This is a genomic window from Mycobacterium sp. EPa45, from assembly GCF_001021385.1.
Taxonomy (GTDB): domain Bacteria; phylum Actinomycetota; class Actinomycetes; order Mycobacteriales; family Mycobacteriaceae; genus Mycobacterium.
In genome coordinates, this window is record NZ_CP011773.1 from 4,874,116 (window position 1) to 4,930,322 (window position 56,207).

Below are 56,207 nucleotides of genomic sequence, written 5' to 3' on the forward strand. Positions count from 1 at the left end.
GCAGATCGACTGCCCCATCTCGACGGCCGCAGCCGGGTCCATTCCGGTGATGCCGGCATTGCCCAGGGCGGCCAGGAAGTCGTCGTTCGTGGTGGTGTCGGCCTGGGCGGGCGTCGCCAGCGCAACAGCGCCGGCGATCAATCCGGCAACCGCCCCGGCGCTGGCCATACGGCGAAATGTCATGCTCTAAGCATCGCGGTCGCCCATCCCGCTGTTACCCGCGGGGGGCCTACCCGATAACCTGAGCCCATTCGACACACGTCAAACAACGTGAGGAGTCCTTCATGCAGGGGTTTGCCGGGAAAGTAGCCGTTGTGACCGGGGCCGGGTCGGGCATCGGTCAGGCACTGGCAATCGAGTTGGGCCGATCGGGCGCGAAGCTGGCGATCAGCGATATCGACACCGAGGGACTGGCCGTCACCGAGGAGCGCCTCAAGGCGATCGGCGTGGAGGTCAAGGCCGACCGGCTCAACGTCACCGAGCGCGAGGCCTTCCAGGCCTACGCCGACGGGGTGAAGGCGCACTTCGGCAAGGTCAACCAGATCTACAACAACGCCGGCATCGCGTACTCCGGCGACGTCGAGATCAGCCAGTACAAGGACATCGAGCGGGTGATGGACGTCGACTTCTGGGGCGTCGTCAACGGGACCAAGGTCTTCCTGCCGTACCTGATCGAATCCGGCGACGGCCACGTGATCAACGTCTCGAGCCTGTTCGGGATCTTCTCGGTGCCGGGCCAGGCCGCTTACAACGCGGCCAAGTTCGCGGTGCGCGGGTTCACCGAGGCACTTCGTCAGGAGATGATGCTGGCCAAGCATCCGGTCAAGGTGACGACCGTGCACCCGGGCGGAATCAAGACCGCGATCGCGCGCAACTCCACCGTGGCCGAGGGACTCGACCAGGCCGAGATGGCCAAGGCGTTCGACAAGAAGATGGCCAGGACGACGCCCGAGCGCGCCGCCGAGATCATCCTCGACGCCGTCCGCAAGAACAAAGCCCGGGTGCTGGTCGGCGCCGACGCCAAGATCCTCGACGTGATCGTGCGCATCACCGGGTCGGGCTACCAGCAGCTGTTCTCCACCGTGCTCCCCAAGCTCGCCCCACCGATGCGCTGAATTCGCTAGCGCCCCAACGGGTGCGCGGATAGCCACTCTTCGGCGACCGAACGCGGGTCGCGTCCGTCGCCGACGTGATGACGCATGTCGACGAGCGAGCCGGTGTCGAGGACACCGGCGAGTTCGTTGATCGCCCGGACCTGGCGATCGTCGAGTTCGTTGCGCCGGTAGAGCGGCACGATGTTCTCCGCCATCACCAGCTCGGGCTTGCGATCGGCCAACACGACGACATCGCCGGGTACACCGGTATCGGCTGTTCCCGTCCACGCCGCCGTGATGTCGCCTGCCCGCAGTGCGGCGAACAGCGCTGCGGCATCCGGGAATTCGCGGGCCGGGGGCAGCGTGCAGGTGCCGACCACGCTCGGCAAACCGCGGACTTTGGCGACGGCCCCGATGCGCAGTCCCGCACAGTGTTTCACCAGCGCGGTCAGGTCGCGGCTGCCCCACGCCGTGGCGGTCGCGTCGGTCACGGCCAGTGCGGGCTTGTCGTCGGCGGCGGTGGTGTAGTCACCAGCGGCCACACCTTCGGGCAGCACCCCGAGCATCGCGCGATACACCTGGGGATCCGAGCGGGCGGTCGTGCCGGGGGCGAACGTCTGCAGCAGCCTTCCGGTGAACCCCGGCACCACACTGACCGTGCCGGAATCCAGTGCCGTCAGCGGATCATCGACGATCTGCACGTGTGCCGCGCTGCCGTAGGAGCGCAGCGCGGCGGCGTACAGATTGGCGAGCAGGGTGTACTCCGGGTCTGCTGTCGCAGCGACAGCCAGCGACGGTCCCGGCGCCGGCGACCCGCAGGCCACCGCCACCAGAACCAGCAGTCCCAGCATCAGCCGGCGAAACATCGTCGGCCTCAAGGGTTTCGCCTCAGTGTTCGGCTGCCGCGGCCACCGCCGCGGCCACCGCGGGCCCGACCCGGGGATCCAGCGGGCTCGGCACGATGTGATCAGCCGCCAAGTCGTCGCCGACGACGGAGTAGATCGCCTCTGCCGCTGCAACTTTCATCTTCTCGGTGATGCGCCGCGCCCCGGCGTCCAGCGCGCCACGGAACACACCCGGGAATGCCAGAACATTGTTGATCTGGTTGGGGAAGTCGCTGCGCCCGGTCGCCACGACCGCCGCATGCTTGCGCGCCGCGTCCGGATGGATTTCGGGGTCCGGGTTGGACATCGCGAACACAATGCCGCCCGGCGTCATCGTCGCGATCAACTCTTCGGGAACCAGCCCTGCCGAGACTCCCATGAACACGTCCGCTCCGTTGAGCGCCTCCGCGATGCCACCGGTGAGCCCGCGCGGGTTGGTCCGTGCAGCCAGTTCCGCCTTGACCGAGTTCATGTCGGTGCGGCCAGTGTGCAGGATGCCCTGGCTGTCCAGCACCGTGATGTCGGTGATGCCCGCGGCCAGCAGGATGTTGGTGCATGCGACGCCGGCGGCACCCGCGCCTGACATGACCACCTTCAGCGAGTGCATGTCGCGATCGAGGAACTTCGTGGCACCCATCAGGGCAGCGAGCACGACAATTGCGGTGCCATGCTGGTCGTCATGCATGACGGGGCAATCCAGTGCCTCGATCAGGCGCCGCTCGATCTCGAAACAGCGTGGCGCGGAGATGTCCTCCAGATTGACCGCACCGAAGGTGGGCCGCAACCGGATGATCGTCTCGACGATCTCGTCGGGGTCCTTGGTGTCCAGGACGATCGGGATGGAGTCCAGACCGCCGAACGTCTTGAACAGCGCGGACTTCCCCTCCATCACCGGTAGCGACGCCGCAGGACCGATGTCACCGAGGCCCAGGACCGCGGTACCGTCGCTGATCACCGCGACCAGCCGGTTGGACCAGGTGTACTTCTTGGCCAGCGTGTGGTCGGAGGCGATCGCGCGGCTGACCTGGGCTACGCCCGGGGTGTAGGCGATCGACAGGGCGCGCTGGGTGTCCAGCGGCGCCTTCAGCTCGACGGACAGCTTCCCGCCGACGTGAGCGGCGAAGATCTCTTCGTCGTCGATAACGACGCGGGGGGTACTCACTGTTTCGGACACGGCGTCAGGGTACTCGCCCTCAAAACCTCACCGACCAGGGTCTCCCTGCCGTGAACTACGCCGGTAAGCCTACCGGCGCGTAACATTTCTGCGGGGCCCGTCAGGGCCCTGCCTGCCACTTGAGGGGAGGTCGGATCATGCCGTCGTTTCGCGCTCGACCACAGGCATTGCTGGGAGGGAACCGCCCCCGACCCACCGTCACCGTCGATGCCAAACGCATCCACGTGCCCGTAGCGCGGGCCATGGTCGACTGCGCCGTCTATGTCGACGGCAACCGGCTGGCCGGCAAGTACACCCACGCCGCCGCGTTGCAGAAGGTCCGCGAATTGGAAGCCGGCGGGCAGAAGGCGTTCGTCTGGATCGGCCTGCACGAACCAGACGAACATCAGATGCAGGCGGTGGCCGAGGTGTTCGGCCTGCACCCGCTGGCCGTCGAAGATGCCGTGCACGCCCACCAGCGCCCCAAGGTCGAGCGTTACGACGACACCCTGTTCCTGGTGCTGAAGACCGTGACCTACGTGCCGCACGAGTCGGTGGCACTGGCCCGGGAGATCGTCGAGACCGGCGAGATCATGGTGTTCGTCGGCGCCGACTTCGTCGTGACGGTCCGCCACGGCGACCACACCGGGCTGGCCGGGCTGCGTAAGCACCTGGAAGAGGAGCACCAGCACCTGGCGCTGGGCCCGTACGCGGTCATGCACTCGATCGCCGATCACGTCGTCGACACCTACCGCGACGTCAGCGAGCTGATGGAATTCGACGTCGATGCCATTGAGTCCGAAACGTTCTCGCCGCTGAAGAACACCGACATCGAACCGATCTATCTGCTCAAGCGCGAAGTGGTCGAACTGCGGAGGGCCGTCTCACCGTTGACGGTCGCGTTGGGACGGTTCAGCAGCGGAGAATTCAAAGACCTGATGTCCAAAGAGATCCTGCGGTACATGCGCGACGTGCTGGACCATCAGACCCAAGCCGCCGACCGCATCGCCTCTCACGACGAAATGTTGTCATCGCTGGTGCAGGCGGCCCTGGCGAAGGTCGGCATGCAGCAGAACGTCGACATGCGCAAGATCTCGGCATGGGTGGCGATAGCGGCGGTGCCGACGATGATTGCCGGGATCTATGGCATGAACTTCGAACACATGCCGGAGTTGTCATGGACGTGGGGCTATCCGGCTGTGCTGTTGCTGATGGTGACGGCCTGCGGGTTCCTGTATCACAACTTCCGCCGCAACCACTGGCTGTAGCGGCCTAACTCGGCCGCGCCGCACGGCGATTCGGGTCCAGCACGTCGACGCCGTCGTCGATCCAGGCCTGGCGCATCGCCTCGGCACCCTTGAGCCGCACCCACGCGGCCTCGGTCTGGGTGACCGGAATCGCCGCCAGAAAACGCACCGGCTCGCGCGGCGCCTCCAGGGGCAGCTCGTCGATCGCCGAATCACCAAGCAGCACAGCGGTGAACGCCGCAGCCTCCCACAGCGGTGCGGACAGGTCGATCAGCGCGTCGGCGACCAGAACGACACCCTCGACGGCGGGCGTCGCCGCAACGACGGCCAGGCTTCGCGCCAGACCGGGGGTCGGCGTGGTGGCACGCAGGCTGAGCACCACCTCGGCCCGCGGGCCATGCAACGGGTCGGCGACACCGGACGTCGGCTCGGTCATCGGGTGCCGCGAACATCCCAGTGTCACATAGTGAGCCACGCCGTCGCGGTCCGGACCGAACCGCAGGACCTCCATGCGTTCGAGTCCCAGAAACGTCACGCTGGCCGAATCCGGCTCGGCCGCTATTCCCGCGTCGGCGAAATGCCCGCGCACATGAGCGCGGACCGCATCCAGGGGCTGACTCACTTAGCCCGCTTGCGGAATGGTGAGGTTTGCTCCGCTGTCGGCGTCGAAGATGTGCAGTTTGGCGGTGTCGAAGGCCAACTCGATCGTCTGTCCGATGGCCGCTTTGGAATCGGCGGAAAGCCTTGCCACGAACTCATTCTCACCGGCGCCGGACTCGGCGGCCAGTTCGGCCAGCTGGGCCGCCTTCGCCCCGTCACCGGAGGTCTTGAAGTAGACGTACTTGTCGGCACCCAGCGATTCGACCAGGTCGACGGTCACCTCGAACGTCAGCGCCTGGATACGCTCGTAGGCGTCGAGCAGCGCGGCGTCCTCGAAGTGCTCGGGGCGGATGCCGGCAATCACGTTGGCGGCCTTCGGATGTTGTCCCATGACGCTTTGGACCTCCTGGCTCAGCGTCACCTCGCCGAACGGCAACCGCAAGCTCATGCCGTCGTGGGTCGCCGGGAAGAAGTTCATCGCCGGCGAACCGATGAAGCCGGCCACGAACAGGTTTGCCGGCCGCTCGTAGAGCTCCTCCGGCGTGCCGACCTGCTGTGCCTCACCGCCACGCAACACCACGACCCGGTCGCCGAGGGTCATCGCCTCGGTCTGGTCGTGCGTGACGTACACCGTGGTGGTGCCCAACCTGTTCTGCAGCCGGGCGATTTCGCCGCGCATCTGCACGCGCAGCTTGGCGTCGAGGTTGCTCAACGGCTCGTCCATCAGGAACGCTTTGGGTTGACGCACGATCGCGCGACCCATCGCCACCCGCTGGCGCTGACCACCGGACAACTGCGAAGGTTTGCGGTCTAAAAGTTCGGTCAGATCAAGGATTTTGGCCGTTTCCTCAACCTTCTGGGCGATCTCGGCCTTCTTCAGTTTGGCCAGCGTCAGGGGGAAGGCGATGTTCTGCCGGACGGTCATGTGCGGATAGAGCGCATACGACTGGAACACCATCGCGATGTCGCGGTCGCGTGGCGCCTTCTCGTTGACCCGGTCACCGCCGATGCGCAGCTCTCCGGAGCTGATCTCCTCCAGGCCGGCGATCATGTTGAGGGTGGTGGACTTTCCGCAGCCGGACGGACCGACCAGGATGACGAACTCACCGTCGGCGATCGTCAGGCTGAGGTCCTTCACGGCGACTGCGCCGTCCGGATAATTCTTGCTGACATGGTCCAGGACTATCTCGGCCATCGAAAACCTCGCTACCCCTTCACCGCACCGGAGGTGAGCCCGGCGACGATCCGTCGTTGGAAGATCAGAACGAACACGATGATCGGAACGGTGATCACCATCGCACCGGCCGCGATCGAGCCGGTTGGTTCCTCGAATTGCGAACTGCCGGTGAAGTTCGCGATGGCCACCGGCGCGGTGATCGCGGCGTTGGTGGCCGTCAATGACAGCGCCAGCAGCAGGTCGTTCCACGCGAAGATGAACACCAGGATGGCCGCGGTCACGATGCCCGGCGCGGCGAGCGGTGCGATCACCCGCCGAAACGCCTGCGCCGGCGTCGCGCCGTCCATCTTCGCGGCCTTCTCCAGATCCCAGGGAATCTCCCGAAAGAACGCCGAGAGCGTGTAGATCGCCAGCGGCAGCGCGAACGTGATGTACGGAATGATCAGGCCAGGCCAGGTGTCGAACAGGCCAAGCCGACGCTCGATGTTGAACAGCGGTGTCACCAAAGAGATCTGGGGGAACATCGCGATCAGCAGAGCGGCACCGATGAGCGCCTTCTTGCCGGCGAACTCCAGCCGCGCGACGGCGTAGGCGGCCATCCCGCCGATCACCACCGCGATCACGGTGGTGATCAGGCCGATGCCGATCGAGTTGACCAGTGCTGAGCTGAACGCGTCGCCGCTGAAGATGCCCTTGTAGTTGTCGAAGGTGATCTGCGACGGGATGAGCTTGCCGTCCTTGACCGTTGACGTCGGTTTGAGCGACAGGCTCAGGATCCACAGCACCGGGAAGAGCGCATAGATCACCACGAGTGCGTCGATGACGACCCAGCTCACCGCCCGCCGGGTACCAACCCGCTCAGACATCGTCAGCGCACCTCGTTGTCCGTGCCCGGCGCGGAGGCGCCGAACAGCTTGATGTAGATGAACGCGATGACGGCCACCGAGATGAACACCAGCACGCTGATCGCCGAGCCGAGTCCGATGTTGAACGCCTTGAAGAGGTTGTCGTATCCCAGGATCGACACCGAGGCGGTGTCATTGGCGCCGCCGGTCAGCACGTAGATGTTGTCGAAGATGCGAAAGGCGTCGAGCGTGCGAAACACCAGTGCCACCAGGATCGCCGGTTTGATCAACGGCAACGTCACCTTGATCAGCCGCGTCCACGGGCCCGCGCCGTCCACCTGGGCGGCCTTGAGCAGATCCTCGGGCACCAGCGCCAGACCGGCCAGCAGCAGCAGCGCCATGAACGGGGTGGTCTTCCACACCTCTGCCAGGATGATGATGGCCAGCGACGGAATCTGTTGGGTCAGAGGCGCACTGCCGTCGGGAAGCAGGTTTGCCAGGTAACCGGTGCCCGGCGTCCACGCGTAGTACCAGCTGTAGGACGCCGCGACCGTCACGATGCCGTACGGGATGAGAATCGCGGTCCGCACCAGGCCCTTACCGAAGATGGTGCGGTGCATGACAAGTGCGAGCGCCATCCCGAGAACGAACTCGATGGCCACCGAGATCACCGTGATGACCGCGGTGATCACGAACGCCGTCCACCAGTACCGGTCGGTCAGGATGGTCTGGTAGTTCTCGAACCAGATGAACTTCGTGTCGGCGGGGCTGGCCAGGTTGTAGCGCTGCAGGCTGAGCCACAACGCGTACAGGATCGGGTAGGCGGTGACCGCGAGCATCAGGACGACGGCCGGCGTGATCAGCAGGTAGGCCAGTTTGCGCTGGGACCGGCGATCGTCGCTGCGGGCCGCAGCATCGGCCGGAGTCCGGGTCGGGGCGGTCATGGGATCAACCCCTTTCCGTCGATCGCCTTCTGCACCTGTTCGGCGAGCTGGTCGGCGGTCTTGTCCGGATCGATCTGGCTGATCGGGGCCAGTGTGGCCGAGATACGGGTCGACACTGCTTGATAGTTCGGCGTCGTCGGGCGCACCGCGGCGGTGGTCAGCTGATCTCGGATGATCGCGTACTGCGGGTACTTCTGCTGGAACGCGGGATCGGAATACAGCGAGGCGCGCACCGCGGGCAGACCGCCCTCGATCGAGGTGTACTTCTGGTTCTCCAGGTTCCGGATGCATCGGACGGCTTCGAACGCCTCGGCCGGGTGCCGGGTGGTCTTGGCCACCGCGAGGTTCAGCCCACCGAGCGTGACGCGCGTGGGCTGACCGGGGATCACCCCGGGATACGGGGCGAACCCGAACACCTCCTTGGACGCGTCGAAGGCGACGGTGAACTGGTCGTCGGTCGGCGAGAACGTGCCGGCGTCGTTGATGCTGGCCGCCAGTTCCGGCTTCTCGTTGAGCGGCAGGAACGGCACACCGCCCTTGACGGCGTTCTCCAGCATCGAGGCGAACACGAAGGGCCAGTTGACCTCCAGTGCCGCCTTGCCCTGTTCGAGGGCAAGGCGCGCGGTGCCCTCATCGGTCTGGGTGACCGACGGGTCGGCGCCCGGTGCGGTGGCGACGGCTTTGATGATCTGCAGCGCCTTGACCGTCGCCGCTCGGTGTTCTGGGGTGTCGGTCAGCGTGACCCGCTTACCGTCGTCGGAAAGCACCTGTCCCCCAGCGCTTTCCAATAACGTGTTGAACCACACCACCAGGCCTTCGTACTGCTTGGCCTGCACCGCGATCCAGCTGGGCTTGCCCTCGGCGTGCAACCGGGCGGCCTCGGCCACCATGCCGTCCCAGGTATCCGGCGGGGGCGCAACCAAATCAGCTCGGTACCACAGCAATTGGGTGTTCGTGGTCACCGGTGCGGCGTAGAGCTTGTCCTGCCACTTGGCCGTCTCCAGCGGCCCGGGCAAAGTGTTGTCGGTCGCATCGGACTCGGCCTGTCCGGCCGGGTCGTCGGACAGCGGCAAAGCCCAGCCGGCCTCGGCGAACTCCGCCGTCCACACCACGTCGAGCGCCATCACATCGAGCGTGCGGTCATTTCCGGTCAGCCTGCGCGCCAGCTGCAGGCGTTGGTCGTCGGCGGCCTTGGGCAGGCTGCGCTGTTCGATGCGGAAGCGACCGCCGAGTTCGGTGTTGCAACGCTTGGCGACCGCGGTGAACGTGGCCGTTTCACTGGCCGGTGTGTAGAGACTGACGACCAGACCCTGGTCCCCCGAGCTGCACGACGACACCAACGATGCGCATGTCAGAGCCGCGATCGCGGCCGCGCCCACCCGCCGAAAGCGTGCGCCTGGGCAAGCCATCTCCGCAACCGCCTCCCGTCTTCGCCCGCCTTTTCGGTACGTGTGGCAACTGTCCGCGCTCGGCGCAGGCTGCATCACGGCAGGGCAATGCCCCGCGGCCAAACCGTAGAACTACGGCGCGGTGATGTGCAACACTCCCGCGCCGGATGCGGCCAGATCGTGACCGCCGCTAAATTTTCAAGCGCGCCAGCATGTCCCGCGCCTTCTCGGCGCTCTGCGGATCACACAGCACGTCGTAGCGACCTGCCACCAGTTGCATGGTGGAGCTGAAATCCCTTGTCCCCCGCGCCATCGCGTAGGGAACCGCCGAGGTGATCAGACCGAATATGACGCCGGCGACAACGCCAGTGATCAGCGAGGCCCACGGGTTGGGGCTGAAGAACCCCAACACCAGGCCGATGAAGATGCCGAGCCAGGCGCCGGTGATCACGCCGCCGCCCAGCACTTTGGGCCATGTCAGCCGGCCGGTGACCCGCTCGACCTGCATCAGGTCCACACCGACGATGGTCACCTGCTCCACCGGGAACTGCTCGTCGGACAGGTAGTCGACGGCCTTCTGGGCTTCGGCATAGGTGGGATAGGAGCCGATCGGCCACCCCTTGGGCGGGGTGGGTAGGCCGACCGGCCCGCGGCGGGACGCGGCGGTCGCGCCACCGGAATTCTGGCCGGGTGGGAAAGGGCTGGTCATATCTGCTCATTCTCCTGTCGTGCGCGGCGTTTGTCGCGTCGTGTCGCCCGCGGGAAACGGGCTCATGCCTGATCAACGAGGTAGCGCGGGAGTTGGTGCCCCGACGGCAAGCCAGCCCCGCGCCACCTGCACATACGCTAGGTTGATCAGCATGACAGCTTCCGGCGGCGACTCCGGCGAAAAGCCCCAGAACTCGGGCGATCAGGGCCCATCCGAAGGGACCTACGAGGCCCCACCCATCGAACAGAACCCGGCCTCGCCCGGCTACGAGAGCGCCCCGTCGGGTTACGAGCCCACCCCGCCGGCATATCCCGGCTACCCAGCGCCGGGTGCCTACCCGCCGCCGCCCGGCTACAGCGCACCCGGCTATCCCCCGCCGGGTTACGGCCCGCAATCGGGCTACCCGCCACCGTCCCCGGGCGCATACGGGGCACCGAACTACGCCGAGCAGCCGTCGGCCTTCCCGCCTCCGCAAGCCGGCGGGTACCCGCCGCCTCCGCCGCCGCAGTACGGCGCCGCGCCCTACCAAGGCGGCTACGGCTATCCGACCCCCGAGTCCGGCACCAACACCCTGGCGATCTCGTCGCTGGTGGCGTCGGTCATCGGATTGTTGTGCGGCATCGGCTCGATCGTCGGGATCGTCTGCGGCATCATCGCGCTCAACCAGATCAAGCGAACCCGTCAGGGCGGCTATGGCCTGGCCATCGCCGGGATCGTGGTGGGTGTGGCGACGTTGATCATCAGCATGATCTGGGCGATCTACGCCTGGCGCTGACCCGATGACCTACCCCCCTCACCCGGAGGGCACACCGCCGCCGGCCGATCCGTATGCACCGGTGGACTATCCGGCGAATTTCCCGCCGATGCCGCCGCCGGTGTATCCGACCCCGTATCCACAGCCTGCGGGATATGCGGGCTACCCGTACCCGCCGCCGGGCTACTCCGGCTACCCCGGTTACCCCGGCTACGGCGATCCCTACGACCCGTACCGGCCGACCAAGCCGCCGGGCACCAACGGCAAAGCAATCGCGGCGTTGGTGACCTCGCTGGCCGGTCTGCTGTTCTGCGGGCTGCCGTCGATCGCGGGGATCATCCTCGGGATCGTCGCGATGCGTGAAACCAAGCGCACCGGACAGGATGGTTTCGGGCTCGCGGTCGCCGGCGTCGCCATCGGATCGGTGATCGTCGCGCTGATCGTGCTCTACATCGCGTTCGTGATCATCCTCGCCGCCGGTGCCGCGAACTCGCCCGGCACGTACTAGCTCGGTGGGGTGAACCGCTCGCCCTGACGCTCCATTCCGGCGGCTCGGCCCTTGCCTGCGATCACCAGCGCCATCTTGCGGCTGGCTTCGTCGAGCATTTCGTCGCCGAGCATCACCGCCCCACGGGAACCACCGGCTTTCGAGGTGTGCCAGTCGTAGGCCTCGAGAATCAGTTCGGCACGGTCGTAATCGGCTTGGCGCGGACTGAAAATCTCGTTGCCCGCGGCAATCTGATCGGGATGCAGCACCCACTTGCCGTCGTACCCGAGTGCCGCCGCGCGGCCGGCCACCCGCCGGAACGCGTCCACGTCGCGCACCTTCAGATACGGCCCGTCGATCGCGGCGATGCCGTGCGCGCGGGCCGCGACGAGGATCGTCATCAGCACGTGGTGGTATGCGTCGCCGACGTCGTAGCCCTCCGGCTGCTCGCCCACCACCAGGGTGCGCATGTTGAGACTGGCCATGAGATCGGCCGGACCCAACACCAATGCGTGGACTCGCGGCGCGGCAGCGATCGCGTGGATGTTGGCCAGTCCCTTGGAATCTTCGATCTGGGCGTCGACCCCAATACGGCCGACCGGCAGACCGTGAGTCCGTTCGAGCTGGGTCAGCAACAAATCGAGGGCATGGACGTGGCTGGCGTCGGTGACCTTGGGCAGCACGATGACGTCCAGGTGCCCGTCGCGGGCCGAGGCGACCTCGGACACCACGTCGATGACATCGGCATGCGTCCACGGCGTGGTCCAGTCGTTGACCCGGACACCACGCAGCTGGCCCGCCCAGCCCGGGCTCGCCAACGCGGCGCCGACCTGTTTGCGGGCCTGCGCCTTGGCATCTGGCGCCACCGCATCCTCGAGGTCGAGGAACACCTGGTCGGCAGGCAATCCCTTGGCCTTCTCGATCATCTTGAGGCTGCTGCCCGGAACGGACAGGCACGTTCTACGGGGTCGATAGGCGTTCTCCACGGTTACACTCCTACCCTTTCAGTCATGGCGTCGGTGAACAGGGTGTACGCGGCGCGGCTGGCGGGGCTGGTCGTGCTGGGACCGGACGGAGAATCACTCGGCCGGGTTCGTGATGTCGTGATCAGTATGAGCATCGTCCGCCAGCAGCCGCGCGTCCTCGGCCTGGTCGTCGAAATGCTTACTCGCCGAAGAATTTTCGTTCCCATTCTGCGGGTCACCGCGATCGAACCGAACGCCGTCACGCTCAACACCGGCAACGTGTCACTGCGCCGTTTCGCGCAGCGCCCCGGCGAGGTGCTGGTGCTCGGGCAGGTTCTCGACAGCCGTGTGCGCGTCAACGATCCCGAGCTGCCGCAGATGTCCGGTGTGGACGTGATCGTGGTGGATCTGGGTATCGAGCAGAGTCGCTCGCGGGACTGGGTGGTCACCCGGGTGGCGGTGCGCAGCCACCGTCGGTTGGGCCGGCGCTCGACGATTCAGGTCGTGGACTGGCACAACGTGCATGGGCTGACGCCGTCGGCGCTGTCCATGCCGGGCCAGGGCGTGGCTCAGCTGCTTCATCAGTTCGAGGGCCAGCGCCCAATCGAGGTGGCCGACGCCATCCGTGATCTGCCGGCCAAGCGCCGCACCGAGTTGATCAACGCACTCGACGACGAGCGGCTGGCCGATGTCCTGCAGGAGCTGCCCGAGGACGACCAGACCGTTCTGCTGTTGCAGCTGGACACCGAGCGCGCCGCCGACGTCCTGGAGGCCATGGATCCCGACGACGCCGCCGACTTGCTGGGTGTGTTGAATCCGACCGAGGCCGAGGTGCTGCTGCGCCGGATGGACCCCGAGGATTCCGAGCCGGTGCGACGACTGCTGAGCCACTCGCCCGACACCGCCGGCGGTCTGATGACGTCCAATCCGGTGGTGCTCGCACCCGACACCACGGTGGCCGAGGCCCTGGCCCGGGTGCGTGACCCCGACCTGACGCCGGCGCTGGCGTCGCTGGTGTTCGTGGTGCGGCCGCCGACGGCCACCCCCACCGGCCGCTACCTGGGCTGCGTGCACCTGCAGGCGTTGCTGCGCGAACCGCCCGCCAACCTGGTCAGCGGCATCGTCGACACCGACCTGCCCAGCTGCACCCCGAACACGTCGCTGGCCGGGGTCACGCGCTACTTCGCCGCCTATAACCTGGTCTGCGGTCCAGTGGTCGACGAGGAGAACCATCTGCTCGGCGCGGTCACCGTCGACGACGTGCTCGACCATCTGCTGCCCGACGACTGGCGGGAGAGCATGGAGGATCCGCAACTGTCCGACGGGGTGATCGGCGCAGAGGGGACGACATGAGCGACCTGTCCGCGCGCCAACGCCTCGATACACCGCGCAACTCGCGGCGGCTGTCGTTCAACTTCGACCCCGAGGCGGTCGGCCGGTTCAGTGAATCGATCGCGCGCTTCCTCGGCACCGGGCGCTACCTTGCCTGGCAGACGATCATCGTCATCGTCTGGATCTGCCTGAATCTGTTCGCGGTGCGCTGGCGATGGGACCCCTACCCGTTCATCCTGCTCAACCTGGCGTTCTCTACTCAGGCCGCCTACGCCGCGCCCCTGATCCTGTTGGCCCAGAACCGGCAGGAGAACCGCGACAAGGTCTCGCTCGAGGAAGACCGCCGGCGCGCTCAGCAGACGAAGGCCGACACCGAGTTCCTGGCCCGTGAGCTGGCCTCGCTGCGGTTGGCGGTCGGTGAGGTGGCCACCCGCGACTACCTTCGCCGCGAACTCGAGGAGGTGCGCGAGTTGCTGGAAGCGTTGCGCGCCGACAGTGCCGGCAAGGCCAAGGACGGTTCCGAGCGCAAGTCGAAAAAGCCCCGACCGCCTGTCGAGGAAGCGAGTTCGTGACAAAGGTGACCATTGGATACCACTGAGGTCACAAAGGTATGTATGGTGACTTGGTTCACACAGGCAGGCATTATCTGAGGACGGGCGAGTGGGCATAGGGAACCGCGTCAGCCGGATGGTGCGGAAGCCTGCGTTCGGAATTGCTGTGCTCACCCCGGTCGTACTTGCCGGAGCGGTCAGCGCATCCCCCGACCTGCCGCACGCGCCGGTCGTCGGCAAAGAGGTCATGCCGCTCGCGGCCGTCTCGCCGCAAGTCGACACCTCCGGTGTCACCGTGGTCGCTTTGACCAAGCAGCCCACCAATTTTCACTTCGCCGCGGCCACCCCGTCGGCACCGCCGCCGGCGATGGTGGTGAGCTCGATGGGCTCCATGCGCATCCCCGCGGTGCCGCTGGCCGCCTATCGCAATGCCGAGCAGGCGATGTCGGTGGCCGCGCCGGGCTGCGGGTTGAGCTGGAATCTGCTGGCCGGGATCGGCCGCATCGAATCCATGCACGCCAACGGCGGCGCCACCGACGCGCGGGGAACCGCGATCAGCCCGATCTACGGCCCCACGCTGGACGGCACCCTGTCGGGTAACGAGGTGATCGTGCAGACCGTCCAGGCCGGCCGGCCGGTGTTTGCACGGGCGATGGGACCCATGCAGTTCCTGCCGGGCACCTGGTCGCGCTACGCCGCCGACGGTGACGGAGACGGTAAGGCCGACCCGCAGAACGTCTATGACGCGGCCCTGGCCGCGGCCCGCTACCTGTGCAGCGGTGGGTTGAATCTGCGCAACCAGTCGCAGGTACTGACCGCGATCCTGCGGTACAACAACTCGATGGCGTACGCCCAGAACGTGCTGGGCTGGGCCGCGGCCTATGCCACGGGCGTCGAGCCGATCAACCTGCCGCCGATCGTCGGGCCCGCCCCCGCCCTGGGCGACGCGCACCTGGAGAACCCGGAGGGCTTGGGCCCGGGCCTGCCTCTCAACGCGATCGGGCTGCCGCCGACCGACCCGCTGGCACAGGTCAACCTGGGCAACACCGAGACCGCTGGATCGCTGGCGCTCGGCCCGCTTCCCGGTCCGGCCAGCGCGCTGCCGTCGCTGCCGTGCCAGGTGATCTGCCTGGGTTCGCAGGCTCCCCCGCCGGTGACGGCACAGTCGCAGGCGGTTCCGGAAGCCCCGCCGGCGTGGCAGCCGCCGTGGATGGCGCCGCCCCCGCCGCCGGCGCCTGAGCCCGTCGCAGAGGTCCCGGTGGTGTCGCTGCCGGCCGTGCACGGTGCGCTGCCGGGCCCGGCCAGCTAGTTGCACCGCGCCGCCTAGACTCGGCGCTGATGTCCGAACAGAAGAACGAGCTGCAGACCCAGGTGCGCATCGCGCTGGGCAAAGTCATCGATCCCGAGCTGCGCAAGCCGATCACCGAGCTCAACATGGTCAAGAGCATCGAGGTCGGCGACGACGGCGCCGTGCACGTCGAGGTCTACCTCACCACCTCCGCGTGCCCGAAGAAGACCGAGATCACCGAACGGGTGACGCAGGCCGTCGCCGACGTGCCGGGCACCGCGGCGGTGACCGTCGCCCTGGATGTGATGAACGACGAGCAGCGCACCGAACTGCGCAAGCAGCTGCGCGGCGACGCGGCCGAGCCGGTGATCCCGTTCGCCCAGCCGGGCTCGCTGACCCGCGTCTACGCGGTCGCCTCCGGTAAGGGCGGCGTGGGCAAGTCGAGCGTGACGGTCAACCTGGCCGCGGCGCTGGCCGCCCGCGGGCTGTCGGTCGGAGTGCTCGATGCCGACATCTACGGCCACTCGGTGCCGCGCATGATGGGCACCGACGAGCGCCCCACCCAGGTCGAGTCGATGATCCTGCCGCCGATCGCCCACGACGTGAAGGTGATCTCGATCGCCCAGTTCACCCAGGGCAATGCACCGGTGGTGTGGCGCGGTCCGATGCTGCACCGGGCGCTGCAGCAGTTCCTCGCCGACGTGTACTGGGGCGATCTCGACGTGCTGCTGCTCGACCTGCCGCCGGGTACCGGTGATGTGGCGATCTCGGTGGCTCAGCTGATTCCGGGCGCGGAGATCCTAGTGGTGACGACGCCGCAGCTCGCGGCCGCCGAGGTGGCCGAACGTGCGGGCGCGATCGCGCTGCAGACCAGACAGCGCATCGTGGGCGTGGTCGAGAACATGTCCGGGCTGCTGATGCCCGACGGCACGACGATGCAGATCTTCGGTGAGGGTGGCGGCCGCCAGGTTGCCGAAAGCCTCACCCGGTCCATCGGCGCCGACGTGCCGCTGCTCGGGCAGGTACCGCTGGATCCTGCGCTGGTGGAAGCCGGCGATTCCGGTGTACCGCTGGTCCTTTCAGCGCCAGACTCGGCGGCCGGCAAGGAGCTGCGCGGTATCGCCGACAAGTTGGCGGCGCGGCGACGCGGCCTGGCCGGGATGTCACTGGGCTTGGACACCACCCGCCACGGCTGAGCTACTAGGTCGCGTCGGCGTCGAACGGCGCAGGCGTGCCGGGCGGTAGCGGCTCGGGCTTGGGTGCCACCGCTTGCGGCGGCGGCGCGCTGTGCGGCTTCACCGCGTCTGAGGTCGTCCCAGCGGCTCCGGGCGACTGGAATGCCTCGCCGATCCACGAATCATCGCCGTCAAGAAGGTGTTTCGTCAGCGCGGCTCGCGGCGTCATGCCGCGCAGTTTTTGCAGCTCGCTCAATGGCTGACGCAGATCCTCGAACTCGGGCCCGAGGTCCTCGCGCAGTTGGGTGGTGGCGCCGCTGATGTAGTCACGGGCCTGCCGCAACGAGTTCGACGTCCACCGGATGGCGCCGGGCAGGCGCTCCGGGCCGAGAACCACCAGCCCGATGACAAGGAGCACGAGCATCTCGCCCCAACCGACGTTGGCGAACATCGCGTCAGTTGTCCGGCGCGGGGTTCACCGTCAGCGTGACCTTGCGGCCGTCGCGGATGACCTCGATCGGGGCGTCCTGGCCGATCTTGAGCTGACGGATCGCGACCGCGAACTCGTCGGCGTCGGCCACTGTGCGGTTGCCGACCTTGACCACGATGTCGTTCTCGAGGATTCCGGCTTTCTCGGCGGGGCTGCCGGCCTTCACGTTGGCCACCTGTGCGCCCTGCGCGAGGTCGTTGCTGACCGAACGCGCCGAGAGCCCGAGCGTCGGATGCGAGACCTTGCCGTTCTTGATCAGCGCCTCGACGGTTTCCTTGACCTCGTTGACCGGGATCGCGAAGCCCAGACCACTTGCACTGTCCGACAACGACTTTCCGGCGGTGTTGATCCCGATGACCTCGGAGTTCATATTGATCAGCGGGCCACCGGAGTTGCCGTGGTTGATCGAGGCGTCGGTCTGGATGGCGTCGATGACGGTGTCGGTATCGGAGCCCTCACCCGACAGCGGGATGGGCCGGTGCAGTGCGCTGATGATGCCGTGGGTGACGGTGCTGCGCAAGCCCAGCGGTGCGCCCGCAGCGATCACCTCGTCACCGACGTGAACCTTGTCGGAGTCACCGAACCGCGCCACCGTCAGGTTGTCGACGTTGTCCACCTTGAGCACGGCCAGGTCGGTCTTGGGGTCGCGCCCGACGAGGTTGGCCGGCACCGACTTGCCGTCGTTGAACACCACCGAGATCTTGAACTTGCTCGGGTTGTTCGCGGCGTCGGAGATGACGTGATTGTTGGTGACGATGTAGCCACGGCCGTCGACGACGACACCGGAGCCCTGGGCGCCCTGGTCGTCACTGACCGCCTCGATGGTGACGACAGAATCGGCGACCGACGCGGCCACCTTGGCGAATCGGCCGGGCGGGACCTCGCCGGTGCTGTTGGTGGCCAGCGAGACCTTCGACGTGGTGAACGCTTCGACCACCTCGGCCGTCTTGCGGCCTACCCAGCCGCCGGCGAAGCCGATGAGCAGCGCGATGATGCCCAGGATCGCCAGCGAGACGTAGGACACCCGGCCGCCGAAGAGCACCTCACGGACACCCAGCTTGCCGGTGGGCCCGGCGGCGGCGACAGGGGCGGCCTGCTGCAACGCCGGCGTACCCAGCCCGGCCGCCGCACCCGGATCCCGCCAGGGATCGTCGAGCGCGTCGGAGTCATCATCCTTCTCGCCGTCCAGCGCACCGGCGTCGGCGGGATGGCGCTGCAGCGAGTCACCGCCCGGGTAGGGCCGGCCGAACGCTTCCCCGAGCACTGGGTCGGGCACGTGGTCCTTGGGCTGGAATTCAACCTCGCCGCGGAACTTCGCGGGCCGCAGTTCCTCGGCGACGAACGACCCCTCGACACCCTGGGGACGTCCGAACGTGCGGGTGGCAGCCGGATCGACGGCAGGCCGCGAGACCGGCCGCGGCGCCAGGCGTGGGCTGCCGGAAGTGTCCTGATTGGGGCTCAAGTTCAACCTCTATCCAAGCGCTCAGCGGCGAGCGCGCGCTATGGGACCGAGCACGTTCTTGCTCGATTTCACATCCACCCTACCGGCGCTTACGCCGACTACGGTCCGTGCCGTCAGCTAACTGATCGGCGAGTCCGGACTGCGGGGCCGGCGGCTCGTCCGGCGCCGACTGCGGGATCTGGGACAACAGTCCCAACAGGCTGCTCGGCATGCTGATCGGAAGGGAATCCCGCAGCGCCGTGCGCGCCTGCGTCTGACCCTCCACCTCGGCCGCGCACTCCGGGCACAGCGACAGGTGGTGCGCCGCCCGCAGATAGGACTTCATCCGCAGCTCACCGTCGACATAGGCGGCGATGGCTTCGATCGACAGGTGCTCGGTGGAGCCGAACTGGCGCGGTGCCCCGATGGGCGCGTCACTCTGGGAAGCGAACTGGGAGGGCAGCCAGGAAAACGCTCGACGGAACATGTGTCCACGGTCGACCATCACTGCGCTCCTCTCGGTTCGCGTCGGCAGCGTCGCAGGCCGTAGTTGCCATGGCCGGCGCGGCGCGCCGCTAGATCGAATGTAGCGCGCGCAGCCCTCGGCGACATGACATGACGGCCACAGTTTGGCCGCTGCCTGCTCGTCTAGGCCGATTCGGCGGTGAAGTCAGCCAGCCCCTGCTGGCCGGAGTGGGCCGCCAGGTATTCGCGCAGCGCCTGCCGGCCTCGGTGGATGCGGCTGCGGACGGTGCCCAGCTTGACCCCGAGCGTCGCACCGATCTCCTCGTAGGACAGACCTTCGATGTCACACAAGACGACGGCGGCGCGGAACTCCGGCGCCAGCGAATCCAGCGCGGCCTGCAAATCCGGGCCCAGCCGCGAGTCGTGGTAGATCTGCTCGGGGTTGGGCTCGTCGGCCGGCACCCGGTCGTAGTCCTCGGGCAGCGCTTCCATCCGGATGCGGCCGCGACGGCGCACCATGTCGAGGAAGAGGTTCGTGGTGATGCGGTGCAGCCAGCCCTCGAACGTGCCGGGCTGATAGTTCTGCACGGAACGGAACACTCGGATGAAGGTCTCCTGGGTGAGGTCCTCAGCATCCTGCTGGCTGCCCGACAGGCGGTAGGCCAGTCGGTACACCCGGTCGGCGTGCTGACGCACCAGCTCGTCCCAGGACGGCATGGCCGTCCGGTCACCGGTTGCGTCGAACACCGCAGTGCCCTGCAGTTCCTCGGACGGCTCAACCCACTCGGCTTCCCCATATTGCTCGGGGTGCGACATATGCGCCGGAGCCATCAATGTGGTGGTCGTCGGATCCTCCTGGTTGACCTGCGTCGACGGCTGACTGCCGTCGACCGCATCAAGCCTGACAACGCGACCGTTGTCGGGCATATTCCCCGACCAGCGGGGGCTCTGTTCCATGCCCGCTACCGTTCCCCACAGCCGTGGGGGAACGGTTTGAGCTAACTAAGGTTTGACTAAGAAATACTTTTGTTATTGTTTTGTGTCCAGCTCTTTCACTGCTGGACGGCGCGTCACCCTTGACGGCCGGCACCGGTGTGTTGAGCCGGCCGGTTCGGTACTCCCGGCACCCGGGCGCGCCTGCCCACTCGTCGATCCAAGTGCGCCTACGCTGCTGAGAATGGCCACTACCGAGGACCAATCAGGCCAGCCGGAGGTCAGTCGCGCCGACCGGATCCTCGCCCATGCCGAGGGTTCGATTTCCGAGGACGCCATCGTCGCGGCCGCCCGGGAGCGGGCGGTGGACGCGGGCGCCGGAGCGGTGACACCGGCTGTTGGCGCGCTGCTCAGCGTACTGGCACGGCTGTCCGGGGGCAAAGCGGTCGTCGAGGTGGGGACCGGGACCGGCGTCAGCGGGCTGTGGCTGCTGTCCGGCATGCGCGAAGACGGCGTCCTGACCACCATCGACATCGAGCCCGAGCACCAGCGCCTCGCCAAGCAGGCGTTCAACGAAGCGGGGATCGGCCCGTCGCGCACCCGCCTGATCGCCGGACGGGCCCAGGAGGTCCTCACCAGGCTCGCCGACGAGTCGTATGACCTGGTGTTTCTTGATGCCGCCCCATCGGACCACGCTGATTTCATCGTCGAAGGCATCCGCCTGCTGCGCCCCGGTGGCGCGATCGTCGTGCATCGCTCGGCCCTCGGCGGTCGCGCCGGTGATCCGGCGGCCAACGACGCCGAGGTCACGGCGGTGCGGGAGGCCGCCCGCCTGATCGCCGAAGACGAGCGCCTCACCCCGGTGCTGATTCCGCTGGGCGACGGCCTGCTCGTCGCCGCCCGCGACTGAGTTCTTCTTTTCTCCCGGCCGGGTCGGGGTTGATGCTTGACCGACGATTGAACAGGTGTTTAGCATCCTAAACATGCGTTCAACGGACCTCACGACTGTGGCCCGGATCCGTGATGCGGCCATCGAGCTGTTCGGCGCGCGCGGATTCGACGTCGGGGTGCGCGCGATCGCGGAGGCCGCGGGTGTCAGCCCCGGACTGGTGATCCACCACTTCGGGTCGAAGGACGGGCTGCGCCGAGCCTGCGACGACTACATCGCCGAAGAGGTTCGCAGCGAGAAGTCCGAAACGATCCGCTCCAGCGATCCCGCCACCTGGCTGGCCGCGGCGGCCGACATCGAGTCGTTCGCGCCGATGATGGCGTACCTGGTGCGCAGTATGCAGACCGGTGGAGAACTGGCCCGGAACCTGTGGCGCACGATGTTCGCAGGAGTCGAAGGCTATCTCGACGACGGGGTCCGAGCCGGCACCATCAAGCCCAGCCGCGACCCGGCCGCCCGGGCGAAGTATCTGGGTATGGCCGGCGGCGGCGCCTTCCTGCTCTACCTCCAATTGCACGACAACCCAACGGATTTGCGAGCCGTTCTACACGACTACGCCAACGAGATGATGCTGCCGGCCCTCGAGATATACACCGAAGGCCTGCTCACCGATTCGACGATGTTCGACAGCTTCGCGGCACACGGCGAAATTGTGACCCACACCGAGGGAGAACAAGATGACGACAGCATCGGCACCGACGGCGCGCACTGACACCGCCGCCGTCGAAATTCAGGGGCTGGTAAAGACTTTCGGCCGGACACGCGCCCTGGACGGGATGGACCTGACCGTCCGGGCAGGGTCGGTCGCGGGATTCCTGGGCCCCAACGGCGCGGGAAAGTCCACGACCATCCGAATCCTGTTGGGACTGCTGCGCGCCGACGGCGGGCATGTGCGGTTGCTCGGCGGCGACCCGTGGCGCGACGCGGTGGCGCTGCATCGGCGGATCGCCTACGTGCCGGGCGATGTGACGCTGTGGCCGAACCTGACCGGTGGGCAGGTGATCGACTTCCTCTGCGCCCTGCGCGGCGGTGCGGATCCGCGTCGGCGCGACCAGCTGATCGAGCGCTTCGAACTCGACCCGCACAAGAAGTCCCGCACGTATTCGAAGGGCAACCGCCAGAAGGTTGCGCTGGTCGCGGCCTTCGCCACCGACGCCGACATCTACATCCTCGATGAACCCACATCGGGCCTCGACCCGCTGATGGAGAACGTCTTTCAGCAGTGCGTGCAGGAGGTGGCTCGTCGCGGCGCGGCAGTCCTGCTATCCAGCCACGTCCTCGCCGAGGTCGAAAAAGTCTGTGACACAGTCACAATCATTCGGGCCGGCCGCACCGTCCAATCCGGATCGCTGGCCCAGCTGCAGCATCTGATGCGCACCACAGTGACGGCACGTACCCGCCGTGACCCAACCGTGGTCACCCGATGGCCGGGCTTGCACGAGGTGGACATCGTCGACGGACAGGTCCGGTTCACGGTCGGTCGCGACGTGCTGGACGCGACGATGTCGCACCTCACCCAGCTGGGCCTCGTCGACCTCACCGTGTCACCGGCGTCATTGGAAGACCTGTTTCTGCGCGAATACCGGACTCCGGCGCAATGATCGCGACCGCCTCGGCGCCGTCCTCGCTGACCGGGACCGTCGCGCTGGTCCGCTTCGCCCTGCGCCGCGACCGGATCCGGCTGACGGTGTGGGTCTCGGTGCTGACACTGATGATGATCTACGCCCCCAACGCGATCAAACTGGCTTATCCCGATGTGGCGCAGCGTCAGGCACGGGTCAATCTGCTCAAGACGCCGGCCGGAATCATGTTGGGCGGCCCCATGTTCGGGGGAAACGAAACCGATCTCGGCGTCATGATGGCCAACGAGCTCACCCTGACACTGATCGTGGCGGCATCAATTCTTTCGGTGCTGACAGTCATCCGCCACACCCGCGCCGAAGAGGAAAGCGGTGCCGCCGAGCTGGTGCTGTCCTCGGTCGTCGGCCGTCACGCCCGCACTGCCGCCGCGGTGATTCTGATCGTGCTGGTGAACGCAGTACTGGCGGTGACGATGACAATCGGCATGGCGGCCTGTGGCTTCCGGATCGCCGATACCGCGGCGATGTGCGTGGGTATCACGGCTGTGGCGAGCGTCTTCGGCGCGCTCGCGGCGCTGTGTGCTCAGTTGTGGCGCCAGGCTCGAACTGCCAGTGGCGCGGCCCTCGCGGCGCTGGCCGCCGCGGTGCTGGTACGGGGCGCCGGCGACGTGATCGACAACTCGGGCAGCGCGCTGAGTTGGCTCTCCCCCATCGCCTGGGCACAGCAGATGCGCCCGTTCGTCGCGTTGCGCTGGTGGCCGCTGGGGCTGCTGGCCGTTGCGGCCGCCGCACTCGTCGTCGCCACGGTGGCGTTGGAGAGCCGCCGCGAGTACGACGACGGCGTCCTGGCGTCCTCCGGCGAGTACACCCGTGCCCGGCCGGTCGGCGGCGTATTCGGACTGCAGCTGGTGATCCACCGCGGTCTGACGGTGGGCTGGGCGATCGGTCTGCTGATCGCCGGGGCGGCGTTCGGCTCGATGACCAAGTCACTGCTGGACGCGGCGAGCGGCAACGAGCTGCTGGCACGGGTGCTTTCGGCGCAGGGCACCGATGGTGTCTACACCACGATGACGCAGTTCCTGGCCGCCGCGACGACGGCGTATGTGGTCACTGTTGTGCTGCGGCTCAGCCGGGACGAAGAGTCGGGAATCGGCGAGGTGGTACTGGCAGGTGCAGTGTCGCGCTGGACGTGGCTGTTGTCGGCTGTGGGTGCAGCGATGACCGGTGCGGCAGTGCTGCTTGCCTGCGCGGGTTTGGGCAACGGCCTTGGTGCGGGCCTGACGCTCGGCGAGCCCGCCACGATCGTGCGGCTGACCCTGGCTGCGATGGCATTCCTGCCCGCGATGGCGGTGATCGCCAGCGTGGCAGCGCTGGCCGTCGCACTGCGGCAGACCGGGATAGGCTGGCTGGCAGTCACTTTCGTGGTGCTCGCGTTGTATCTCGGCGCGTTGCTGCGGTTGCCGCGATGGCTCATCGACGCATCGCCGGTTGGCCGAACCACCGCTCCGGCATCGGTCTCCGTTGTGGCGTTGAGCGTGATGGTGGCGACGGCGGTCGTGCTAACGCTCATCGCGGGAGCCCTCTACCGCCGCCGCGACGTCGTCTAGGAGAGGGATGAATACGTCAATTCGTACTGCGGTCACATCCGTCCTGGGCATCGCCGCGTTCGCCGTGTTGCTCTTCGTGCCCGCAGGCACCGTGAACTATTGGCAGGGCTGGGCTCTCCTCGCAGTGTTCAGCACGGCCACTCTCGTCCCCACGTTGTACCTCGCCCGAAAGTATCCGGATGCCGTCGAGCGACGTACCCACGCCGGCCCCCAGGCCGAGAGCCGGCCCATCCAGAAGGTGGTCATGACCGGGACGTTCATCGCGTTCGCTGCGATGCTGGTGGTGCCGGCGTTGGACTATCGGTTCGGCTGGTCGCATGTGCCGGCGTGGCTGTCGATCGTCGGCGACGTGCTGGTGGCCGCCGGACTGGGGTTGGCGATGGCGGTCGTCGCGCAGAATCAGTACGCCTCGGCGAACATCACCATCGAAAAGGGCCAGCCGCTGGCGAGCACCGGACTGTACGGCGTTGTGCGGCACCCGATGTATTCCGGCAATGTGATCCTCATGATCGGAATCGCGCTGGCGCTCGGCTCGTACTGGGCGCTGCTGATCGTGGTCGCGGGAACCCTTCTCATGGTCGTCCGGATCCTCGACGAGGAGAAGCTGCTCTCCGAGCAACTGGAAGGCTACCGGCAATACCTGGAGAAGGTACGCTACCGGCTGGTGCCGCTGGTCTGGTGAGACCATCCGACGAAGGGGAACGCATTGAGCCAAAACATCATTCGGTTGATGCAGGAGAACCTCCTCGCGGTGTTCAACGAGCGAGACGCCCAGCGGCGGCTGGAAGTGGTTCGGCGCAACTACGCGCAGGACGTCCGCTGGTCTGATGCCGAAGAGACCGTGATCGGACACGACCGGCTGCACGAGAAGGCTCAGGCACTGCTCGACGGCCCGCTTGCGGGCTTGAGTTTCGTCGAGAACGGCCCCGTCCACCAGGTGGCCAACATGGGGTATCTGGCATTCAACGTCTTCGCCCCGGGCAGTGCCGCTTCAGACCCGCTGATCTCCGGCTTCGATGTCGCGATTGTCGAGAACGACCGTATTGCGCAGCTGTTCACGGTGGTGACGAAGCAGCCCGGTGCCTGACCCGCTCAGGCCAGGCAGTGAGCGCAAGATCGGCGGCGGCTCGTAGTTGCCTGCGGCTGGCACCATCTCGCGCCTTGGCCGACAGCCCCCGCAAGACCGTGTCGATGTAATCGGTCAGCGCCTCGACGTCCACCCCGCCGTCGAGGTCACCGGCCCGCTGAGAACGGCGCAGCCGCTCGGCGATGGCCGTGCGTCCAGACGCCCTGCGCTGTTTGAGCACTGGGTCGGCGATGACGAAGCAGCCACGTGGATGACCGGGCCTGGTGTACAACGTCACCGCCCGGTCCAGCATCGCCTCGAAAGCCCCACGTGCGGTGGCCTCTTCAAGCGCGGGCGGCACAACGGCGGTCAGTTCGTAGAGATCGACCGCCGCCTCATAGAGCGCCTGCTTGTCCCCGAACGCGGCATACAGGCTCGGCGCCGAGATCCCCATGGCATCGGTGAGATCGTTGACAGATGTGCCCTCGAACCCGCGCTCCCAGAACAGGTGCATGGCACAACGCAGCGCCTCCGCACGATCGAACTTGGGCGGCCGAGCCATGTGTAGATCCTAGGCGCCGCGTGTCACCAGGTTCTGCTAACGTCCAAAAATAACTTTAACGACCACTACAAAACTATGGGGATGCTGACATGACGTACGCCATCATCGGTTCCGGCAATATCGGATCTGCGGTCGCGGGCCACTTCGCGCGGATCGGCCTCGATGTCGCGGTCGCCGCGTCGCGGGGGCCGGCCGGAGTCGCACCGCTGGCCGACAAACTGGGCTCCCACATCGTGCCCACCGAAGTGTCCGAGGCTCTGCTGGCCGACGTCGTCGTCCTGGCCGTGCCGTTCGATGCCGTCAAGGCCCTTGTCGCGCAGGTGCCGGACTGGGGCGGCCGCGTCATCGTCGATGCCACGAATGCCATTGACTACAGCAACTTTTCACCGGCCAACCTGGGCGGCCGCGCGTCCTCCGATCTGGTCGGAGAGTGGTCGAACAACGCCCGGGTGGTCAAGGCGTTCGGACACACCTGGGCCAAGGTGCTCGCCCACGAACCCGGTGACGGACACGGCGGCCGGCGGGTGCTGTTCGTGAGCGGCAATGACGCCGGCGCCAACAGCGAGGTGGCGGACTTGATCGCGCGGTTCGGTTTCGAGCCGATCGACCTGGGCCGCAACGATCAGGGCGGTCTGCTGCAGCAGTTCGGCGGCCCACTGACCACCCGAAGCTTCATCTCCCAACCCATCGCTGGAGCCAACCCGGCGGAAATGGATCTCGCCGACGCCTGACAGCTCGGGCGGTGACGCGTCATCCTGGATGCGACACCGCCCTGCCGAAGGAGGCGCATGGAGCTGATGACCGGCTTCGGGCTGGCCACCGCCGCCGGCCTCAACGCCTACATCCCGCTGCTCTCGCTGGGACTGCTCGCCCGGTTCACCGACCTGGTGGCCCTGCCGCACGGATGGTCGTGGTTGGAAAACGGTTGGGTGATCACGATTGTCGCGGTCCTGTTGGCGGTGGAGATCGTCGCCGACAAGATCCCGGCGCTGGACTCGGTCAACGACGCAGTGCAGACGTTCATCCGCCCGACCGCCGGTGGCATCGTGTTCGGCTCCGGCACCGCCGCACAGACCGCCGCGGTCGCCGACCCCGGTGAGTTCGCCCGAACCGGGCAGTGGGTTCCGGTCGCGATCGGTGTCGTCACCGCGCTGATTGTCCATCTGACGAAGACGGCTGTTCGCCCCGCGGCCAATGTCGCCTCGGCCGGCACGGCAGCACCCGTGCTGAGCACGATCGAGGACATCACCAGCGCCGCGCTGGTGTTCATCGCGATCCTGATCCCCGCGCTGGTCCTCGTGGTGATGATCGCTCTGGTGTGGGCGGCCGTCGCGCTGTGGCGCCGCCGACGACGGCGCAGGACGCAGCGGCGACCGGTTTAGCCGGTACCGGGGCGGGGCACTGAGCGCACGTGGAGCGCCACCTTTCAACCGCCATGTGCATCCTGGCAGTCGGATGTGGTCTGACCGCCGGATGCGCCGGCCGGTCGGCGCCGGTCGCAATAACGCACGCACCGCCCGCCGAGCCCGCGGCAGCGGGGCCGCCCACCGCGACGCCGGTCGGCTCCATCGTCCGGCTCGGCAACGCACCAGAAGGCATCGTCGTGGGGACGTCGGGAATAGCGGCCGTCGCCGCGCGGAATCCGAATGAGGTGGTTCTCTTCGATGCCACCACCGGCGCGCAACGCCAGCGGATCCCGACCCCCAGTGCCGCACGCCACCTCAGCCTGGCGGCGCCGGATGGGCCCGTCCTGATCCCCTTGGAGGGATCCGACGAGTTGCTCGAGATGACCCTCGCCGACGGGCGCATCACGGCAACGGCCACCGGCGTCGGGCGCCAGCCGCACGACGCGGCGGCAACAACGTCCGGAACGATCGTGGTCACCAACGAAGGCGGCGGTGGCGTCGTATTCGTGCGCGACGGACGGGTCCTCGCCTCGCTTCCCGCAGGCCCTCCGCAACCCGGCGGGGCCGCGGCCGTCGGCAACTACGCGGCCGTTGCCGACGTGCAGGGCAACGGGGTATGGGTCTACGACGGCTCGACAAACCAACAGGTTGCCCAAGCCCCGGTCGGAACCAAGCTCACCCATGCGATCTCGTTGTCGGGTGACCTGGCCGCCTTCGCCGACACCGACGGCGGCGCCGTCTATGTCGAACGCATTGATCCTGGCGTGCGCCAGGTGGCCAGAATCGACGCGCCGGGCAAGCCTTACGGGTTGGCCTACGACGCCCGCCGCCACCGCCTCTACATCACGTTGACCGAGCGCAACGCCGTGCGGGTGGTCGATGTCGCGAACCCGGCAGCCAGCCGGGCACTCACCGATTTGGCTACCGTGCGCCAGCCCAACTCCGTTGCGGTCGAGCCGAATTCAGGCGCGGTACTGGTGACCGGTAGCGACCCGGACGGCAGCAGTAGCGTCCAGATCATCGGCCCCGAACTGCTTCCGCCCAGCTAGATCCAGACGCCCTTCCCGACGGCCACCACGCCGCCGGCGCTGAGCGCGAACCGCTCACGGTCCTTCTCCAGATCGACGCCGACCATCTCACCGGGACCCACGACGACGTTCTTGTCCAAGATCGCGTGCCGCACCACGGCACCGCGGCCCACCCGCACGCCGGGCATCAGCACACTGCCCTCGACGATGGCGCCGTCCTCGATCACGACATTGCTCGACAACACCGAGTTACGAACCGAGGCCGCCGAGATGATGCTGCCGGCGCCGACCACCGACTCCTGCGCCGAGCCGCCGTTGACGAACTTGGCCGGTGCCAGGTTCTCCGACTCCCCGCGGATCGGCCAGCGCTTGTTGTAGAGGTTGAACACCGGATGCACGGACACCAGATCCATGTGGGCGTCGTAGAACGCGTCCAGCGTCCCGACGTCACGCCAGTAGCCGTGGTCGCGCTCGGTGGCGCCGGGCACCTCGTTGTTACTGAAGTCGTAGACCGCCGCCATGCCGTCGGACACCAGTCTCGGGATGATGTCGCCGCCCATATCGTGGTCGGAATTGTCGTCGTCGGCGTCGGCGCGGATCGCATCGATGAGCACCTTGGTGGTGAAGATGTAGTTGCCCATCGACACAAAGGTTTGCTCGGGATCGTCGGGCGTACCCGGCGGATCGGCCGGCTTCTCGATGAACTCGCGAATACGGCCGGATTCGTCGGCGTCGACGCAACCGAACGCGTGCGCTTCGGCGCGCGGGACCCGGATACCGGCGACAGTGGCACCGGCGCCGCTCTCGATGTGGAACTTGACCATCTGCTCGGGGTCCATCCGGTACACGTGGTCGGCACCGAAAACCACGATGTAGTCCGGATCCTCGTCGTAGATCAGGTTCAGCGACTGGTAGATCGCGTCGGCCGAACCCGTGTACCAGCGCGGACCGAGCCGCTGCTGGGCGGGAACCGGCGTGATGTACTCACCGGCCAGGCCGCTCAATCGCCAGTTCTGCGAGATGTGCCGGTCGAGCGAATGCGACTTGTACTGGGTGAGCACACAGATGCGCAAATAACGTGCGTTGACCAGATTCGACAGCACGAAGTCGATCAGCCGGTACGCGCCGCCGAAGGGAACAGCCGGCTTGGCCCGGTCTGCGGTCAGCGGATATAGCCGTTTGCCCTCTCCGCCGGCCAGGACGATGCCCAGCACATGTGGCAATTCCCTCATCCTGCAAACCTATCGGCACACGCAACCGACGGCTAGACCAACGCCGCTATTGCAGGTCGCGGTGTCGCGCCCGAGGCGACTTGGGGTCGGGCACAACCACGTTGACCCACAAGGTCGGGGCGAGCGAAGCGACGGGATGGGGGATGCGTCGCGCAGCGCGGGCCACTACCGTCGGGCGTATGCGGGTGGCGATGATGACTCGGGAGTACCCACCCGAGGTTTACGGCGGGGCGGGCGTGCACGTGACAGAACTCGTCGCCCAGTTGCGGCGCCTGTGCGAAGTCGACGTGCATTGCATGGGCGCCCCGCGCTCCGGCGCCTTCGTTCACCAGCCCGACCCCGCACTCAAGGGGGCCAACCCGGCGCTGTCGACGCTGTCGGCGGATCTGGTGATGGCCAACGCGGCCGCCGAGGCGACGGTTGTGCACTCGCACACCTGGTACACCGGGATGGCCGGTCACCTCGCGGCGCTGCTCTACGGCGTCCCGCACGTGCTCACCGCGCACTCTCTCGAACCGTTACGACCGTGGAAGGCTGAACAGCTCGGTGGCGGCTACCGGGTGTCGCTGTGGGTCGAGCGGACCGCGATCGAAGCCGCCGACGCGGTGATCGCGGTCAGTTCCGGTATGCGCGAGGACGTCTTGTCGGTCTATCCCGCATTGGACCCCAACCGCGTTCACGTCGTGAAGAACGGCATCGACACCGACGTCTGGTATCCGACGCCGCCCGAGCGGGGCGAATCGGTGCTCGCCGAACTCGGCGTCGACCCGTCGCGGCCGATGGTGGCGTTCGTCGGCCGGATCACCCGGCAGAAAGGTGTCCCCCACCTGATTGCCGCGGCCCACCGGTTCGACCCGGAAATTCAGGTGGTTTTGTGCGCCGGCGCGCCCGATACACCCGAGATCGCCGCTGAGGTGAGCTCGGCGGTGCAGGAACTGGCCGGGCGGCGCAGCGGCGTGTTCTGGGTGCAGGAGTTTCTGCCCATCGGCAAGATCCGCGAAATACTCTCGGCTGCAACAGCTTTCGTATGCCCGTCGGTGTACGAGCCGCTGGGGATCGTGAATCTGGAAGCGATGGCCTGCGGGACGGCCGTGGTGGCCTCCGACGTCGGCGGCATACCCGAGGTGGTCGACAACGGCGTGACGGGCACTCTTGTGCACTACGAGTCGAGCGACCCGGCGGGCTTCGAGACCAGACTGGCCGACGCGGTCAATGCACTCGTGGGCGATCCGGAGAAGGCACGCCGCTTCGGGGCGGCCGGACGGCAACGCTGTATCGACGAGTTCTCCTGGGCGCACATCGCCGAGCAGACGCTGGAGATTTATCGCAACGTGTCGGCGTAGACCCACCGCAGAGGAGAAACCCCGCGGGTTGCGGGGTTTCGAAGATGGATCAGTTAGCTGGTGACGTTCTTGAGTTCGTCACCGAGGGCGGCCGCCTCGTCGGGCGTCAACTCGACAACCAGCCGTCCACCGCCTTCCAGCGGTACCCGCATCACGATGCCGCGCCCCTCCTTGGTTGCTTCCAACGGACCGTCACCAGTCCGGGGCTTCATCGCCGCCATCGAGTGCTCCCTCCAGATTCGAGCCGGCCCGTGTTCACGGACCCGGTCCGGCGCCGGGGCACTGTGGCTGGTGCGTCCGGCACTGAACTGCTTGTTTTCGATTCTATTGTTCCCTATCGGCGAGCATGGGTGTGAAAGGCCCGATTGAGGGGGTCCGATTTGGGCTCTCAGGCGACGGCTGTGGGGCGCGGCACCCAGCACGAAGCGAGGTGATCGTCGACCATGCCCGTGGCCTGCATGAGCGCATACGCGGTGGTGGGGCCGACGAAGCGGAAGCCCCGCTTCTTGAGGTCCTTGGCCATGGCTTGCGACTCCGGCGTGATCGCGGGCACCTCGGCCATGGTCTTGGGGCGTGGGCGCGGCGGCGGGGCGTAGGACCAGAGCAGGTCGGACAGGTCGACATCGAGGTCGGCGACAGCCCTGGCGTTGGCGATGGTGGCCTCGATCTTGGCGCGGTTTCGCACGATGCCCTCGTCGGCCATCAACCGGGCGATGTCGCGCTCGGTGAACCGGGCGACCTTCTCGATGTCGAAGCTCTTGAACGCCTTCCGGAAGTTGTCGCGTTTGCGCAGGATGATCAGCCAGGACAGACCGCTCTGGAATGCCTCGAGGCTCATCCGCTCGAACAGCGGCACCCGGCCGCGCAGCACCCGGCCCCATTCGTCGTCGTGGTAGTCGCGGTACAGCACCGACTGGCCCTGCGCCCAGCCGCAGCGGGTGCGGCCGTCATCGGGGGCTAGCTCGGTCACGTCGGGTCCTCGTCGGCGCCCGGCGCGGCGTGGTGGGTGACCACCTTCTCGTCCAGCCCCGCGGCCGCCCGCACCGCGGACAGCTCGCCGCGCAGCTGGTCCAGTTCGGCACCGAGGCGGTCCAGCACCCAGTCCACCTCACTGGTCTTGTAGCCGCGCAGCACCTGGGTGAACTTGACGGCGTCGACGTCCTCGCCGGTGACGCCGGAGGCCGGCAGCACGGTGGCCGTCGTCGCCCGCGGCAGCGGCGGCAGGTCCTCGCCCCGCCCGAAGACCAGGCTGGCCACCCCGAACAGAACGATGCCGATCAGGATCAGCACCACCAGGTACAGCAGGATCAACGTCACGTCAGAAGATATTGCCCTAGCCGGCCGACAACCTGCGTGCCGAGATCGACGTTTTGCAGGCTTCCACTCGCAGTTTCGCTGCGAAATGTCGGTTTGGGCGGGAGAGGCGGCCAAACTCAGCGCAGGGTGTTCATCGGCGGGCGGTCGGCCAGCGAGACCTTGGTGGTCCGCGGCAGATACCCGTCGTGCCCGTCGGGCAGGAACTGAGTCAGGCCGATCCCGGAGTCGGTGATGCCGCAGCGCGACAGCAGGGTGGCGATCACCTGACGGCTCATCGCGCCCAGCTCGATCAGCGGCCGGTTGCGGTGACTACGTACACCCAGGTTGACCTGCGCGATCGCACCCAACCCCAGCCGGTCGTAGGTGTCGACCAGCAGGCCGATCTCCACGCCGTAGCCCGGCGCGAACGGCACTGACGTCAGCAGCTCGCGGGTGCCGGCGTACTCACCGCCCAGCGGCTGCAGCACGCAGCCCAGTTCGGGCCGCAGCGCGGCCAGCAGCGGGCGGGCGACCAACTCGGTGACCCGGCCGCCGCCGTTGGCGTCCTCGCCCTTGCCGACCTTGAGCGGCCGGCGGTAGAAGCCCTTGACCAGGTGGATCCCGTCGCCGGTCAGCAGCGGGCCGACCAGCCGCGGCACGAACATCGGATCCGGGTCGATGAGATCGGAGTCGACGAACACGATGATGTCGCCGCGGGTGGCGGCCAGCGAGCGCCACAGCACCTCGCCCTTGCCCGGCTGCGGCTCGACCTCGGGCACCGCCTGCTCGCGGGTGACCACGCGGGCGCCGGCGGCGATGGCTTCGATCTCGGTGTCGTCGGTGGAGCCGGAATCGAGCACGATCAGCTCGTCGACCAGGCCACCGAGCAGCGGACGGACGCTCTCGATGACCGAACCGACCGTTTCCTCCTCGTTGAGCGCAGGCAGGACGACGGAGATCGTGCGGCCGCGCTTGGCGGCCACGAGTTCGTCGATGGTCCAGGTCGGCCGGCTCCAGCTGTGGTCAGACAGCCAGGTGTCGCCGGGAAGTGTGTCGTTGGCGAGTTCGGTCATGCCAGGCCCCTCACCGTCCGCGCAGGCGGACGCTCCCCACGGATCGACGCGACCATTTCCAGTACGCGCCGAGTGGGTCCCACCTCGTGCACCCGGAACATCCGGGCTCCGTCGGCAGCGGCCAAAGCCGTCGCCGCCAGCGTGCCCTCGAGGCGTTGGGTGAGCTCCACACCCAAAGTCTCCCCGACGAAATCTTTGTTGCTGAGCGCCATCAGGACGGGCCATCCGGTATTAACAAGATCTTTTACGTGGCGCAACAAAGTAAGACCGTGATGAGTGTTTTTGCCGAAATCGTGGGTGGGATCGATCAGGATCGCGTCCCTGGCCACACCAAGCGCGACGGCGCGTTCGGCCGCCGACGTGACCTCGGCGATGACGTCGTCGACCACTCCGGTGACCGTCGTGCCGTAGTTGACCCGGAACGGGCGGGTGCGCGGCGTCGCGCCCCCGGTGTGTGAGCACACCAACCCGGCGCCGAACTCGGCGGCGACCTCGGGCAGCGCGGGATCGGCACCGGCCCAGGTGTCGTTGATCAGGTCCGCTCCAGCTGCGCAGGCCTGCTTGGCCACGGCCGAACGCCAGGTGTCGACGCTGATCAGCTGGTCGGGGTATTCGCTACGCAGCCACTCGATGAACGGCACCACGCGGGCGATTTCCTCGTCGGCGTCGACGGTGGAACCCGGCCCGGCCTTGACTCCCCCGACGTCGACGACGTCGGCGCCCTCGGCGACGACTCGGTGGGCGGCGTCCTTGGCGGCCTCGTCAGTGAACGTCGCGCCCCGGTCGTAGAACGAGTCGGGCGTGCGGTTGACGATCGCCATGATCAGCGCGCGATCACCGGCCACCGGCCGGCCGCAGAACGTCGGCTTCACCCCACCATGGTGCCTGGTCGCGTCGAGATCGACGAAATGCGGACTTCCACTCGCACTTCTTCGGCGAAATGGCGGTTTGGGCGAACCTGGCCTAGCCCTTGGGGCGGGAGCCGGACGCCACTTCCTCCGGGTATTCGTCGTAGAACGGGACGTAGCCCTCGTCGCGGCCCTTCAGCACGTAGAGCGGGTCCTCGATCTTCTCGTCGTCGGTGCCGTAGCCCTGCTTGCGCAGGTCGACTTTGCGGCTCTTGAACGTCGACGTGGTCTCCAGCGACTCCACGATCCGGATGAACAATGGCACGGCATAACCGGGCAGGTTGCTGTAGACCGTCTCGGCCAGCGCCTTGCCGTCGAACTCCACCCCGTCGCGCAGCTTGATCGCCGCCATGCCGGCCCGCCCGCCGGTGTCGGGCACCTCGACGCCGAACACCGTGGACTCCTCGACGTTCTTGTCCTGGCCCAGCGCTGCCTCGACCTGGGTGGTGGCGACGTTCTCGCCCTTCCACCGGAAGGTGTCGCCGAGCCGATCGGCGAAGGCGGCGTGCCGCATACCCTGCGGGCTCATCACGTCACCGGTGTTGAACCAGACGTCGCCTTCTTTGAAAGCGTTGCGCACCAACTTCTTTTCGCTGGCTTCCTTGTCGGTGTAGCCGTCGAAGGGCGAGAGCTTGTTCACCGGACTGATCAGCAGGCCCGGCTGACCGGGCGGCACCTTGCGGACGCGGCCGTTCTCGTCGCGCGCCGGCTCACCGGTCTCCGCGTCGTACTCCACATAGGCCAGCGGCGTCGGGCTGATGCCGGTGGTCTTGGGAATGTTGAAGATGTTGATGAACGCGGTGTTGCCCTCGCTGGCGGCATAGAACTCTGCCACCCGGCCGATGTTGAACCGCTTGGTGAACTCGTCCCAGATCTCCGGGCGCAGCCCGTTGCCCGCGATCACCCGGATCTTGTGCCGCTGGTCGGTGTCCTTGGGCGGCTGGTTCAGCAGATAGCGGCAGACCTCGCCGATGTAGATGAACGCGGTGGCTTCCATTTGGATGACGTCGTCCCAGAACCGCGACGCTGAGAACGACTTGCCCAACGCCAGGGTGCCGCCCGCGTTGATCACCGAGGACACCGCGACTGTGAGCGCGTTGTTGTGGTAGAGCGGCAGCGGGCAGTACAGGGTGTCGTTGCTGTTGAGCCGCAATCCCAATCCGCCGAAAGCGGCCAGCGCACGCAGCCACCGATGGTGCGTCATCACGCTGGCCTTGGGGTGCCCGGTGGTGCCCGAGGTGAAGATGTAGAAGGCGGTGTCCTTGGCCTGGACCTCCGACGCCGACGCAGGATTGTCCGTCGGCTTGCCTTTGGCCTGCTCCTCGACATCGTCGATCGTCACCAGTTCGGCGACTTCGGCTCCGCTCTCCTTGATCGGGTCGATCAGGTCGGACTCGGCGATGACGACGGTGGCATCCAGCAGACCGATGCTGTGCGACAACACATCTCCGCGCTGGTGGTAGTTCAGCATGCCGGCGACCGCGCCGCATTTGACCGCCGCGAGCATCAGCAGAACGGCGTTGGGTGAGTTGCGCAGCATGATGCCGACGACGTCGCCGCGGCCAACTCCCTTGTCGGCCAACACCGCCGCGAAGCGGTTGGCGGTCTCGTTGGCTTCGCGGTAGGTGATCTTGTCGTCGCCCATCCGGATGAACACCTTGTCGGCATACTTCGCGGCGCGCTCCTGGAACACCTTTCCGATCGACGTCTTCGTGGTCGGCAGGGCCAGCAGGCCGGTCAGCGCACCACGCAGAATCACGGGCGCATCCATCACCACCGACGGCAGCCTGGTGGCAAGATCCAGCAGACCGACCGAGTGCTTGGCACCCGAGTCTTTCGAACCGGATTCGCCGGATTCGTCAGAACTATTGCTGGCCATCGGTGCCACCTCCCGTATCTCGCCCGTCCCGCGGGTCAGCGTAACCCCGGTCACGTCCGGGGTGTGCAGGCGTCGAGTGCGGCCTCGACGTCCCTGGCGACCACCAGCCGGTCCAGTGCGGCCGCAGCGACGAAGCCGGATCCGACGAGAGTTCCCAGCCAGGTGCGCAGACCGTCGTAGTGGCCGCCGGGATCGAGCAACACCACCGGCTTTGCATGCATACCCAGGTACCCCGCGGTCCAAGTTTCGAAAAGTTCCTCCAGCGTGCCGATCCCGCCCGGAAGTGTGAGGAAGGCGTCGCTGCGGTCTTCCATGACTTGTTTGCGCTGCCGCATGGTGTCGGTGACGATCAGCTCGTCGGCCTCGACGTCGGCCAGCTCACGGTGCACCAGAGCCTTCGGGATGACACCGACGGTCCGGCCGCCGTGCGATCGTGCGCCCTCGGCCACGGACCCCATCGCCGAGACGTTGCCGCCACCGGACACCAGCGTCCAGCCGCGATCCGCGATCGCCTCGCCCACCCGGCGGGCGAGGTCGAGCAGGTCGGGGTGGCGCGGTCCGGATGCGCAGTAGACGCACACGGCCCACTCGTCGTCGCGGTTCTCCGGTTCCACACCGGCAAACCTAACGCAGCCGATTTGCGGCTATTGCCGTGCCGGTGCGGCCCGGCAAATAAAGTCCGGCTATGCCGAATCGGTGGCCTCTCGTGCCGCGCCAGTCCCTGGATGACGCGATCGAACTGCTCGAGAGCCATCGCGGTCTGGCCTTGGTCGGCGCCGACGGGACCGGGAAGACGACGCTCGCCGGCCACATCGCCGAGCGACTCGGCGAGAAGAACCCGGTCCGGGTGAAAGCCACCGCGACGCAGGCCGCAGTGCCGTTCGGAGCGTTCGGCCCACTGGTCGAGGTCCACGAGGTAGGCAAACCGGCGGCGCTGATCCACTCGGCACTGGAATCCCTACTCGCTCAAGCCGAGAGCACGCTGATCATCGTCGACGACGCCCAGCTGCTCGACCCGCTGTCGGCCAGTCTGGTCTACCACTTGGCGCGGCACGACTCGGCGCGGCTGATCGTCACGGTGCGGGCGGGCGCGACAGTGCAATCGGCAGTGACCGCGCTGTGGGCGGACGCCCTGCTGGCCATGCTCGACATCGGCCCGTTCGACGAGGACGAAACACGTTCTGTGCTAGCCGAATTGGGCCAGACCCTGGGTGACGAGTACCGCCGCACCGGTGGCAATCCACTGGAATTGCGACTGCACCTACAGACCCGCTCGGCGGCAACGTCGCTGGAGCCCCTCGTCGACGCGTTTTTGGCCGAGCTGCCGGTCGCGGCGCGTACCGCCCTGGGCTACTTGGCCGTGCATGAGCCGCTCTCCCGCGACGATCTGGTCGCGCTCACTTCTGCCGAGGCCGTCGATCAGGCCGAAAATACCGGAGCCGCGGAGCTATTCGAATCGGCGGTGTATGCCGGACACCCACTGTTCGTCGAGCGGGTGGCACTGGAGACTGACCCGACCGATGCCCGGCGGTTGCGCACCGAGATCCTGGGCCAGCTCGCCACCCAGCCCTACCGCCACCTGGGTGACCGCCTCGGCCGCGCCGTGCTGGCGCTGGACAGCGACTCCCCCGAGTCTGTGGACGATGTGGTGACCTCGGCTCAACAGGCGTTGCGGCTCGGGGATCTCGTCCTGAGCGAACGGCTCGCCGGCGCAGCGCTGCAGCGCTGCGAACGCTTCGATGCGCGACTTGCGCTGAGCTACGCGCTGGCTTGGCAGGGCCGCGGCCGGGAAGCGGATTCCGTTCTGGCCGAAGTGGAGGCCGCCGGATTGTCCGAAGCCGAGGTGATGGCGTGGGCGCTGCCGCGGGCGGCCAATCAGTTCTGGATGCTGTCCGAACCCGAGCGCGCGACCGCATTCCTGCAGAACACCCGCAAACAGATCAGCACGACGGCGGCCCGACTGACGCTGGATGCACTCTCCGCCACCTTCGCGATGAACGCCGGCAACGTGGCGCGCGCGCTCGAGATCGCGGGCGGGGTACTGGCCGACCCGGAAGCCGAAGACATGGCGGTCGCATGGGCCGCCAGCGCGTCGGCGCTGTGCTCGGCGCGGATGGGCCGCTTCGATCAGGTGGACGCACTGGTACAGCGGGCGCTGGACGCCGAGCATCCCGGGCTGCTGCGATTCACCGTCGGCCTGGCGCAGACGACGAAGCTGCTGATGACCGGGCAGGCCGACGCTGCGCTGGAGGTTGCAGGTGAGTTCACCGACTTCGCCGAGCTGGCGCAGCCGGGGCGCTCGATCGGTGAGGTGCTGTTGGCGCAGGTGCTGATCGCGCAGAACGATCCGGCGGGTGCAGTACGGCTACTGGTCCCGGCCGCGGCGACGCTGGAGCGCACCGGTTACTCGTGGGGTCCGCTGTCGCTGATGTACCTGACCACCGCGCTGGCCCAGCAGGGCGAGATCGCCGAGTCGGCCAAGGTGCTCAGCCGCGCCGACGCGAGGCATGGCACCAAGTCGGCGTTGTTCGCTCCCGAGCTCGGCGTGGCGCGCGCGTGGCGGCTGGCCACCGTGGGCGACGGCACGCACGGGGCGATCGACGCTGCGCGCGAAGCCGCCCGCGCCGCCGAGCGCAGCGGTCAGCTGGGGGTTGCGGTGTGGGCATGGAACGAGGCGGCGCGACTCGGCGATACGCAGGCCGCCGGCGCGATCTCGAAGCTGGCGGAGACGGTGGACTGCGCGTTCACCCGGTGAGGTAGCGCCGCAGCGTCTTGGTGACGGCGGTGATCTGAGCCAGTGCCACCCGTTCGTCGCGCTTATGGGCCAGGTTGGGATCGCCGGGGCCGTAGTTCACCGCGGGGATGCCCAGCGCGGCGAACCGGGCGACGTCGGTCCAGCCGTACTTGGCCCGCACCATTCCGTCGGCGGCCGTCACCAGCGCCGCCGCGGCGGGGTGGTTCAGACCGGGCAGCGCACCGGCGGCCACATCGGTCTGTTCCAGGCGCACGTCGAGTCCGTCGAACACCTCGCGCACGTGGGCGAGGGCCTGTTCCGGTGAGCGGTCGGGGGCGAAGCGGAAGTTGACGGTCAGGTCGGCCGCGTCGGGAATGACGTTGCCGGCGACGCCGCCCTCGATCCGCACCGCCGACAGGCCTTCGCGGTAGGTGCAGCCGTCGATGTCGACGATGCGGGCATCGTAGGCCGCGAGCCGGTCGAGCACCGCGCCCAGTTTGTGAATTGCGTTGTCGCCCAGCCAAGAACGGGCCGAGTGCGCCCGGGTTCCGGTCGCCGAGATCACCACCCGCAGGGTGCCCTGGCAACCGGCCTCGATGTAACCGCCGGAGGGCTCGCCCAGAATCGCGACGTCGGCCTGCAGCCAGTCCGGGAGGTCACGCTCGATGCGGTTCAGTCCGTTGGCGGAGGCCTCGATCTCCTCGCAGTCGTACATGATCAGGGTGATGTCGTGGGCCGGCTCGGCGATCGTGGCGGCCAGGTGCAGGAACACCGCATCACCGGACTTCATGTCCGATGTGCCGCAGCCGTACAGGTGGTCACCGTCGAACACCGACGGCACGTTGTCGGCGATCGGGACGGTGTCGAGGTGGCCGGCCAGCACCACCCGGGACGGCAGGCCGAAGTTCGTGCGCGCCAGCACCGCGTCGCCGTTGCGGATGACTTCGTAGCCTCTCGCCTGCTCGCGCAGCGCGGACTCGACCTCGTCGGCGATCCGCGCCTCATCGCGCGACACGCTCGGGATGTCGACGAGGGCGGCGGTCAGCGCGATCGGGTCGGCGCTCAGGTCTAACACAACTGACCAGGCTAGCGGGCAAGCGCGATGCATTACCGTGGAGCACCGTGACTTCTGCTGCCGGCGTCGGATTGGCCACCATCACCGAGGACGGAACCGTCCTCGACACCTGGTTCCCGGATCCCGAACTGGGTGCCTACAGCCCGTCGGGCAGCGTCCGGCTCTCGGTCGCCGAGGTGCCCGATGACCTGGCCGCCGTGGCCGGCCCCGATGCCGCGCGCGGAGTCGAGACGATCGTCGTGCGCACGGTGATCGAGGACCTGGGCGACAAGCCGCTCGACACGTATGACGCCTACCTGAGGCTGCACCTGCTGTCGCATCGGCTCGTCGAGCCGCACGGGCTCAACCTCGACGGCATCTTCGGCGTGTTGACCAACGTGGTGTGGACGAACTTCGGGCCGTGCCAGATCGAGGGCTTCGAGGATGTCCGGCTGCGGCTGCGCAGTCGCGGCACCGTGACGGTCTTCGGCGTCGACAAGTTCCCGCGCATGGTCGACTACGTGATGCCGACCGGAGTGCGGATCGCCGACGCCGACCGGGTGCGCCTCGGTGCGCACCTGGCGCCCGGCACCACGGTCATGCACGAGGGGTTCGTGAACTTCAACGCCGGCACGCTGGGCGCGTCGATGGTGGAGGGCCGCATCTCGGCCGGTGTGGTGGTCGGCGACGGCTCCGACGTCGGCGGCGGCGCATCGATCATGGGCACGTTGTCCGGCGGTGGCACGCAGGTGATCTCGGTGGGCAAGCGCTGCCTGCTCGGCGCCAATGCGGGTCTGGGCATCTCGCTGGGCGACGACTGCATCATCGAGGCCGGCCTCTACGTGACGGCGGGCACCAAGGTCACCACCCCGGACGGGACGACGGTCAAGGCCCGCGAACTGTCCGGCGCGAACAACCTTCTGTTCCGGCGCAATTCGGTGACCGGTGCGGTCGAGGTGGTGGCTCGGGACGGTCAGGGCATCGCGCTGAACGAGGCCCTGCACGCCAACTAGCTCGTCGACCGCGCTCGACTGTGCGGTTTCATCCGCGACTCGCCGCTCATCGGGTATGACGACGCACGTTCGTCGCGCCCGCGTGTGAAACATCACCGCTCGGGTATAGGTGCAGCGTGTTTCCGGAGGAGTTGCGGCAGCTGGCCGCCGCGCACGGGGTGGCCACGTCCTATCGCAACGAACGCCGGGAGCCGGTGGGTGTCGACGCCGAGGTGGTGATCCGCGTTCTCGGATTGCTGGACGTCGACGCCGGCACCGAGGCCGGCAGGCGTGCCGAGCTGGCCAAGCTGGCCGAGCGCGACCGCGCGGGCCGGTTACCGCCCACTGTCGCGGTGCGCCTGGACGGTAACCCGCGTGCGATGCCCGGGGCCGAGCTCCTGGTCGGTGAGGACGGCAGCCGCATCGAGGTGGCTGACGAGGTGCCCGCGGACCTGGCGCCGGGCTGGTACCGGCTGCACACCCGCGACGGCCAGCAGATCACGTTGGTGGCGGCTCCAGCGCAGGTGCCGCAGACACCGAACACCTGGGGCTGGATGGTGCAGCTCTACGCACTGCGATCGGCGCGCTCGTGGGGTATCGGCGATTTCGGCGATCTGCGCGAGTTCATCGAGTGGACGGCCGCAGAGCACGGCGCCGGGGCGGTGCTGCTCAACCCGTTGAGCGCGCCCGGCCCGACGCATCCGGTGCAACCGTCGCCCTACACCCCGTCGAGCCGGCGGTTCGCCAACCCGCTGGCGCTGCGCATCGAGGATCTCGACGCCTATCAGGCGGCAAGCCCGGACACCCGCAGCGAGGTGGACGCGCTCCGGGTTTCGTCGAGTACTGAGCGGATCGATCACGACCTGGTGTGGGCGGCGAAACGTTCTGCGCTGGAGGCACTCTGGCGATCGTCCGGCAGGCCTGACCCGCTCGAAGGGTTACCGGAGCCGGGCGGTCTGTCCGACTGGGCGACCTATTGCGCGCTCGCCGAACGTCACGGTGGGCGGTGGAGCCGCTGGCCGCACGAACTCCGCGATGTCCACGGTCGGGGTGTCGCTGGGGCGCGCCGGGAGCTGTTGCCCCGGATCGCATTTCACGCGTGGGTCCAGCAGCAGTGTGCCGAGCAGCTGGCGGCGGTGCGTGCGGCCGGACGAAACACCGGTATGGCTGTGGGTGTGCTGCACGACCTGCCCGTCGGTGTGGACGCCGACGGGGCCGACGCCTGGGCACTGGCTGATGTACTGGCCGGCGGCGTGAGCGTCGGGGCGCCCCCGGACAACTTCACCCCCCGCGGCCAGGACTGGGGGCTGCCACCGTGGCGTCCCGACCGGCTGGCGGCCACCGGCTACGCGGCACTGCGAGACATGTTGCGCGCCATCCTGTCCCATGCGGATGGATTGCGGATCGACCATGTCGCCGGCCTGTGGCGACTGTGGTGGATCCCGCCGGGCGACACCCCCGACCGCGGCACCTACGTGCACTATGACGCCGAGGTCATGCTCGCGGTTCTCGCCCTGGAGGCACACCGGGCCGGGGCTGTCGTCGTCGGTGAAGACTTGGGCACCGTCGAACCCGAGGTCACCGCGGCGTTGGCCGCCAACGAGATGCTGGGCTCGGCGGTCTCCTGGTTCACCCGCGACGAGTCCCAACCCGACCAGCCGCTGCTGGCGTCAAAGGCATGGCCGTCGCGCGCCGCCGCGAGCCTGTCCACCCACGATCTGCCCACCGCCGCAGGGTTTCTCCGGGGCGAGCACGTACGCGCACGCGCCGAGCTGGGATTGCTCGACGATGTACCGGCAGAGCAGACCAACGCGGACAAGGAGCGCGCCGAATGGCTGGCTTTGCTTCGCTCCGAAGGCCTTCTGGATGAGACCGAGTCCGACGAGGCCTCGATCATCGTTGCGATGCACCGCTTTCTGGCATCGACGCCGAGCCGGCTGAAGCTGATCTCGCCCTACGACGTGATCGGCGAGCCGCGGCAACCCAATCTGCCGGGCACGATCGACGAGTATCCGAACTGGCGACTACCCCTTGCGGAAACCCTCGAACAGCTACGCGCAGATCCGCGCGTCACCGAGATCACCGCGGCCTTCCGGTCGTGAGCCGCTATTTCGCCGACAGGATGCAGAACTCGTTGCCCTCCGGGTCGGCCAGCACCACCCAACTCTGAGCGCCCTGGCCGATATCCACGTGGCGGGCTCCCAGCCCAACCACCCGATCGACTTCGGCCTGCTGATCGTCGGGGGTGAAGTCGAAGTGGATGCGGTTCTTGACGACCTTGTCCTCGGGCACGGTCAGGAACAGCCAGTCGGGCCCGCCACCGGCGGGGGCCCGCAGGACCACGTCGCCGTCCTCGGTGGCCTCGGCAGGCCAGCCCAGCACCGTCGACCACCACGACGACAGCGCATGGATGTCGCGGGCGTCGATGCAGACATCGCTGAACCGCAGCGTCATTTCATCAGCTCCTTCTTGACGACTTTGCCCATCGCGTTGCGCGGCAGCGAATCGACCAGCCGCACCTCACGGGGGCGCTTGTGCACCGAAAGCTGTTCGGCGACAAAGGCAATCAGATCTTCTGGCCTGGCGTCACCGACAACGAACGCCACGATCCGCTGACCGAGGTCGGGGTCGGGCAGGCCCACCACCGCGACCTCCTCGACCCCGGGATGGCCGAGCAGCACCGTCTCGACCTCGCCGGCCCCCACCCGGAAGCCACCGGACTTGATCAGGTCCACCGATTCGCGGCCGACGATGCGGTGCATGCCACCCTCGTCGATGACGGCGGCGTCGCCAGTGCGGTACCACCCGTCGGGATCGAAGGCATCGGTGGTGGCATCCGGCCGGTTGAGGTAACCGTCGAACACCGTCGGGGCCTTGAGCTGAAGGCTGCCGATGGTTTCGCCGTCGTGCTGACCGACCGAACCGTCTTCGTGCACCAACCGCGTATGAACCCCGTTGAGCGGCAACCCGACCCAGCCCGGCCGGCGCTCCCCGTCGGCCCGCGTGCTGATCGTGATCAGCGACTCGGTGCTGCCGTAGCGCTCGACGGGCGGCTGACCGGTCAGCTCGGTCAGCCGGGTGAACACCGGCACCGGCAGCGGCGCGCTGCCTGACACCAACAGCCGTGCCGAGGCCAGCGCGGCGGCGGCTGCAGGGTCGGCCGCCACGCGCGACCACACCGTGGGCACCCCGAAGTACAGGGTGCCGCCGGCAGCGGCGTACGCCGCAGGGGTGGGCTTTCCGGTGTGCACGAACCGATTTCCCACGCGCAGCGAGCCCAGCAGTCCCAGGATCAGGCCGTGCACATGGAACAGCGGCAGCCCGTGCACCAGGGTGTCGTCGGGGGTCCACTGCCAGGCCTGCACCAGCGCGTCGATTTGAGCGGCGATCGCGCGCCGGCTGATCAGCACGCCCTTGGGCAGCCCGGTGGTGCCGGAGGTGTACATCACCATCGCGGTGCTCCGCGGCGCCGGCTCGGGGTAGCGGTGCCACGATCGCGCGTGCAGCCGGACCGGGACATGCGGCAGGTCGCCGAGGTCGGCGGGTGACTCCCCCAGCCAGGCCTGCGCTCCGGAGTCGGTAAGGATGTGCGCGCGTTCGGCGACCCCGACGTCGGCGGGCACCGGAACGAACGGGACGCCGGCGATCAGGCAGCCCGTGACAGCCAACACGGTGGCGGCGGTGGGGGTGGCCAGCACGGCGACTTGCCGGGCACCGCCGACCCGCTCGGCCACGGACGTGGCCGCCCCGACGAGATCACTGCGGGACAGGACGGCGCCGTCGATGCGCACGGCGTCACCGATGTCGGCTCCGGCGGCGACGGCAGCGGGATTCAGGGAGGCCAGCAGCACGTCGCCGACGGTACCGAAGATACTGGCCTGGTGAAGCCGACCACCCAGCTCTCGTCACGCGAGGTGTACCGCAACAACTGGATGACGGTGCGTGAGGACATCATTGAGCGGCCGGACGGGTCCACCGGTATCTACGGCGTCGTCGACAAGCCCGACTACGCGTTGATCATCGCGGTCGACACCGGCCGGGTGGCATTGGTCGAGCAGTACCGCTACCCGCTCGGTGAGCGCCGCTGGGAGTTCCCACAGGGCACCGCCCCGAACCGGGCCGCGGTGAACCCGGCGGAGCTCGCCGCCCAGGAGTTGCGTGAGGAGACCGGGCTGACCGCCGGTGCGTACGCCGTCCTGGGCAGCCTCGACATCGCTGCGGGCATGAGCAGTCAGCGGGGCTGGGTGTTCCTGGCCACCGACATCACCGAGGGCGAACCCGACCGCGAGCACGAAGAGCAGGACATGCATTTCGAGTGGTTCGAGCGCAGCCGGTTCGAGGAGATGATCCGCACAGGCGCGATCACCGACGCCCAGTCGATCGCCGCCTACGCGCTTTTGCTGCTCAGGGAGCGTTTCGAGGCCTAATCGTGACCGGCACGCGTGGGGCAGATGTGACGGATGAGGTTTTCTGACGGCTACGCTGATAACTCGCAACAACGTTCCGAGGAGTCATGAGCCGCCACAGTTGGGGTGCCACGCTGGTGGCCGCCGCGACGATCTGCGCCGCGGGACTGCTGTCCCCCGCCTCGGCGCACGGTCAGCCGCCGGCCTGGGACGGGCGCTACCAGATGATCACGTACGCCTCCCAGAAGGCTGGCACCAGTCCGGCCACCCGCCAGAAGGAGAACGACTTCGGCGCGGTCTTCACTCTGGCGACCGCATGTTCTGGCGGCAGGTGTGTCGCCACCGTCGTCGATGGTCCCGCGCCGAGTAACCCGACCATCCCGCAGCCGACCAAATACACCTGGAACGGCGCCGAGTGGGCCACCACCTACGACTGGGTGTGGGACTGTTTCCTCGGCGACGGCTACCAGAAGCAGTGGAGCCCGGCCACCTCGTGGGCCTTCTACACGCCACAGCCGGACGGGTCGCTGCGCGGCACATGGCATACCGACATCGCACAGGGGCCCTGCCGCGGTAGCGTCGTCATGCCCGTCGCAGCGATGCCGGCCTAGTCATTGCTCCGTGCGGCGGGCTGACCACTGCGGCGGCGCAGCCACAACCACGCCGCGAACACGCCGAGGACGAATGCGCCGAGTATTCCGAAAACCACGCTCAGCGGCGGCGTCGACGAACCCCGAGAGGACGCCGGGGCGATTCTGTTGTCACGAATCGACATGTCGGCGGGAATCCCCTGCGCACCTGCGGCCAGGGTGTCGCCCGTCAGTTGCGACCAGCCGTCCGGCAGCTGCTCGATGTAACCGAACAGCGGTTCCACCAGTTGCCAGGCCGCGGTGGTGGTGACCAGGAGGACCGTGCGGTCGCGCGGCGGGTCGGCGAAGGCCTGAATCGAGCCCAGACCCGACCCGACGTCGGCCCGCAGCACCGTGGGTAGATCGAGGCTGATCGAGGATTGGTCCCCACTGACTGGCGGATTCAGCGTCGTCTGCTTGAGCGTTGTCGAGTTGGCGACGATCAGGGCTCCGAGCTTCGACTCGAGCGCCGACTTGAGGTCGACGACGCGCGGCGTCAGCTCAGCACTAGTGACTCGCGCCATGTCGACGACGAGCCGAGCGGCATAACTGAGTTGACCGGGACCGCTACCGTCCAGCGCCACCACGAAATGCGGGCTGAATTCGGAAGGCAAGGAACGAAATCCACCAACCGCTAGCCCGCCGCGATGGACAGTGAGTGTCGATCGCGGATCGAGTTGGAAGGTGATCGGCGCGATCATCGGCGAACAGATCATCCGCGGGGTATAAGTCAACGCGAAATTCAGGACGATCCGTTCGGTGAGTACTTGTGCGGGCAGATCGAAGGTGGCGTCCAATCGGCCGCTGTCGTTGAGCGCTGAGGTGAACACAACGGTGCTGCCGGCGCGGACCATCACCGTCGCGCTGTCTTCTTTTGCCACCGGGGTGTAATCGGCGAGCAGGTGCACCCGAATGTTGTCGATCCGGCCGTCACTGAGCGCCGCGCGGTCGGCTCCGACCGTGAGGGTGGCCGTCCGCAGCACGTCCGCCTTGCCGGTCATCTGCAGCTGATCGAACGTCATCGTGTCGGTGGTGGCGCCGCGTCGCGAGCCCGCCTGGTCGACTCGGGCTCGCGGTGTCTGCGCCAGGTCCTGCACTCTATTGGCAAGCACGGATACCTGCGTCACAAGTTGGTCGTCCCGCCCGGATACTCGGAGCAGGGCCTCCGGAGTCCCGGCTCCAGCGATCTCGAGGCCGGCGGCGCCTCGCTCGACGAGAACGGCTCGCGCCAACGGCCCGGCTGGCGGCGGTGTCGCTCCCCGGGGCTGTTCGGCAACAGTGATCACGACCGTTTGCGGCCGGTAGGCACGGGTCAGCGCTGCCGCCAGCGTCAGTACCGCCTGCTGCTCGGAACTGTCCGCATCGGTCGGTGCATACAGGACGACCCGCTGAAGCACCGAAGGAAAGAACGTCGCGATCGACGTCGGCGCGGGCTCGGCCCCGGCGAAGACGGTCGCAAGGTCGGTGATGCTCAACGTCTGCTGCGGGCCGCAATTCTCGTATGGCGCATTGGTATGGCGGACGGTGAAGGACAGCCCGACCGTGGAGTCGCCGGTGTGCGCGGCCGCGATGTCGATATCGAAGGGCACGACGACCTGATCCGCTGTCTGCGCCGCAGGGAAGTTCACCGCGCCGAGGAAGGCACCCCGGTCGTCATCGATCTCGAGATAGCCACCAGATATGTTGACAGGGGCATGAATCAGACCCCGTAAACGGTTGGGTCGGAAACCTGTCGGCAGCGGGACAGCAAAGTCTTGATTGACGTTGGTAGTGGGAAAATCGACACCTCTCGGTAAGCCGAGCTGCACCCAGCTAAGTGTCAACTCGCCAGGTGTCGCCAGCAACGTGGCATCGGGATCGGCTTGGGCCGAAGTAGGTTCGGCCAGCATAACCGCTGCGGGCGCGATCAGCAGCCAGATTCCCAAGAGCGCCATCATCGTCCACCGACGCATCAGAAACCTCGCCGAGGGCAGGCTCGCAGCTCCACGCAATTCCACTTCCGTCGTGGTGGTTTCGACCGAATCGTGGGTTGGACGATACCGCGGCAAGATCCCGCCGATGTGTTATCGGAGACCGAACCCGCCGTCGGTGCCAACTTTTCGAGCACATTTCGACAGCGAATCAGTGTCGGCAGTGCAAAGTGGAAGTCATCGAAGTACAAAGGTGCAAATCTGGAGATTCGAGGGTTGATCCGTCGCTCTCGGTGAGTACGTCTCGGACGACGTGGGATGGATCGCATTGCGAATTGAGGATGAAGCACCGTGACCGTGCCCGGCAGCACCCCTCGCGCGCCGGCGTCGTCACCGATTACCCCGTCGGCGCTCGAACGCCGCTCGTGGACAGCACGTCTCCTCACCGCAGCCGCTGTCGGCATCGTCATCGGAGCGATTGCCGGCGGCTTGACGCTGACGTTGTTGAGCGCGAAGACCACCGCGACCGCGCTGATCCGGATCGTTCAGCCTGCTGATCTGACCGCGATCGCCAGCGGCGCAACCCAGACCACGCCGAACACCCAGGACAACCTCGATCGATACGTCGCCGGTGAGGTCGCCTACCTTTCTGGCGACGCGTTCGCCAAGTCGGTGGCCGAGAAGACCGGCAAGACCCGTCCCGCCGAACTCACAGTCGACCAGAACGGGCGGTCCTCGGTGATAAGTATCAGCACCACCGCGTCGAACAGCGATGCCGCAATCCGGACCGTGCAGACCGCCATCGACCTCTACAGTCAGCAGTTGGCGGCGCGAGCCGACCGAGAGCTCCGCACCCTGCTTCCGACGCTGTCCCAGTGGGAGCAGACCAGCGCCACCGACGGACCACGGCTGGAACAGATTCAGCGACTGCGGGAGAGCGTCGTGCTGCTGGCGGGTCAATCGAGCGTGGTTCCCATCGTGCAGCCACCGACGGCCGACACCAACAGTGCGCATCCTGGATTGCTGGGAGCAGCGATCGGTGCATTCCTCGGCGGCTCAGCACTGCCGCTGTTGGTAATGGCTCACCGCCGCCGATCCGCGCGACTATGGTCGGTCACAAATCTGACGGACGCCGTTGACGCCGTGCTGGTTCCAGTGGTGGAACTGCGCGAACCACCGCTGCGCCCGTCGGTCCGAGAGCAGAGAGCCCGCCTGGCCCGAACGTTGTACGCGCAGTGTTGCTCGGCGGGAACGACGCAGACGATCCTCGTGATTGGCGCATCGCCCACCTCAGGTGCCGGCGTTGTGTCGTCACTTCTGGAAACCGCCGCTGCAGAGGCAGGTTCGGTTCAGTTGGTGACACTGAATCCCGAACAGGTGGACATTCCCGGCCTGGCTCGGACCGACAGCCGACAGACGTTGATCATCAACGCCGGCGCAGTCGGTGCCTCACCGTTGATGCCCGAAGCGGTCGAACGGGCGACGACGGTCGTCCTCACGGCCCGGCTGGAAGCCGACACCATGGCGCAAGTCCGTACCGTCTGTGCTGCAACCGAATTCAGCAGTGCGCGGCGGCTCGCCGCGGTCACCTATAGACCTTGGTGGCCGTCATGGTTCGCCCAGCGGGTTAAGCCGCACGGGCGACGTGGAGCCGGCCGGACCGGGACGAAGGTTGACCACGAGGGTGAGGGTGCTCATGACCAAGCCTGAAGAGCGCGGCGCCGCCCCACGCATGGCGATCGTTCATGAACGACTCACTGAAATCGCAGGATCCGAATTCGTCACCGAACAGCTGGCGTACGAATGGCCAACCGCATCGATTCGCATCCCGATAGTGGATCCGAGGGCCCGCATCAGCTTCGCAGACCGCGTCGAGACCGGCGGCCTTTCGACCGCCTATCGCCTCTTGGGATATCGGACCTATGCGCCGCTGCTGCCGCTGGTTCCGCGGTGGCTCCGCCGGCTCGACTTCGCCAGTGCGGATGCGGTCATCATCAGTCACCACGCCTTCGCGATCGGTGCGGCACGGGCCGCCGGAACGCGACCGACGATCGCCTACGTCCACTCGCCAGCACGTTGGGCCTGGGACTCGACGATGCGCGAAGCCGAGGCCGATTCGTTGCCCGGTAAGGCCGCATTGAACGTGCTGTCGAGACAGGCGATCAAGAACGAGCTCCAGTCTTGCGGCAAGCTCACCACTGTCGTCGCAAACAGCAGGGCGGTCGCCGAGCGGATCGCTCGAAACTGGGGCCGGGAGGCCACCGTCGTCCACCCTCCGGTTGACACGGAGTTCTACACGCCGGATGCCGACGAGCCGGTCGGCGACTTCTTTTTGTTGGCCGGCCGCCTGGTGCCGTACAAACGCCCCGAGATAGCGATCAAGGCCGCCGCGGCCGCCAAGGTGAGGCTCATCGTGGCCGGCGGCAGCCGAAAGTTCGACCATTACAGGCAGATTGCCGGTGATACTGATATCACGTTCTTGGGTAGGGTGTCCGATGACGAACTGCGCAGCCTGCAGCGGCGTGCTCTGGCTTGCCTGCTGCCGGGTGAAGAGGACTTCGGCATCGTTCCTGTCGAAGCCATGGCGTGCGGCACACCGGTTGTGGCGCTGGGTGTCGGTGGTGCGTGCGACAGCGTCGTCGACGGTGTGACCGGAGTGCTGGTCCGCGGCGACGACGACGCGTCGGTCATCGACGCGTTCGCCAGTACTCTGGCCGAATTCGACCGCAAGTCATTCGACTCGGCAGAGATCCGTCGGCATGCCGAGGGCTTTTCACGCGCCGAGTTCCGGCGCAAGATGCGCGAGGTCGTCGACCGAACCCTGACCGCATATCAGGGAAGCTGACACCGGAATGCCCAATCGCAAACACGTGCAGGCCGTGGTCCAAGTGATGGCGGGCCTGGCCCTCAATGTGTTTCCCGCAATGTTCATCGCGGTCTACGCGCGGATGGCGCCGATCGAAAACCAGGGGTTCCTCGCGGTGGCTCTCGCCGTCGGCGTTTACGTGGCGCAGCTGTTCAACGCCTTCATCGTGGAAGGCAGACTGGCGACTCCCGAGGCAGATCACGATCTGTGCCTTCCGAACTGGACGGCCGCTCTGGCCCTCGTGTCGGGCGGCCTGCTGATATTCGGGCCGCCGGTCGCCCATCCCGCGGTGCTGATGCTCAGCTCGATCGGCATCATGACGGGCCTGCTTATGTCGCGGTCCATCGGCGTGGTCACCGGTCGCTGGCAGACGGAGGCGCTCTCGGCCGGACTCTTGAGCGTGGCCAGCTTGGCCGCTCTCTATCTAGCCCAGATCCACAATGACAACTGTGTTCGGGTCCTTGCACTCGGCGCGGTTGTCGCCATCGGAATTCGCTATTGGCCCCGTACCGCCCTACAGGGTCTCATGCTGCCCTCGGATGTTCGCCGGGCGAGCTGGGTCACCGGCGAGACCGCCGTGGTCGGCGCGGTTCAACCGGCCATCACCTCGGTCGTGCTAGTTCTGCTGGGACCCGCTGCGTCCGTGGCATTCCGCGTCATCTCAACCATGTCCGGGGCCCTCGAGCCGATCCTGGCCTATGGGAGGTATCGACTGCTGGCCCACGGGCACAAGGGTGAAGTAGCGATTGTCGCCGTCATCTTCTCGGCGGGTCTCGCCGCCGTCCTCGCGGTCGCGTTCTCCGGCCTGGGCCAGCTGGTGTTCGGCACGGCGTGGGCCAACGTGGGTGCCGTTGCGTTGCTCCTCGCCTGCGTGTGGAAGGGCTTCATGCTGCTGTCGACCGTGCCGTTCGCGGCCCTCCGCAAGGCCGGCGAGACGGCGCAGGTCTTCTGGATTCGCGCGACCAGCACCGTGATCTACCTGATCATCGGTCTGACAGCGGTCGTCATCTGGCGGTCCAACACCGCGATCTTCCTGGGCTTCGCTCTTGCCGAGATGGCAACGGCCGTGGTCTATCACCGGGCCGCAGTCCGCGGTGCGCCCGACTACCAGGTTCGGCTTCGTCGGCCGCAGCGCCGATGATCGACACCACCGCGCCCGCCCCGCCCGCCGGCGTGGGCTACTCCTATGCACCCGTTGTGGCTCGATGGTGGTTCAACCCGGCGGTCTTTGCGCTCGCCCCATTCCTCGCGGGACTTGTGGGATGGTCAGTTTCGTTAGGGTGGCGTCACATCCATTCCGGACCAGCGTCCTGGGACAAACTGCTGGGCTTCGCCGTCCCCGCCCGGGTGACACCCGGTGGCGTCACGCTGCTTCTGTTGTGGTGGGCCGCGGTGATCTCGATCTCGATGCTCGGCTGGCGACTCGGCTCAGCGGGCGGGCGGTCCAGGGCCGGCTGGCTCAGCCTCACGACGCCGGACATGGAACGCCGATACTTCGTGTTGGTCACCGCGGTTGCAGGGCTTGGCATCGCGTACACCATCTACCAAGTTGGCGGACCCACTTCGATTTTGGCGTCGTTGGCCAGTCAATCCGCCAATGACGTCTCCAACGCGATGTCCCAAACTGCCGGGGGACAAACCCTGCGATTCGCCACCATCCTGGCCGCACCGATCGGTGTTCACCTCTGGCGCCAGAAAGTCATTCCGTTTTTCTACATGGTGATCGCGGTTGGTCTGCTGCTCACCAGCGCAATGATCTCCTCCCGATTGTCTTTGCTGATGGCGGGATTCGTCTACCTCGCGATCTTTGCCCGCAACCGCCCAGTACCGGTACGCGATGCCGGCGATACGGCCAAGCGGATCGGCATCATCATCGGAATCCTGGTCATCGGAGTCGGGCTCCTCACCGCCATGAACTACTTCCGCAACGCGAACTACTACCGCGAGGCCGGCGTGACCAATCCACTGGTGATGAACCTCTATCAGACGGGCGCGTATTTGACTGTCCCCACACAGGTTTCGCTGGGCGTGTCCACCGCGATCATGAACAGCGACTGGCAGAATCCCGGCGATCCGATCACCTCGTCGGACGCCATCAAGCCCACCTTCCTGCAGTTCAAGAAGATCACCAAGGACAACAGCTGGAAAGATGCCAACGAGTACCACTATGCAGTGAACTTCGAACCCAACTTCTTCACCAATTCGGTGTTCGCCGACACCTACGCCGACTTCGGGATGTGGGGGTGGTTCTACACATTTCTCATCTACGGTTTCGCCGGGTTTCTCTTCGCCCGGCTGATCCGGTATGGCCCCGTGATCGCCGGCTCCGGGGGCGTACTGGCGTACTGCTTCTCCGAGATCTGGCGCATCCAGATCTTGAGCTACGGCATAGTGATCTTCTTGATGCTGCTCACGGTGGGGTGCTCGGTGTTGACCGTAGCAATGACCAAGCGGCACAACGCACCGAAGGCGTAGACCCTAGCCGCGCCGAATGGTCATGCGCACGGACTGCCCGACTCCCGAAGCGCCGGTGAGATGCACTGGCGCCCATGCGGTAGGTGCACTGTCCCAGGTGATTCGGAGACCGTCGACTACCCCGTCACAGTTTTCGAAACCCGTGCACGGTCCCGGCTTGTCCGGTGGGTCACCGTCGGTGATCGTGACAGCCAGCCGATCGACAGCGAGATCGCCAACGTCGTTGGCCGCGAACGCCAATACCGCCCGGCTGTGCCGAATCGACAGCGCATTCAGTCGGCTGTGACTGGTATTGGCCAGGCCCACACCGCCGTTGCCGCCAGCCGACGACGACGCCTCGACAGCGCACGACCGCAGGTCGAACCCAGTCGCGCGTTGGTCGGTCAGCGATTCCGCACGTAACGACCAATTTTTGCAGTCGCGGATCGCCGCATCCTCGATCGCGACGTCGAAGTGAGTGAACCGAGGATCGACGGCATCGTCGGGGCGGGCCAAGAGGTGGATGCCGGTCTCGCAGGAATCGATCGCCACGTCCGACATGTGCACGCCGCGTGACGCCACATAGTGCCATCCGACATCATTGCCCGGCGCGGCCGAATCGATCATCACCGCAGCACCGGAGTCGACTCCCCCGATGGCCAGCCCCGTGAGAGTCACCCCGCGGGCGCCGGCCAACCGAACGCCGTTGGCCTTCCCACCATCGATGGTCACATTGCTGACGGCGAACGAGTCGTTGGACCATTCGGTCAAGTCCGGGAACGAAAAGGTCTGCGCGGCAGAGTCAATCACCCGCTTGGGAGCGTAGTAGGTGACCAGAGCCAGTCCGTCGTCACCGGCGCCGACGGCGGTGTAACCGTCGACCCGGCCCCGCCTGCAGGCATTGAAGTGCAAGCCATCCGCCCGGGTGTTCTCCGTCCTCAGGCCGTCGACGCGGATGTCAGACGTCCCGATCATGATCACTCCGGCCTGTGGGCTGCCCCGAACCGAGCAGTGCGACAGCGCAACTCGGCTTACCGGGCCGTGACGCCAGCCACGGGAGAAGGGGTCGCCCACGATGCGGATGCCATCCCCCATCGAACGGATCGCGGGTCGCGCCCAGCGGATCGCGACATTACGCAACTCCACGTCCTCGGCCGGCCCGTGGACGAGAATGCCGTGGCCGGTGCCCGTGCCAGCGGCCCGATCGAGGTTGTCCATCAACAGCTCTGCACCGGCGTCGAATTCGACGGTCACTCTGGACAGGCCGCCGATGACGATGGCGGCGTCAGCCGTCGGATGGAGCTCAGCGAATCGATATGTGCCACTTGGGAAATACAGCGTGCTGTTGGTCCGCAGCGCGGCGACAGCTCGGCGAATCGCCGCCGAGTCGTCGGTGACCCCGTCCCCCTTGGCGCCGTGGTGACGGACGTTGACCGTGCGATGCACCTCGTGGCGCGCGAACGCGACGACCACTCCCAGTGCAGGCACACCTAGCAGCAGGTGCCGCCTCGATACTCGCGCCATCAAGTCTGCAACTCCATAACGATTGTGTCCACGGCCGCGGTGAACGGTGCTTCCGACTGCCGACGATTGACATACGACCAGCCTCTGGCCGCCAACTCGGCGCGGGCGGCATCATCGCCGCAGTACTTGCGCAGCAGCGCCGTCAGGCCCGGGATGTCCGTGGGATCGAAGTATTCCGCCCCCACCCCGCAGGTTTCTTTGACTGCCGGGATGTCAGAGGCCACGACAGCGGTGCGTGAGGCCATCGCCTCCAGCGGTGGCAGCCCGGCCCCTTCACACAGCGACGGCATCACCAGCAGCTCGGCGCCCGCGACGAGTGAGCGCAACGCCTCAAACTCGAGCCGTCCGGCCAGGACCACCCGGTCGCCAAGACCGGCGGCAACCTGCTGCACGCGCTCGTCGAGCGTCCGCAAGGACTCCCCGCCACCGGCAATCACCAACTTGTGTGGAATCGAGCCGGCGACGTCGGCGAATGCCTGCAGCAGCATCGGCAGATTCTTGTGGCGCTTCACGTTTCCGACGTAGAGCAGGTACCTCCCCTGCACCGGCGACAGCGCAGGATCGACGCCGGCGAACCACTCTTCGCCGACCGGAATCGGAGAGACGATCGGCGCGCACCGGGCCACCTGGCGAAGCGCGTGGGCGGTCGCCCTGGACGGCGTGAAAATTGCCCGACATTTGCGGGCATCGACGGTGAACATCGTGCGCGCGTAGGCGCGCTTCACCCAATTCTGGTCGCTGATTTCTGGGGGCAGTAGCTGAATTGTGTCGTGGACCGTGACGAAAGCGGCAATATCGTGGTTCCCGGGCTTCAACAGGGCGAACGGATAGGGATATTGCGGCAGCCAGATCGCCCTAGGCCGGCACTGCTTGAGCGCGTTGTTCCAAACCCGCTGTTCATCGAGGGAATACATAGGTGCATTCGCCGGCTGAGTCACCACCACCTCGGTGTTTGCATCGACTCGAGGGATGGAATCCGCGTCGGCCAAAACCGCGAGTTTCAGGCCATTGCGCGGCAGAATTTCCGCCAGGTGTGGCAACTGCATTCGGATATATGTCCCAATGCCACTGGAGTTGATGTGGCGGATGTCGAACAATAAATCTGCCATATCTCCTTCAACCCCTCGTGCCAACGCCTCGACTCAGATTACCGCCGCAGCGAGCAAACATTGCCAGTGACGTCCTACCAACCCGGTAACGGAAGGCCACAATGGACTACGTGACCGACTATGCGACCAGTACTGCCGTGCGTAACCACGCCGTGGACCTGTACCGGGTGGGCGCCCTGCTGTTCGTCGTCGTCGGGCATTGGATCGCGGCGTCGCTGACCTTCTCCGACGGATCGTTCTGGCGAGACAACCCCCTCGTCGACCTGCCCTGGACCCAGTGGCTGACATGGATCTTCCAAGTCGTCCCGGTGTTCTTCGTGGTGGCGGGCTATGCCAGCGCGGTGTCGTGGACCCACCGAGACCCGGGTGAGTCGCGGCAGGCCTGGCTGCGTCGGCGGCTGGTCCGCCCGATCGGGCCGACGGCGGTGTACGTCGCGTTCGCGTTGGTGGTTGTGGCGGTGCTGAGCCGCATCGGGGTGACCGGTTCGGAGCTCGACTTCGGCGCCTGGGCGGTGGCCATGCATCTGTGGTTCCTGGGCATCTACGTGCTGGTGGTCGCGCTGACACCGGTCGCGGTCGCCGCGCATCAGCGCTGGGGCAAGTGGGTGCCGTTCATCATCACGCTCGCGGTCGCGGCGGTAGACCTGGCGACCATCGGTGCCGACGTGCCCTACATCG

General features: G+C 67.0%; 57 protein-coding genes (2 of these 57 only partly in view). 28 read left to right on the forward strand and 29 right to left on the reverse strand.

Features of this window, described 5'->3' with window-relative positions; genetic code table 11:
- On the reverse strand, positions 1–183 hold the start of the coding sequence (locus AB431_RS22960) for a DUF732 domain-containing protein (protein ID WP_047331872.1). 195 nt of this gene lie to the left of the window's left edge; only the first 183 of its 378 coding nucleotides appear in the window; it begins with the start codon at positions 181–183; its stop codon lies off the left edge, out of view.
- Positions 184–284: 101 nt separating this feature from the next.
- Between AB431_RS22960 and AB431_RS22965 the strand changes: the two genes are divergently transcribed.
- Positions 285–1,115, forward strand: coding sequence for an SDR family oxidoreductase (locus AB431_RS22965; RefSeq protein ID WP_047331873.1), 831 nt, complete (start codon positions 285–287; stop codon positions 1,113–1,115).
- Between the two features lie 5 nt (positions 1,116–1,120).
- On the opposite strand, the gene AB431_RS22970 is transcribed toward AB431_RS22965, so the two are convergent.
- The gene (locus AB431_RS22970) at positions 1,121–1,960 is read right to left on the reverse strand and encodes a glycine betaine ABC transporter substrate-binding protein (protein WP_200902785.1); all 840 of its coding nucleotides are present in this window, start codon (positions 1,958–1,960) and stop codon (positions 1,121–1,123) included.
- Between the two features lie 22 nt (positions 1,961–1,982).
- On the reverse strand, positions 1,983–3,152 hold the full coding sequence (locus AB431_RS22975; RefSeq protein WP_047331874.1) for an NADP-dependent malic enzyme: 1,170 nt from the start codon (positions 3,150–3,152) through the stop codon (positions 1,983–1,985).
- A 134-nt stretch (positions 3,153–3,286) separates the two neighbouring features.
- On the opposite strand from AB431_RS22975, the gene corA reads away from it, so the two are divergent.
- Positions 3,287–4,399, forward strand: a complete 1,113-nt coding sequence (gene corA, locus AB431_RS22980; protein ID WP_369803088.1) for a magnesium/cobalt transporter CorA — start codon at positions 3,287–3,289, stop codon at positions 4,397–4,399.
- 4 nt (positions 4,400–4,403) lie between these two features.
- Here the strand turns inward: corA and AB431_RS22985 are convergent, their stop codons facing one another.
- The 6 genes from AB431_RS22985 to AB431_RS23010 form a co-directional block, all read right to left on the reverse strand.
- A complete protein-coding gene (locus AB431_RS22985) occupies positions 4,404–5,000 on the reverse strand; it encodes a suppressor of fused domain protein (protein ID WP_047331876.1) in 597 nt (198 codons plus the stop codon).
- The gene (locus AB431_RS22990) at positions 5,001–6,173 is read right to left on the reverse strand and encodes an ABC transporter ATP-binding protein (RefSeq protein WP_047331877.1); all 1,173 of its coding nucleotides are present in this window, start codon (positions 6,171–6,173) and stop codon (positions 5,001–5,003) included.
- Positions 6,174–6,184: 11 nt separating this feature from the next.
- Complete coding sequence (locus AB431_RS22995) at positions 6,185–7,021, reverse strand: carbohydrate ABC transporter permease (RefSeq protein ID WP_047331878.1); 837 nt, start codon at positions 7,019–7,021, stop codon at positions 6,185–6,187.
- A gap of 2 nt (positions 7,022–7,023) precedes the next feature.
- Positions 7,024–7,944, reverse strand: a complete 921-nt coding sequence (locus AB431_RS23000) for a carbohydrate ABC transporter permease (protein WP_047331879.1) — start codon at positions 7,942–7,944, stop codon at positions 7,024–7,026.
- Entirely contained in the window at positions 7,941–9,353 is a 1,413-nt protein-coding gene (locus AB431_RS23005) for an ABC transporter substrate-binding protein (protein ID WP_047331880.1), read from the reverse strand. The genes AB431_RS23000 and AB431_RS23005 overlap by 4 nt, the downstream gene beginning before the upstream one ends.
- A gap of 169 nt (positions 9,354–9,522) precedes the next feature.
- Entirely contained in the window at positions 9,523–10,041 is a 519-nt protein-coding gene (locus AB431_RS23010) for a general stress protein (RefSeq protein ID WP_047331881.1), read from the reverse strand.
- 151 nt (positions 10,042–10,192) lie between these two features.
- Between AB431_RS23010 and AB431_RS23015 the strand changes: the two genes are divergently transcribed.
- A complete protein-coding gene (locus AB431_RS23015; RefSeq protein WP_052960372.1) occupies positions 10,193–10,816 on the forward strand; it encodes a DUF4190 domain-containing protein in 624 nt (207 codons plus the stop codon).
- 4 nt (positions 10,817–10,820) lie between these two features.
- Positions 10,821–11,303, forward strand: a complete 483-nt coding sequence (locus AB431_RS23020) for a DUF4190 domain-containing protein (protein WP_047331883.1) — start codon at positions 10,821–10,823, stop codon at positions 11,301–11,303.
- Here the strand turns inward: AB431_RS23020 and AB431_RS23025 are convergent.
- On the reverse strand, positions 11,300–12,268 hold the full coding sequence (locus AB431_RS23025) for a CoA ester lyase (protein ID WP_082135778.1): 969 nt from the start codon (positions 12,266–12,268) through the stop codon (positions 11,300–11,302). The genes AB431_RS23020 and AB431_RS23025 overlap by 4 nt on opposite strands.
- A gap of 24 nt (positions 12,269–12,292) precedes the next feature.
- On the opposite strand from AB431_RS23025, the gene AB431_RS23030 reads away from it, so the two are divergent.
- The 4 genes from AB431_RS23030 to AB431_RS23045 all read left to right on the forward strand — a co-directional run bounded on the left by AB431_RS23030 (position 12,293) and on the right by AB431_RS23045 (position 16,614).
- Positions 12,293–13,600: a magnesium transporter MgtE N-terminal domain-containing protein gene (locus tag AB431_RS23030; RefSeq protein ID WP_047331885.1), complete on the forward strand. Its 1,308-nt coding sequence runs from the start codon at positions 12,293–12,295 to the stop codon at positions 13,598–13,600.
- Positions 13,597–14,151: a DUF1003 domain-containing protein gene (locus AB431_RS23035; protein ID WP_047331886.1), complete on the forward strand. Its 555-nt coding sequence runs from the start codon at positions 13,597–13,599 to the stop codon at positions 14,149–14,151. Before AB431_RS23030 ends, AB431_RS23035 begins: the two co-directional genes overlap by 4 nt.
- 115 nt (positions 14,152–14,266) lie before the next feature.
- Complete coding sequence (locus tag AB431_RS23040) at positions 14,267–15,439, forward strand: lytic transglycosylase domain-containing protein (protein ID WP_047331887.1); 1,173 nt, start codon at positions 14,267–14,269, stop codon at positions 15,437–15,439.
- Positions 15,440–15,468: 29 nt separating this feature from the next.
- The gene (locus AB431_RS23045; protein ID WP_047331888.1) at positions 15,469–16,614 is read left to right on the forward strand and encodes an Mrp/NBP35 family ATP-binding protein; all 1,146 of its coding nucleotides are present in this window, start codon (positions 15,469–15,471) and stop codon (positions 16,612–16,614) included.
- Positions 16,615–16,618: 4 nt separating this feature from the next.
- On the opposite strand, the gene tatB is transcribed toward AB431_RS23045, so the two are convergent.
- From tatB to sigE, 4 genes are all read right to left on the reverse strand, one after another.
- On the reverse strand, positions 16,619–17,044 hold the full coding sequence (tatB, locus tag AB431_RS23050) for a Sec-independent protein translocase protein TatB (RefSeq protein WP_047331889.1): 426 nt from the start codon (positions 17,042–17,044) through the stop codon (positions 16,619–16,621).
- Between the two features lie 4 nt (positions 17,045–17,048).
- The gene (locus tag AB431_RS23055; RefSeq protein ID WP_047331890.1) at positions 17,049–18,545 is read right to left on the reverse strand and encodes a S1C family serine protease; all 1,497 of its coding nucleotides are present in this window, start codon (positions 18,543–18,545) and stop codon (positions 17,049–17,051) included.
- 79 nt (positions 18,546–18,624) lie between these two features.
- Positions 18,625–19,029 carry an anti-sigma E factor RseA gene (gene rseA / locus AB431_RS23060; RefSeq protein ID WP_047331891.1) on the reverse strand — a complete coding sequence of 135 codons (405 nt, stop codon included), beginning with the start codon at positions 19,027–19,029 and terminating at the stop codon, positions 18,625–18,627.
- A 143-nt stretch (positions 19,030–19,172) separates the two neighbouring features.
- Positions 19,173–19,946: an RNA polymerase sigma factor SigE gene (gene sigE, locus AB431_RS23065; protein ID WP_047331892.1), complete on the reverse strand. Its 774-nt coding sequence runs from the start codon at positions 19,944–19,946 to the stop codon at positions 19,173–19,175.
- A gap of 220 nt (positions 19,947–20,166) precedes the next feature.
- Here sigE and AB431_RS23070 point away from each other — a divergent pair, with 220 nt between their 5' ends.
- The 6 genes from AB431_RS23070 (at position 20,167) to AB431_RS23095 (ending at position 25,145) form a co-directional block, all read left to right on the forward strand.
- Positions 20,167–20,832 (forward strand): O-methyltransferase, encoded by a 666-nt coding sequence (locus AB431_RS23070; protein WP_047331893.1) that lies wholly within the window; start codon positions 20,167–20,169, stop codon positions 20,830–20,832.
- Positions 20,833–20,905: 73 nt separating this feature from the next.
- The gene (locus tag AB431_RS23075; protein WP_047331894.1) at positions 20,906–21,583 is read left to right on the forward strand and encodes a TetR/AcrR family transcriptional regulator; all 678 of its coding nucleotides are present in this window, start codon (positions 20,906–20,908) and stop codon (positions 21,581–21,583) included.
- Positions 21,549–22,472: an ABC transporter ATP-binding protein gene (locus AB431_RS23080; protein ID WP_047331895.1), complete on the forward strand. Its 924-nt coding sequence runs from the start codon at positions 21,549–21,551 to the stop codon at positions 22,470–22,472. Before AB431_RS23075 ends, AB431_RS23080 begins: the two co-directional genes overlap by 35 nt.
- The gene (locus AB431_RS23085) at positions 22,469–24,058 is read left to right on the forward strand and encodes an ABC transporter permease (protein ID WP_047331896.1); all 1,590 of its coding nucleotides are present in this window, start codon (positions 22,469–22,471) and stop codon (positions 24,056–24,058) included. Before AB431_RS23080 ends, AB431_RS23085 begins: the two co-directional genes overlap by 4 nt.
- A gap of 7 nt (positions 24,059–24,065) precedes the next feature.
- The gene (locus tag AB431_RS23090) at positions 24,066–24,740 is read left to right on the forward strand and encodes an isoprenylcysteine carboxylmethyltransferase family protein (RefSeq protein ID WP_047331897.1); all 675 of its coding nucleotides are present in this window, start codon (positions 24,066–24,068) and stop codon (positions 24,738–24,740) included.
- Between the two features lie 48 nt (positions 24,741–24,788).
- Positions 24,789–25,145, forward strand: a complete 357-nt coding sequence (locus tag AB431_RS23095) for a hypothetical protein (RefSeq protein WP_047331898.1) — start codon at positions 24,789–24,791, stop codon at positions 25,143–25,145.
- Here AB431_RS23095 and AB431_RS23100 read toward each other — a convergent pair.
- On the reverse strand, positions 25,114–25,686 hold the full coding sequence (locus AB431_RS23100) for a TetR/AcrR family transcriptional regulator (RefSeq protein ID WP_047331899.1): 573 nt from the start codon (positions 25,684–25,686) through the stop codon (positions 25,114–25,116). The two genes, AB431_RS23095 and AB431_RS23100, sit on opposite strands and share 32 nt — an antisense overlap.
- Before the next feature lie 89 nt (positions 25,687–25,775).
- On the opposite strand from AB431_RS23100, the gene AB431_RS23105 reads away from it, so the two are divergent.
- From AB431_RS23105 to AB431_RS23115, 3 genes are read left to right on the forward strand one after another with little or no spacing between them, the layout of a single operon-like run.
- Positions 25,776–26,417 carry an NADPH-dependent F420 reductase gene (locus AB431_RS23105; RefSeq protein ID WP_047331900.1) on the forward strand — a complete coding sequence of 214 codons (642 nt, stop codon included), beginning with the start codon at positions 25,776–25,778 and terminating at the stop codon, positions 26,415–26,417.
- A 57-nt stretch (positions 26,418–26,474) separates the two neighbouring features.
- Complete coding sequence (locus tag AB431_RS23110) at positions 26,475–27,068, forward strand: DUF4126 domain-containing protein (protein WP_047331901.1); 594 nt, start codon at positions 26,475–26,477, stop codon at positions 27,066–27,068.
- A 53-nt stretch (positions 27,069–27,121) separates the two neighbouring features.
- Positions 27,122–28,141 carry a hypothetical protein gene (locus AB431_RS23115; protein ID WP_047331902.1) on the forward strand — a complete coding sequence of 340 codons (1,020 nt, stop codon included), beginning with the start codon at positions 27,122–27,124 and terminating at the stop codon, positions 28,139–28,141.
- On the opposite strand, the gene glgC is transcribed toward AB431_RS23115, so the two are convergent.
- Positions 28,138–29,352 (reverse strand): glucose-1-phosphate adenylyltransferase, encoded by a 1,215-nt coding sequence (gene glgC, locus AB431_RS23120; protein WP_047331903.1) that lies wholly within the window; start codon positions 29,350–29,352, stop codon positions 28,138–28,140. The genes AB431_RS23115 and glgC overlap by 4 nt on opposite strands.
- 179 nt (positions 29,353–29,531) lie before the next feature.
- Between glgC and glgA the strand changes: the two genes are divergently transcribed.
- Entirely contained in the window at positions 29,532–30,695 is a 1,164-nt protein-coding gene (glgA, locus tag AB431_RS23125) for a glycogen synthase (RefSeq protein ID WP_047331904.1), read from the forward strand.
- Positions 30,696–30,748: 53 nt separating this feature from the next.
- On the opposite strand, the gene AB431_RS30155 is transcribed toward glgA, so the two are convergent.
- The 7 genes from AB431_RS30155 to AB431_RS23155 form a co-directional block, all read right to left on the reverse strand.
- Positions 30,749–30,916 (reverse strand): DUF3117 domain-containing protein, encoded by a 168-nt coding sequence (locus AB431_RS30155; RefSeq protein WP_005059648.1) that lies wholly within the window; start codon positions 30,914–30,916, stop codon positions 30,749–30,751.
- A 167-nt stretch (positions 30,917–31,083) separates the two neighbouring features.
- Positions 31,084–31,665: a DNA-3-methyladenine glycosylase I gene (locus tag AB431_RS23130; protein WP_047331905.1), complete on the reverse strand. Its 582-nt coding sequence runs from the start codon at positions 31,663–31,665 to the stop codon at positions 31,084–31,086.
- Positions 31,662–32,012 carry a DivIVA domain-containing protein gene (locus AB431_RS23135; protein WP_047331906.1) on the reverse strand — a complete coding sequence of 117 codons (351 nt, stop codon included), beginning with the start codon at positions 32,010–32,012 and terminating at the stop codon, positions 31,662–31,664. Before AB431_RS23135 ends, AB431_RS23130 begins: the two co-directional genes overlap by 4 nt.
- Before the next feature lie 116 nt (positions 32,013–32,128).
- Positions 32,129–33,064, reverse strand: coding sequence for a glucosyl-3-phosphoglycerate synthase (locus AB431_RS23140; protein ID WP_047331907.1), 936 nt, complete (start codon positions 33,062–33,064; stop codon positions 32,129–32,131).
- Complete coding sequence (gene folP, locus AB431_RS23145) at positions 33,061–33,885, reverse strand: dihydropteroate synthase (protein ID WP_235435960.1); 825 nt, start codon at positions 33,883–33,885, stop codon at positions 33,061–33,063. Before folP ends, AB431_RS23140 begins: the two co-directional genes overlap by 4 nt.
- A gap of 142 nt (positions 33,886–34,027) precedes the next feature.
- A complete protein-coding gene (fadD6, locus tag AB431_RS23150; RefSeq protein ID WP_047333724.1) occupies positions 34,028–35,851 on the reverse strand; it encodes a long-chain-acyl-CoA synthetase FadD6 in 1,824 nt (607 codons plus the stop codon).
- 50 nt (positions 35,852–35,901) lie between these two features.
- Positions 35,902–36,465 carry a TIGR00730 family Rossman fold protein gene (locus AB431_RS23155; protein ID WP_047331909.1) on the reverse strand — a complete coding sequence of 188 codons (564 nt, stop codon included), beginning with the start codon at positions 36,463–36,465 and terminating at the stop codon, positions 35,902–35,904.
- Between the two features lie 71 nt (positions 36,466–36,536).
- Between AB431_RS23155 and AB431_RS31505 the strand changes: the two genes are divergently transcribed.
- Positions 36,537–38,606 (forward strand): ATP-binding protein, encoded by a 2,070-nt coding sequence (locus tag AB431_RS31505; protein WP_052960374.1) that lies wholly within the window; start codon positions 36,537–36,539, stop codon positions 38,604–38,606.
- On the opposite strand, the gene dapE is transcribed toward AB431_RS31505, so the two are convergent.
- Positions 38,596–39,660, reverse strand: a complete 1,065-nt coding sequence (gene dapE, locus AB431_RS23165) for a succinyl-diaminopimelate desuccinylase (protein ID WP_047331910.1) — start codon at positions 39,658–39,660, stop codon at positions 38,596–38,598. The genes AB431_RS31505 and dapE overlap by 11 nt on opposite strands.
- Positions 39,661–39,662: 2 nt before the next feature.
- Here dapE and dapD point away from each other — a divergent pair, with 2 nt between their 5' ends.
- Positions 39,663–40,652, forward strand: coding sequence for a 2,3,4,5-tetrahydropyridine-2,6-dicarboxylate N-succinyltransferase (gene dapD / locus AB431_RS23170; protein WP_200902786.1), 990 nt, complete (start codon positions 39,663–39,665; stop codon positions 40,650–40,652).
- A 116-nt stretch (positions 40,653–40,768) separates the two neighbouring features.
- Positions 40,769–42,733, forward strand: coding sequence for a 4-alpha-glucanotransferase (gene malQ, locus AB431_RS23175; RefSeq protein ID WP_047331912.1), 1,965 nt, complete (start codon positions 40,769–40,771; stop codon positions 42,731–42,733).
- 4 nt (positions 42,734–42,737) lie between these two features.
- Here the strand turns inward: malQ and AB431_RS23180 are convergent, their stop codons facing one another.
- The gene (locus AB431_RS23180) at positions 42,738–43,085 is read right to left on the reverse strand and encodes a VOC family protein (RefSeq protein ID WP_047331913.1); all 348 of its coding nucleotides are present in this window, start codon (positions 43,083–43,085) and stop codon (positions 42,738–42,740) included.
- The gene (locus AB431_RS23185; RefSeq protein WP_047331914.1) at positions 43,082–44,482 is read right to left on the reverse strand and encodes an acyl-CoA synthetase; all 1,401 of its coding nucleotides are present in this window, start codon (positions 44,480–44,482) and stop codon (positions 43,082–43,084) included. The genes AB431_RS23180 and AB431_RS23185 overlap by 4 nt, the downstream gene beginning before the upstream one ends.
- Before the next feature lie 81 nt (positions 44,483–44,563).
- Between AB431_RS23185 and AB431_RS23190 the strand changes: the two genes are divergently transcribed.
- Together AB431_RS23190 and AB431_RS23195 are read left to right on the forward strand one after the other, a co-directional pair.
- A complete protein-coding gene (locus AB431_RS23190; protein ID WP_200902787.1) occupies positions 44,564–45,058 on the forward strand; it encodes an NUDIX hydrolase in 495 nt (164 codons plus the stop codon).
- An 86-nt stretch (positions 45,059–45,144) separates the two neighbouring features.
- Complete coding sequence (locus AB431_RS23195) at positions 45,145–45,648, forward strand: hypothetical protein (RefSeq protein WP_047331916.1); 504 nt, start codon at positions 45,145–45,147, stop codon at positions 45,646–45,648.
- Here the strand turns inward: AB431_RS23195 and AB431_RS23200 are convergent.
- A complete protein-coding gene (locus AB431_RS23200) occupies positions 45,645–47,618 on the reverse strand; it encodes a hypothetical protein (protein WP_047331917.1) in 1,974 nt (657 codons plus the stop codon). The two genes, AB431_RS23195 and AB431_RS23200, sit on opposite strands and share 4 nt — an antisense overlap.
- Positions 47,619–47,927: 309 nt before the next feature.
- On the opposite strand from AB431_RS23200, the gene AB431_RS23205 reads away from it, so the two are divergent.
- From AB431_RS23205 to AB431_RS23220, 4 genes are read left to right on the forward strand one after another with little or no spacing between them, the layout of a single operon-like run.
- A complete protein-coding gene (locus AB431_RS23205) occupies positions 47,928–49,286 on the forward strand; it encodes a hypothetical protein (RefSeq protein ID WP_052960375.1) in 1,359 nt (452 codons plus the stop codon).
- Positions 49,273–50,421 carry a glycosyltransferase gene (locus tag AB431_RS23210; RefSeq protein WP_047331918.1) on the forward strand — a complete coding sequence of 383 codons (1,149 nt, stop codon included), beginning with the start codon at positions 49,273–49,275 and terminating at the stop codon, positions 50,419–50,421. The genes AB431_RS23205 and AB431_RS23210 overlap by 14 nt, the downstream gene beginning before the upstream one ends.
- Before the next feature lie 7 nt (positions 50,422–50,428).
- Positions 50,429–51,583, forward strand: coding sequence for a hypothetical protein (locus tag AB431_RS23215; RefSeq protein WP_047331919.1), 1,155 nt, complete (start codon positions 50,429–50,431; stop codon positions 51,581–51,583).
- Positions 51,580–52,917: a hypothetical protein gene (locus AB431_RS23220; protein ID WP_235435739.1), complete on the forward strand. Its 1,338-nt coding sequence runs from the start codon at positions 51,580–51,582 to the stop codon at positions 52,915–52,917. Before AB431_RS23215 ends, AB431_RS23220 begins: the two co-directional genes overlap by 4 nt.
- A 3-nt stretch (positions 52,918–52,920) precedes the next feature.
- Here the strand turns inward: AB431_RS23220 and AB431_RS23225 are convergent, their stop codons facing one another.
- A complete protein-coding gene (locus AB431_RS23225; protein ID WP_082135779.1) occupies positions 52,921–54,420 on the reverse strand; it encodes a glycosyl hydrolase family 28-related protein in 1,500 nt (499 codons plus the stop codon).
- On the reverse strand, positions 54,420–55,517 hold the full coding sequence (locus tag AB431_RS23230) for a glycosyltransferase family 1 protein (RefSeq protein ID WP_235435740.1): 1,098 nt from the start codon (positions 55,515–55,517) through the stop codon (positions 54,420–54,422). The genes AB431_RS23225 and AB431_RS23230 overlap by 1 nt, the downstream gene beginning before the upstream one ends.
- Before the next feature lie 122 nt (positions 55,518–55,639).
- Between AB431_RS23230 and AB431_RS23235 the strand changes: the two genes are divergently transcribed.
- Positions 55,640–56,207: the 5' end (the start) of an acyltransferase family protein gene (locus AB431_RS23235; protein WP_369802943.1), read on the forward strand. 734 nt of this gene lie beyond the right edge of the window; the window shows 568 of its 1,302 coding nt (coding positions 1–568); the start codon lies at positions 55,640–55,642; its stop codon lies off the right edge, out of view.

Coding starts and splice junctions, on each gene's coding strand:
- AB431_RS23220 (WP_235435739.1), top strand. CDS start 51,580: ATGATCGACACCACCGCGCCCGCCCCGCCCGCCGGCGTGGGCTACTCC.
- AB431_RS23085 (WP_047331896.1), top strand. CDS start 22,469: ATGATCGCGACCGCCTCGGCGCCGTCCTCGCTGACCGGGACCGTCGCG.
- AB431_RS23005 (WP_047331880.1), bottom strand. CDS start 9,353: ATGGCTTGCCCAGGCGCACGCTTTCGGCGGGTGGGCGCGGCCGCGATC.
- AB431_RS23225 (WP_082135779.1), bottom strand. CDS start 54,420: ATGGCGCGAGTATCGAGGCGGCACCTGCTGCTAGGTGTGCCTGCACTG.
- AB431_RS23020 (WP_047331883.1), top strand. CDS start 10,821: ATGACCTACCCCCCTCACCCGGAGGGCACACCGCCGCCGGCCGATCCG.
- AB431_RS23000 (WP_047331879.1), bottom strand. CDS start 7,944: ATGACCGCCCCGACCCGGACTCCGGCCGATGCTGCGGCCCGCAGCGAC.
- AB431_RS23015 (WP_052960372.1), top strand. CDS start 10,193: ATGACAGCTTCCGGCGGCGACTCCGGCGAAAAGCCCCAGAACTCGGGC.
- AB431_RS23035 (WP_047331886.1), top strand. CDS start 13,597: ATGAGCGACCTGTCCGCGCGCCAACGCCTCGATACACCGCGCAACTCG.
- AB431_RS22990 (WP_047331877.1), bottom strand. CDS start 6,173: ATGGCCGAGATAGTCCTGGACCATGTCAGCAAGAATTATCCGGACGGC.
- glgC (WP_047331903.1), bottom strand. CDS start 29,352: ATGAGGGAATTGCCACATGTGCTGGGCATCGTCCTGGCCGGCGGAGAG.
- AB431_RS23115 (WP_047331902.1), top strand. CDS start 27,122: ATGTGCATCCTGGCAGTCGGATGTGGTCTGACCGCCGGATGCGCCGGC.
- glgA (WP_047331904.1), top strand. CDS start 29,532: ATGCGGGTGGCGATGATGACTCGGGAGTACCCACCCGAGGTTTACGGC.
- AB431_RS23105 (WP_047331900.1), top strand. CDS start 25,776: ATGACGTACGCCATCATCGGTTCCGGCAATATCGGATCTGCGGTCGCG.
- AB431_RS23200 (WP_047331917.1), bottom strand. CDS start 47,618: ATGCGTCGGTGGACGATGATGGCGCTCTTGGGAATCTGGCTGCTGATC.
- AB431_RS30155 (WP_005059648.1), bottom strand. CDS start 30,916: ATGGCGGCGATGAAGCCCCGGACTGGTGACGGTCCGTTGGAAGCAACC.
- AB431_RS23080 (WP_047331895.1), top strand. CDS start 21,549: ATGACGACAGCATCGGCACCGACGGCGCGCACTGACACCGCCGCCGTC.
- AB431_RS23100 (WP_047331899.1), bottom strand. CDS start 25,686: ATGGCTCGGCCGCCCAAGTTCGATCGTGCGGAGGCGCTGCGTTGTGCC.
- AB431_RS31505 (WP_052960374.1), top strand. CDS start 36,537: ATGCCGAATCGGTGGCCTCTCGTGCCGCGCCAGTCCCTGGATGACGCG.
- AB431_RS23045 (WP_047331888.1), top strand. CDS start 15,469: ATGTCCGAACAGAAGAACGAGCTGCAGACCCAGGTGCGCATCGCGCTG.
- AB431_RS23215 (WP_047331919.1), top strand. CDS start 50,429: ATGCCCAATCGCAAACACGTGCAGGCCGTGGTCCAAGTGATGGCGGGC.
- sigE (WP_047331892.1), bottom strand. CDS start 19,946: ATGGAACAGAGCCCCCGCTGGTCGGGGAATATGCCCGACAACGGTCGC.
- fadD6 (WP_047333724.1), bottom strand. CDS start 35,851: ATGGCCAGCAATAGTTCTGACGAATCCGGCGAATCCGGTTCGAAAGAC.
- AB431_RS23010 (WP_047331881.1), bottom strand. CDS start 10,041: ATGACCAGCCCTTTCCCACCCGGCCAGAATTCCGGTGGCGCGACCGCC.
- AB431_RS23140 (WP_047331907.1), bottom strand. CDS start 33,064: ATGACCGAACTCGCCAACGACACACTTCCCGGCGACACCTGGCTGTCT.
- AB431_RS23210 (WP_047331918.1), top strand. CDS start 49,273: ATGACCAAGCCTGAAGAGCGCGGCGCCGCCCCACGCATGGCGATCGTT.
- AB431_RS23095 (WP_047331898.1), top strand. CDS start 24,789: ATGCAGGAGAACCTCCTCGCGGTGTTCAACGAGCGAGACGCCCAGCGG.
- AB431_RS23070 (WP_047331893.1), top strand. CDS start 20,167: ATGGCCACTACCGAGGACCAATCAGGCCAGCCGGAGGTCAGTCGCGCC.
- AB431_RS23030 (WP_047331885.1), top strand. CDS start 12,293: ATGGCGTCGGTGAACAGGGTGTACGCGGCGCGGCTGGCGGGGCTGGTC.
- tatB (WP_047331889.1), bottom strand. CDS start 17,044: ATGTTCGCCAACGTCGGTTGGGGCGAGATGCTCGTGCTCCTTGTCATC.
- AB431_RS23110 (WP_047331901.1), top strand. CDS start 26,475: ATGGAGCTGATGACCGGCTTCGGGCTGGCCACCGCCGCCGGCCTCAAC.
- AB431_RS22965 (WP_047331873.1), top strand. CDS start 285: ATGCAGGGGTTTGCCGGGAAAGTAGCCGTTGTGACCGGGGCCGGGTCG.
- AB431_RS23195 (WP_047331916.1), top strand. CDS start 45,145: ATGAGCCGCCACAGTTGGGGTGCCACGCTGGTGGCCGCCGCGACGATC.
- rseA (WP_047331891.1), bottom strand. CDS start 19,029: ATGGTCGACCGTGGACACATGTTCCGTCGAGCGTTTTCCTGGCTGCCC.
- AB431_RS23090 (WP_047331897.1), top strand. CDS start 24,066: ATGAATACGTCAATTCGTACTGCGGTCACATCCGTCCTGGGCATCGCC.
- AB431_RS23040 (WP_047331887.1), top strand. CDS start 14,267: ATGGTGCGGAAGCCTGCGTTCGGAATTGCTGTGCTCACCCCGGTCGTA.
- AB431_RS23190 (WP_200902787.1), top strand. CDS start 44,564: ATGACGGTGCGTGAGGACATCATTGAGCGGCCGGACGGGTCCACCGGT.
- AB431_RS23075 (WP_047331894.1), top strand. CDS start 20,906: ATGCGTTCAACGGACCTCACGACTGTGGCCCGGATCCGTGATGCGGCC.
- AB431_RS22970 (WP_200902785.1), bottom strand. CDS start 1,960: ATGTTTCGCCGGCTGATGCTGGGACTGCTGGTTCTGGTGGCGGTGGCC.
- AB431_RS22995 (WP_047331878.1), bottom strand. CDS start 7,021: ATGTCTGAGCGGGTTGGTACCCGGCGGGCGGTGAGCTGGGTCGTCATC.
- folP (WP_235435960.1), bottom strand. CDS start 33,885: ATGGCGATCGTCAACCGCACGCCCGACTCGTTCTACGACCGGGGCGCG.
- AB431_RS23180 (WP_047331913.1), bottom strand. CDS start 43,085: ATGACGCTGCGGTTCAGCGATGTCTGCATCGACGCCCGCGACATCCAT.